The organism is Pseudoalteromonas sp. NSLLW218, assembly GCF_015864775.1.
GTDB lineage: Bacteria > Pseudomonadota > Gammaproteobacteria > Enterobacterales > Alteromonadaceae > Pseudoalteromonas.
Map to the genome: position 1 here is coordinate 1 of NZ_JADYWO010000005.1, position 57,671 is coordinate 57,671.

57 protein-coding genes, 2 rRNA genes and 1 pseudogene (1 of these 60 running past the window's edge) are annotated in these 57,671 nt (G+C 39.0%); 41 read left to right on the plus strand and 19 right to left on the minus strand.

Annotated features, from left to right (window positions below; all coding sequences use genetic code 11):
- The first annotated feature begins 206 nt into the window (after positions 1 to 206).
- The 3 genes from rrf (I6E80_RS08485) (at position 207) to glsB (ending at position 1,961) form a co-directional block, all read left to right on the plus strand.
- Positions 207 to 321 (plus strand): 5S ribosomal RNA (rrf, locus tag I6E80_RS08485).
- 62 nt (positions 322 to 383) lie between these two features.
- Positions 384 to 498 (plus strand): 5S ribosomal RNA (gene rrf / locus I6E80_RS08490).
- 539 nt (positions 499 to 1,037) lie between these two features.
- Positions 1,038 to 1,961 (plus strand): glutaminase B, encoded by a 924-nt coding sequence (glsB, locus tag I6E80_RS08495; protein ID WP_197185339.1) that lies wholly within the window; start codon positions 1,038 to 1,040, stop codon positions 1,959 to 1,961.
- 37 nt (positions 1,962 to 1,998) lie between these two features.
- On the opposite strand, the gene I6E80_RS08500 is transcribed toward glsB, so the two are convergent.
- Positions 1,999 to 3,303 (minus strand): inosine/guanosine kinase, encoded by a 1,305-nt coding sequence (locus I6E80_RS08500; RefSeq protein WP_170071947.1) that lies wholly within the window; start codon positions 3,301 to 3,303, stop codon positions 1,999 to 2,001.
- A 178-nt stretch (positions 3,304 to 3,481) separates the two neighbouring features.
- Here I6E80_RS08500 and tadA point away from each other — a divergent pair, with 178 nt between their 5' ends.
- Entirely contained in the window at positions 3,482 to 4,003 is a 522-nt protein-coding gene (gene tadA, locus I6E80_RS08505) for a tRNA adenosine(34) deaminase TadA (RefSeq protein WP_197185340.1), read from the plus strand.
- On the opposite strand, the gene I6E80_RS08510 is transcribed toward tadA, so the two are convergent.
- Positions 4,000 to 4,167: a hypothetical protein gene (locus I6E80_RS08510; protein WP_170071949.1), complete on the minus strand. Its 168-nt coding sequence runs from the start codon at positions 4,165 to 4,167 to the stop codon at positions 4,000 to 4,002. The genes tadA and I6E80_RS08510 overlap by 4 nt on opposite strands.
- A 164-nt stretch (positions 4,168 to 4,331) precedes the next feature.
- Positions 4,332 to 5,840, minus strand: coding sequence for a membrane-bound lytic murein transglycosylase MltF (gene mltF / locus I6E80_RS08515; protein WP_024598961.1), 1,509 nt, complete (start codon positions 5,838 to 5,840; stop codon positions 4,332 to 4,334).
- Between the two features lie 211 nt (positions 5,841 to 6,051).
- On the opposite strand from mltF, the gene purL reads away from it, so the two are divergent.
- The 4 genes from purL (at position 6,052) to I6E80_RS08535 (ending at position 13,063) form a co-directional block, all read left to right on the plus strand.
- Positions 6,052 to 9,942, plus strand: coding sequence for a phosphoribosylformylglycinamidine synthase (gene purL, locus I6E80_RS08520; protein ID WP_197185341.1), 3,891 nt, complete (start codon positions 6,052 to 6,054; stop codon positions 9,940 to 9,942).
- Between the two features lie 129 nt (positions 9,943 to 10,071).
- Positions 10,072 to 12,522 carry a YdbH domain-containing protein gene (locus I6E80_RS08525; RefSeq protein ID WP_197185342.1) on the plus strand — a complete coding sequence of 817 codons (2,451 nt, stop codon included), beginning with the start codon at positions 10,072 to 10,074 and terminating at the stop codon, positions 12,520 to 12,522.
- A 2-nt stretch (positions 12,523 to 12,524) separates the two neighbouring features.
- A complete protein-coding gene (locus I6E80_RS08530; protein WP_024591450.1) occupies positions 12,525 to 12,722 on the plus strand; it encodes a YnbE family lipoprotein in 198 nt (65 codons plus the stop codon).
- Between the two features lie 11 nt (positions 12,723 to 12,733).
- Positions 12,734 to 13,063 carry a YdbL family protein gene (locus tag I6E80_RS08535; protein WP_002961068.1) on the plus strand — a complete coding sequence of 110 codons (330 nt, stop codon included), beginning with the start codon at positions 12,734 to 12,736 and terminating at the stop codon, positions 13,061 to 13,063.
- A 62-nt stretch (positions 13,064 to 13,125) separates the two neighbouring features.
- Here the strand turns inward: I6E80_RS08535 and I6E80_RS08540 are convergent, their stop codons facing one another.
- Positions 13,126 to 13,674, minus strand: a complete 549-nt coding sequence (locus I6E80_RS08540; RefSeq protein WP_197185343.1) for a DUF1415 domain-containing protein — start codon at positions 13,672 to 13,674, stop codon at positions 13,126 to 13,128.
- A complete protein-coding gene (waaA, locus tag I6E80_RS08545; RefSeq protein ID WP_197185344.1) occupies positions 13,671 to 14,969 on the minus strand; it encodes a lipid IV(A) 3-deoxy-D-manno-octulosonic acid transferase in 1,299 nt (432 codons plus the stop codon). The genes I6E80_RS08540 and waaA overlap by 4 nt, the downstream gene beginning before the upstream one ends.
- Before the next feature lie 182 nt (positions 14,970 to 15,151).
- Between waaA and I6E80_RS08550 the strand changes: the two genes are divergently transcribed.
- Both I6E80_RS08550 and hldE read left to right on the plus strand, forming a co-directional pair.
- Complete coding sequence (locus I6E80_RS08550) at positions 15,152 to 15,742, plus strand: SIS domain-containing protein (protein ID WP_002961065.1); 591 nt, start codon at positions 15,152 to 15,154, stop codon at positions 15,740 to 15,742.
- Entirely contained in the window at positions 15,742 to 17,181 is a 1,440-nt protein-coding gene (hldE, locus tag I6E80_RS08555; protein ID WP_024598956.1) for a bifunctional D-glycero-beta-D-manno-heptose-7-phosphate kinase/D-glycero-beta-D-manno-heptose 1-phosphate adenylyltransferase HldE, read from the plus strand. Before I6E80_RS08550 ends, hldE begins: the two co-directional genes overlap by 1 nt.
- A gap of 257 nt (positions 17,182 to 17,438) precedes the next feature.
- On the opposite strand, the gene I6E80_RS08560 is transcribed toward hldE, so the two are convergent.
- Positions 17,439 to 18,956, minus strand: a complete 1,518-nt coding sequence (locus tag I6E80_RS08560; RefSeq protein ID WP_080668962.1) for a capsule assembly Wzi family protein — start codon at positions 18,954 to 18,956, stop codon at positions 17,439 to 17,441.
- 210 nt (positions 18,957 to 19,166) lie between these two features.
- Between I6E80_RS08560 and I6E80_RS08565 the strand changes: the two genes are divergently transcribed.
- Positions 19,167 to 20,237 carry a glycosyltransferase family 1 protein gene (locus I6E80_RS08565; RefSeq protein ID WP_197185345.1) on the plus strand — a complete coding sequence of 357 codons (1,071 nt, stop codon included), beginning with the start codon at positions 19,167 to 19,169 and terminating at the stop codon, positions 20,235 to 20,237.
- On the plus strand, positions 20,237 to 21,322 hold the full coding sequence (locus I6E80_RS08570; RefSeq protein ID WP_197185346.1) for a glycosyltransferase: 1,086 nt from the start codon (positions 20,237 to 20,239) through the stop codon (positions 21,320 to 21,322). Before I6E80_RS08565 ends, I6E80_RS08570 begins: the two co-directional genes overlap by 1 nt.
- Positions 21,323 to 21,367: 45 nt before the next feature.
- Here I6E80_RS08570 and I6E80_RS08575 read toward each other — a convergent pair whose 3' ends face one another.
- The gene (locus I6E80_RS08575; RefSeq protein ID WP_197185347.1) at positions 21,368 to 22,096 is read right to left on the minus strand and encodes a 3-deoxy-D-manno-octulosonic acid kinase; all 729 of its coding nucleotides are present in this window, start codon (positions 22,094 to 22,096) and stop codon (positions 21,368 to 21,370) included.
- A 122-nt stretch (positions 22,097 to 22,218) separates the two neighbouring features.
- Between I6E80_RS08575 and I6E80_RS08580 the strand changes: the two genes are divergently transcribed.
- The 6 genes from I6E80_RS08580 (at position 22,219) to glpG (ending at position 27,480) form a co-directional block, all read left to right on the plus strand.
- Positions 22,219 to 23,277, plus strand: a complete 1,059-nt coding sequence (locus I6E80_RS08580; protein WP_197185348.1) for a glycosyltransferase family 9 protein — start codon at positions 22,219 to 22,221, stop codon at positions 23,275 to 23,277.
- A complete protein-coding gene (gene gmhB / locus I6E80_RS08585) occupies positions 23,277 to 23,840 on the plus strand; it encodes a D-glycero-beta-D-manno-heptose 1,7-bisphosphate 7-phosphatase (RefSeq protein WP_197185349.1) in 564 nt (187 codons plus the stop codon). Before I6E80_RS08580 ends, gmhB begins: the two co-directional genes overlap by 1 nt.
- A 169-nt stretch (positions 23,841 to 24,009) precedes the next feature.
- Entirely contained in the window at positions 24,010 to 25,203 is a 1,194-nt protein-coding gene (locus I6E80_RS08590; RefSeq protein ID WP_024591460.1) for a glycine C-acetyltransferase, read from the plus strand.
- Between the two features lie 50 nt (positions 25,204 to 25,253).
- A complete protein-coding gene (gene tdh / locus I6E80_RS08595; RefSeq protein WP_024598949.1) occupies positions 25,254 to 26,279 on the plus strand; it encodes an L-threonine 3-dehydrogenase in 1,026 nt (341 codons plus the stop codon).
- Between the two features lie 68 nt (positions 26,280 to 26,347).
- A complete protein-coding gene (gene glpE, locus I6E80_RS08600) occupies positions 26,348 to 26,665 on the plus strand; it encodes a thiosulfate sulfurtransferase GlpE (RefSeq protein WP_010554397.1) in 318 nt (105 codons plus the stop codon).
- On the plus strand, positions 26,662 to 27,480 hold the full coding sequence (gene glpG / locus I6E80_RS08605; protein ID WP_197185350.1) for a rhomboid family intramembrane serine protease GlpG: 819 nt from the start codon (positions 26,662 to 26,664) through the stop codon (positions 27,478 to 27,480). The genes glpE and glpG overlap by 4 nt, the downstream gene beginning before the upstream one ends.
- A 3-nt stretch (positions 27,481 to 27,483) precedes the next feature.
- Here the strand turns inward: glpG and I6E80_RS08610 are convergent, their stop codons facing one another.
- Entirely contained in the window at positions 27,484 to 27,882 is a 399-nt protein-coding gene (locus I6E80_RS08610; RefSeq protein WP_002961049.1) for a flagellar basal body-associated protein FliL, read from the minus strand.
- A gap of 154 nt (positions 27,883 to 28,036) precedes the next feature.
- Here I6E80_RS08610 and I6E80_RS08615 point away from each other — a divergent pair, with 154 nt between their 5' ends.
- Together I6E80_RS08615 and ubiA are read left to right on the plus strand one after the other, a co-directional pair.
- The gene (locus I6E80_RS08615; protein WP_197185351.1) at positions 28,037 to 28,576 is read left to right on the plus strand and encodes a chorismate lyase; all 540 of its coding nucleotides are present in this window, start codon (positions 28,037 to 28,039) and stop codon (positions 28,574 to 28,576) included.
- Positions 28,573 to 29,451, plus strand: a complete 879-nt coding sequence (gene ubiA / locus I6E80_RS08620) for a 4-hydroxybenzoate octaprenyltransferase (protein ID WP_197185352.1) — start codon at positions 28,573 to 28,575, stop codon at positions 29,449 to 29,451. Before I6E80_RS08615 ends, ubiA begins: the two co-directional genes overlap by 4 nt.
- A 37-nt stretch (positions 29,452 to 29,488) precedes the next feature.
- Here ubiA and I6E80_RS08625 read toward each other — a convergent pair whose 3' ends face one another.
- From I6E80_RS08625 to I6E80_RS08635, 3 genes are all read right to left on the minus strand, one after another.
- Positions 29,489 to 30,109 carry a 2OG-Fe(II) oxygenase gene (locus tag I6E80_RS08625; protein ID WP_007584723.1) on the minus strand — a complete coding sequence of 207 codons (621 nt, stop codon included), beginning with the start codon at positions 30,107 to 30,109 and terminating at the stop codon, positions 29,489 to 29,491.
- A 91-nt stretch (positions 30,110 to 30,200) separates the two neighbouring features.
- Positions 30,201 to 31,085, minus strand: a complete 885-nt coding sequence (locus I6E80_RS08630) for a LysR substrate-binding domain-containing protein (protein ID WP_024598943.1) — start codon at positions 31,083 to 31,085, stop codon at positions 30,201 to 30,203.
- A gap of 377 nt (positions 31,086 to 31,462) precedes the next feature.
- Complete coding sequence (locus tag I6E80_RS08635) at positions 31,463 to 31,885, minus strand: DUF2721 domain-containing protein (protein ID WP_024598942.1); 423 nt, start codon at positions 31,883 to 31,885, stop codon at positions 31,463 to 31,465.
- 104 nt (positions 31,886 to 31,989) lie between these two features.
- Here I6E80_RS08635 and I6E80_RS08640 point away from each other — a divergent pair, with 104 nt between their 5' ends.
- From I6E80_RS08640 to tsaD, 3 genes are read left to right on the plus strand one after another with little or no spacing between them, the layout of a single operon-like run.
- The gene (locus I6E80_RS08640) at positions 31,990 to 32,343 is read left to right on the plus strand and encodes a DUF2007 domain-containing protein (RefSeq protein WP_010554404.1); all 354 of its coding nucleotides are present in this window, start codon (positions 31,990 to 31,992) and stop codon (positions 32,341 to 32,343) included.
- On the plus strand, positions 32,336 to 32,926 hold the full coding sequence (locus I6E80_RS08645) for a YjaG family protein (RefSeq protein ID WP_197185353.1): 591 nt from the start codon (positions 32,336 to 32,338) through the stop codon (positions 32,924 to 32,926). Before I6E80_RS08640 ends, I6E80_RS08645 begins: the two co-directional genes overlap by 8 nt.
- A 39-nt stretch (positions 32,927 to 32,965) precedes the next feature.
- Positions 32,966 to 33,979, plus strand: coding sequence for a tRNA (adenosine(37)-N6)-threonylcarbamoyltransferase complex transferase subunit TsaD (tsaD, locus tag I6E80_RS08650; protein ID WP_170071962.1), 1,014 nt, complete (start codon positions 32,966 to 32,968; stop codon positions 33,977 to 33,979).
- Between the two features lie 11 nt (positions 33,980 to 33,990).
- Here the strand turns inward: tsaD and plsY are convergent, their stop codons facing one another.
- Complete coding sequence (gene plsY / locus I6E80_RS08655; protein WP_024600589.1) at positions 33,991 to 34,602, minus strand: glycerol-3-phosphate 1-O-acyltransferase PlsY; 612 nt, start codon at positions 34,600 to 34,602, stop codon at positions 33,991 to 33,993.
- Positions 34,603 to 34,832: 230 nt separating this feature from the next.
- Here plsY and folB point away from each other — a divergent pair, with 230 nt between their 5' ends.
- From folB to I6E80_RS08695, 8 genes are all read left to right on the plus strand, one after another.
- Positions 34,833 to 35,192 (plus strand): dihydroneopterin aldolase, encoded by a 360-nt coding sequence (gene folB, locus I6E80_RS08660; RefSeq protein WP_007584738.1) that lies wholly within the window; start codon positions 34,833 to 34,835, stop codon positions 35,190 to 35,192.
- A complete protein-coding gene (gene folK, locus I6E80_RS08665) occupies positions 35,193 to 35,681 on the plus strand; it encodes a 2-amino-4-hydroxy-6-hydroxymethyldihydropteridine diphosphokinase (protein WP_007584740.1) in 489 nt (162 codons plus the stop codon).
- Positions 35,678 to 36,478 carry an undecaprenyl-diphosphate phosphatase gene (locus I6E80_RS08670; RefSeq protein WP_197185354.1) on the plus strand — a complete coding sequence of 267 codons (801 nt, stop codon included), beginning with the start codon at positions 35,678 to 35,680 and terminating at the stop codon, positions 36,476 to 36,478. Before folK ends, I6E80_RS08670 begins: the two co-directional genes overlap by 4 nt.
- 177 nt (positions 36,479 to 36,655) lie before the next feature.
- A complete protein-coding gene (mpl, locus tag I6E80_RS08675; protein WP_024600591.1) occupies positions 36,656 to 38,011 on the plus strand; it encodes a UDP-N-acetylmuramate:L-alanyl-gamma-D-glutamyl-meso-diaminopimelate ligase in 1,356 nt (451 codons plus the stop codon).
- 1 nt (position 38,012) lies between these two features.
- Positions 38,013 to 38,633 carry a flavin prenyltransferase UbiX gene (locus I6E80_RS08680; RefSeq protein ID WP_024600592.1) on the plus strand — a complete coding sequence of 207 codons (621 nt, stop codon included), beginning with the start codon at positions 38,013 to 38,015 and terminating at the stop codon, positions 38,631 to 38,633.
- Positions 38,633 to 39,562, plus strand: coding sequence for an ABC transporter ATP-binding protein (locus tag I6E80_RS08685; protein WP_024600593.1), 930 nt, complete (start codon positions 38,633 to 38,635; stop codon positions 39,560 to 39,562). The genes I6E80_RS08680 and I6E80_RS08685 overlap by 1 nt, the downstream gene beginning before the upstream one ends.
- Positions 39,563 to 40,330, plus strand: coding sequence for an ABC transporter permease (locus I6E80_RS08690; protein WP_007584748.1), 768 nt, complete (start codon positions 39,563 to 39,565; stop codon positions 40,328 to 40,330).
- Positions 40,330 to 41,001: a tRNA (guanosine(46)-N(7))-methyltransferase TrmB gene (locus tag I6E80_RS08695; RefSeq protein WP_024600595.1), complete on the plus strand. Its 672-nt coding sequence runs from the start codon at positions 40,330 to 40,332 to the stop codon at positions 40,999 to 41,001. The genes I6E80_RS08690 and I6E80_RS08695 overlap by 1 nt, the downstream gene beginning before the upstream one ends.
- Positions 41,002 to 41,007: 6 nt before the next feature.
- Here the strand turns inward: I6E80_RS08695 and I6E80_RS08700 are convergent, their stop codons facing one another.
- On the minus strand, positions 41,008 to 42,888 hold the full coding sequence (locus tag I6E80_RS08700) for a GGDEF domain-containing protein (protein WP_024600596.1): 1,881 nt from the start codon (positions 42,886 to 42,888) through the stop codon (positions 41,008 to 41,010).
- Positions 42,889 to 43,152: 264 nt separating this feature from the next.
- Between I6E80_RS08700 and panP the strand changes: the two genes are divergently transcribed.
- Positions 43,153 to 44,778, plus strand: coding sequence for a pyridoxal-dependent aspartate 1-decarboxylase PanP (gene panP, locus I6E80_RS08705; protein ID WP_024594075.1), 1,626 nt, complete (start codon positions 43,153 to 43,155; stop codon positions 44,776 to 44,778).
- 65 nt (positions 44,779 to 44,843) lie between these two features.
- Here the strand turns inward: panP and serA are convergent, their stop codons facing one another.
- The 5 genes from serA to metK all read right to left on the minus strand — a co-directional run bounded on the left by serA (position 44,844) and on the right by metK (position 49,277).
- The gene (gene serA / locus I6E80_RS08710; protein ID WP_024600597.1) at positions 44,844 to 46,073 is read right to left on the minus strand and encodes a phosphoglycerate dehydrogenase; all 1,230 of its coding nucleotides are present in this window, start codon (positions 46,071 to 46,073) and stop codon (positions 44,844 to 44,846) included.
- A 9-nt stretch (positions 46,074 to 46,082) separates the two neighbouring features.
- Positions 46,083 to 46,736 (minus strand): ribose-5-phosphate isomerase RpiA, encoded by a 654-nt coding sequence (gene rpiA / locus I6E80_RS08715; protein ID WP_197185355.1) that lies wholly within the window; start codon positions 46,734 to 46,736, stop codon positions 46,083 to 46,085.
- Between the two features lie 53 nt (positions 46,737 to 46,789).
- On the minus strand, positions 46,790 to 47,386 hold the full coding sequence (locus I6E80_RS08720) for a 5-formyltetrahydrofolate cyclo-ligase (protein WP_101164181.1): 597 nt from the start codon (positions 47,384 to 47,386) through the stop codon (positions 46,790 to 46,792).
- Positions 47,387 to 47,404: 18 nt separating this feature from the next.
- Positions 47,405 to 47,950 (minus strand): hypothetical protein, encoded by a 546-nt coding sequence (locus tag I6E80_RS08725; RefSeq protein WP_076925204.1) that lies wholly within the window; start codon positions 47,948 to 47,950, stop codon positions 47,405 to 47,407.
- 175 nt (positions 47,951 to 48,125) lie between these two features.
- Positions 48,126 to 49,277 (minus strand): methionine adenosyltransferase, encoded by a 1,152-nt coding sequence (gene metK / locus I6E80_RS08730; RefSeq protein ID WP_024600601.1) that lies wholly within the window; start codon positions 49,275 to 49,277, stop codon positions 48,126 to 48,128.
- A 303-nt stretch (positions 49,278 to 49,580) separates the two neighbouring features.
- Between metK and tkt the strand changes: the two genes are divergently transcribed.
- From tkt to I6E80_RS08775, 9 genes and pseudogenes are all read left to right on the plus strand, one after another.
- Positions 49,581 to 51,572 carry a transketolase gene (tkt, locus tag I6E80_RS08735; protein WP_197111075.1) on the plus strand — a complete coding sequence of 664 codons (1,992 nt, stop codon included), beginning with the start codon at positions 49,581 to 49,583 and terminating at the stop codon, positions 51,570 to 51,572.
- 184 nt (positions 51,573 to 51,756) lie between these two features.
- Entirely contained in the window at positions 51,757 to 52,071 is a 315-nt protein-coding gene (locus I6E80_RS08740) for a pyrimidine/purine nucleoside phosphorylase (RefSeq protein ID WP_002958974.1), read from the plus strand.
- 177 nt (positions 52,072 to 52,248) lie between these two features.
- Complete coding sequence (gene raiA, locus I6E80_RS08745; RefSeq protein WP_007376058.1) at positions 52,249 to 52,605, plus strand: ribosome-associated translation inhibitor RaiA; 357 nt, start codon at positions 52,249 to 52,251, stop codon at positions 52,603 to 52,605.
- A 202-nt stretch (positions 52,606 to 52,807) separates the two neighbouring features.
- Positions 52,808 to 53,983, plus strand: coding sequence for an NRAMP family divalent metal transporter (locus I6E80_RS08750; protein ID WP_197185474.1), 1,176 nt, complete (start codon positions 52,808 to 52,810; stop codon positions 53,981 to 53,983).
- A gap of 104 nt (positions 53,984 to 54,087) precedes the next feature.
- Positions 54,088 to 54,321 (plus strand): hypothetical protein, encoded by a 234-nt coding sequence (locus tag I6E80_RS08755; RefSeq protein ID WP_197185356.1) that lies wholly within the window; start codon positions 54,088 to 54,090, stop codon positions 54,319 to 54,321.
- On the plus strand, positions 54,322 to 54,777 hold the full coding sequence (locus I6E80_RS08760) for a GNAT family N-acetyltransferase (protein WP_197185357.1): 456 nt from the start codon (positions 54,322 to 54,324) through the stop codon (positions 54,775 to 54,777).
- 19 nt (positions 54,778 to 54,796) lie between these two features.
- Positions 54,797 to 55,213, plus strand: coding sequence for a GNAT family N-acetyltransferase (locus tag I6E80_RS08765; protein ID WP_197185358.1), 417 nt, complete (start codon positions 54,797 to 54,799; stop codon positions 55,211 to 55,213).
- A 59-nt stretch (positions 55,214 to 55,272) separates the two neighbouring features.
- Positions 55,273 to 55,556, plus strand: a pseudogene (locus tag I6E80_RS08770) (helix-turn-helix domain-containing protein).
- A gap of 159 nt (positions 55,557 to 55,715) precedes the next feature.
- The gene (locus I6E80_RS08775; protein WP_154903683.1) at positions 55,716 to 56,729 is read left to right on the plus strand and encodes a PIN domain-containing protein; all 1,014 of its coding nucleotides are present in this window, start codon (positions 55,716 to 55,718) and stop codon (positions 56,727 to 56,729) included.
- A 107-nt stretch (positions 56,730 to 56,836) separates the two neighbouring features.
- On the opposite strand, the gene I6E80_RS08780 is transcribed toward I6E80_RS08775, so the two are convergent.
- Positions 56,837 to 57,671, minus strand: partial view of a VWA domain-containing protein gene (locus tag I6E80_RS08780; protein ID WP_197185359.1) — the 3' portion only. Its footprint extends 353 nt past the window's final position; 835 of the gene's 1,188 nt are visible here — the last part of the coding sequence; its start codon lies beyond the right edge, outside the window; the stop codon is at positions 56,837 to 56,839.

Genomic DNA, 57,671 nt, shown 5'->3' on the forward strand with positions numbered 1-57,671 from the left:
AAGTGGTGTGAGCCATTAAGCTAACTTGTACTAATTACCCGTGAGGCTTAACCATACAACGCCAAACGCGTTTTATGTGATAGTGAAACAAGCGAAGAAGTTAATATAACTAAAGTAGATATTACTTAAGAAAGACTTAAAAAATATTATCAGATATTTTCCAAATTCAGTTAGTACGTAGAAATACGTATTAACGCCCAAATTTGCTTGGTGACAATAGCGTTTTGGACCCACCTGATTCCATGCCGAACTCAGTAGTGAAACGAAACAGCGCCGATGATAGTGTAGCATTTGCTATGTGAAAGTAGGACATTACCAGGCTTCAAATTAAGTCGAAGGACTTTAAGCTTAATAATTAAAATAAGAAAATTGAAAAGAATTTTCTTGGTGACAATAGCGTTTTGGACCCACCTGATCCCATGCCGAACTCAGTAGTGAAACGAAACAGCGCCGATGATAGTGTAGCATTTGCTATGTGAAAGTAGGACATTACCAGGATTTAATTAAGAGAAACCCGTTACAGCAATGTAACGGGTTTTTTGTTTTTTGAAATTAGTAGAACTCTGCACACTTAGATAAGACACGGTTAGTGAGATTTTAGCATTTTCACTGTGACTCTCCACTGCTGTGGCACTACGACATCCTACTGCGTAGCGTACCGATTTCACGTTGTATAGAGTCCGAATTTAACGATTCGGCTTTTTTTATGTATGCAGAAAAGTGAAAACGCGCAATTAAAACACACTCACAGCAACACCCATCACGTAGATCGGGCGAGCGTAGCAACTCGCGACGCTAAAATTACATAAAACCCCTGCTCGACAATGGATGTGTAGCATTTGCACTGCAACTCTCCACTGCTGTAGGCGCTACGACATTACCAATATTTAATTTAGAGAAACCAGATACAGTAATATGACGGTTTTTTCTATTTAAATTTAGTAAAATCTCACCGTTAAATTCGACAACAAAACTAGGTGTGATTATTCTCGCGTGCTAAAATTCAATTTTTATGAATGACGATATAGAGGTCTAGATTGCCTACAGCTGATTACCAAAAGGTGCTTGATGAAATAGCATATGAAGTACGCCCTTTATTAGCACAAGGGAAAGTAGCTGATTATATTCCGGCGCTTGCCGAGGTTAATCCGGAGCAATTTTCTATCGCTATTTATACAACTGATGGTGAAACTGTGTGTGCAGGGGATTGTTCTCAACGCTTCACTATTCAATCAGTTTCTAAAGTTATGACACTTACTATGGCACTACAGCGTTATGGTGATGAACTTTGGCATAGAGTCGGAAAGGAACCCTCAGGTACAGCTTTTAACTCGCTTACACAGCTTGAGTTTGAAAAGGGGATACCTCGCAACCCATTCATCAATGCGGGTGCGATTGTAACCTGTGATGCATTATACAGCCGCTTATCCGCTCCAATGCATTCTATGCTCGAAACCTTCAGGTTGTTAGCTGGTAATAGAGGGATAGTGATTGATAAAAAAGTTGCTAACTCTGAGTATGAATTCAGGCATCGCAATGCCGCGATGGCACATTTAATGAAGTCGTTTGGTAATTTTGAAAATGAAGTTGATGATGTTTTATGGTCTTACTTTAATTTTTGTTCTATAGAGCTTAATTGCATTGAATTAGCTAAAGCTTATAATTTTTTAGCTAATAAAGGTGTTGATAATCGATCGGGTAATCGTGTTTTAAGTAGTCGTCAAAACAAGCAGCTAAATTCGCTTTTATTTACAAGTGGTTTATATGATGCTGCGGGTGATTTTGGTTACAGAGTGGGTATGCCTGGTAAGTCGGGAGTGTCTGGAACTATTTTAGCTGTGTTACCAAATAAGTTTACTGTCGCTGTTTATTCTCCGGGACTTAATTCGTTTGGTAATTCGGTTGCAGGAATTGCAGCGCTGGAACTGCTATCTAAAAAGCTCGATATTTCTATTTTTTAGGAAATCGATAGGGAGCAATAATTGCTCCCACCGTTATTTACTGTTCCCAATAAACTTGTTCTAAGCAGTCTTCGCGTTCTGGTAAGCCTCGAGATAGGCGAGGAGAATGCTGAACTAATACTTCATAGCTCGCTCGGTTAGCATATTTACTAATTTGCGATAGTGACGAGTAAGTAATAGCTTGTTGCTGATGTTTAGCTGAGTTTGCCACATTAAGTTTATGGTAAACATTCGCTGACAAATCATGAAGCACAGCCGCAAGTGCACAATCGCCTGCACCATTGGTGTTTTTGATTGAATCAGGTCCACCCATAAATGGGGCCGTATGACTATATGCTCTGATAGGCTCGTCACATTCATCTTTACGCATAGCACGTGAAAATTCGTAACGGTTAAAATCAGGTATGGCGCCCGGTAGTAATGGGTATTCAGTTTCACGCTTTAAGCTTTCGTCAACGTAGCCTGCCATAAACAAGCCTTTTTCGCCTGCGGTGCAAATAACTAAGTCTACCCAATCAAGTGCTTTATCGGCAGCTAGGAGAGGGTCTTCAAAACCAGTAATAGCTAAACCTTCTTCTTCGTTCATAGCAAGAATATCAACATGCTTTTCAACAAAGTTTGCCCACCAAGTCGGGTCTTGTTCAATTAAGAACTTTGTACCAAGTGTAAGCACAACTGGCACACCTGCATCATTAGCGTATTTAACCGCTTGCATGGTGGCTTCAGTCATTGTTTCGCTACCTTGAGTGCGCATTAGGTAGGCACTGATCACTAACGCTGATGAATTTTCAATAAGGTCTTTATCGATAGACTCAGGACGTAAGTGATTCATTAAGCCTGCGCTTATTGCAAAAGTACGCTCACCAGTTTCATCAATTAATGTAAAACAGCGACCGATAGGCCCATCAACTGGTTGAAGATAGTTTAAGTCTACACGGCTTGAGGTATTACATAAAAAACGGTAAGCGTAGCTACCTATTTTTATATTTTCGCTCATTACGCCTAATAAAACTGAGCGATCATCTGCAAGTACAGAGTAGTTGTGCATAGTGTTACCAATGGTTCCACCTGCAAACTCAAAATCAACCATATCGTTTAATTTTAAACGATCGTATAAGGCGTTTGTTATGTCGCTATCAATAACTTGCGACATACCTCTACGTAGTTGAAATTCGTCAAGGAAAGCTTGATCAACTTTTGCCTCTATATCAACAACGATTTGATCGATACCCGTAATATAACTACGTTGTAATCGCTCTGTTGCGTTAAGTTGATTGGTAAGTGGATCTTTGGCTTCCACTGGAAAATAATGTTTATGCCTGCGGCGTCCAGGAAATTTCATTTGCTACCCGTGTTGTGAGCTAAATAAAAAAAGCGTGCGATTATAACGTAAATCAGCACTACTGAGCCATTACAAACAGGTAAATAGTGTTTTATTTTTGCAATAAAGTAATGAATGACGCACTTTAGAGTGCTAACTAGGTATAATTACAGCATAAAAGGTTATTTAAGTAGAAATAATGAACGAACCATTTGATGATTCCTACTGGATGGAACAAGCGCTTTTGTATGCAAAGCAAGCAGAGCTGCTTGATGAAATTCCGGTTGGAGCAATTGTAGTTAAAGATAACCAGCTAGTTTCAGTGGGGTATAACCGCTCAATAACGGATAATGACCCATCTGCCCATGCCGAAATGATTGCAGTGCGAGAAGCTGGAAGAGTCCTTAACAATTACCGCTTAATTGATTGTACTCTATACGTAACGTTAGAGCCTTGTTCTATGTGTGCGGGATTGTTAGTGCATAGCAGAATAAAGCGTTTAGTATTTGGTGCGCTCGATGCTAAAACTGGGTCTGCGGGTTCAATTATGAATTTATTACAAGAGCCTAAGTTAAATCATCAAGTTGAGGTGTGCGGTGGTGTTTTGGCACAACAGTGCGGTGATACTATTTCTGATTTTTTTAAACGTAGAAGAGCTCAAATTAAAGCAGCTAAGAAAGCTGCTCGTGATGATCAAGCAAATAAGCCTTGTTCAAGCTAATTTGCAAGCGGCTCTGGTATTGGTGCTTCCATTTGTTGCATTGCAAACATACGGCGACGCCAGATTATTTTCTTATGTAAACCACGTAACATAATACGACGGCGTGTAGCTGTTGAATAAATGACATTGCGTTTTAATTTTTGTGTACGTCTACGTTTTAGCATGTGTTCTCCTAATGCAAGAGTGAGAAAGGCACAGGGTATATCTTATAAAATAATGATATATAATTAATACACATTAGTGATCATTTGATGACAAGTAAACAGATATTTAATTTACTTAAATTTTGTTTACTTACATGCTCAATAAACGGGTACTTATATTAATCTTAGTTATTATTTCCGCTCAACTGTTTAGGCTCAATTATAGGTTGTTTTTTTTCTGTTTGCTCTTCACTTGCTTCACTTTTTACTTCACTTGTTTCATTTAGCTTTGGCTTGGTATCAGTGCTCAGCTCTGTAATTGGTTCTGGCTCAGGTTCTGTAACAATAGCATCATTTTCATCTAACCAAACAAGTGCATCGTAATAGCGGCGTATGTTATCAACATACTTTACAGCCACATCTCCGCGAGCATAACCGTAACGAGTCTTACGGTAATAGCGTTTTTTAATTAGCAGTGGTAAGCGTTTTTTTACATCAGCCCACTTGTCTGGGCTTGCGCCTTGTTGCTCGGTAATTATACGCGCATCATTAACGTGCCCCCAACCTACGTTGTATCCGGCAAGAGCAAGCCATGTGCGGTCGGGTTGCGGGATACGGTCAGGAATACGTTTAATAAGCTTGCTTAAGTATTTAGCGCCACCACGAATGTTTTGTTCCGGCTCCAGCCTATTTGTTACACCCACCTGCTTAGCTGTACTGCGTGTTAACATCATGATACCGCGCACGCCAGTAGGTGATTTTGCTCGTGGATTCCACATCGACTCTTGATAACTGAGTGCGGCTAATAAACGCCAATCCAAGCTTCCTGCATATTGTTCAAACCATGGTTGGTATGTTGGTAAGGTCTCTTTTATAGCTTCTATGTAAGCAAGGGTATTTACATAATTAAATTGGCGCACGTGACCAAAGTATTTCTCTTCGAGTACGTAGAGCTGGTTACTTTGCTTCACGTCACCAAAAAATGGCACCAACAACGCATATAAAGAGTCGTCATCTGATTTATTGAGTATCCATGCAATTGAGTCGTTGTGACTAACTGAAAATCCTATACTTAAATTTGGATGGTAGCGCCTAAATAAAGAAAGCGTATGTGTATCGGCAAGGGTATAATCTATCTCGCCATCAATAACGGCTTGAAGAAGTTCTTCCTCATCAAATTCTTCGCTTTCTGTCCATGTTAAATCAGGATTGTTTTTCTTTATTTTTTGTAAAGTAAGCGAGTGACTACTTTTGGCTATAACGGTAAAGTTTCCGTCTAAGTCGTCAAACTCTCGAGGACGAACGCGCCCTTGCTTATAAACTAATTTTTGACTGATTGTTCTGTAAGTCGGACCATAGCGGTATTGCTCTGCACGTGTTTTATTATAGGTAAGGCCTGAGGCTATTAAGTCTAAATCCCCCTTTTCAAGGCGTTCAAACATGTCAGATAAGTTAAAGAAAGGGACTATTTCAAGCTCTACACCTAAATATTCGGCGAAGGCTTGAGATAACTCATATTCAAAGCCTTGTTCACCTTGAACGGCTTGATAATAATTACTAGCACTCGCAAGGGTGCCCACACGAATTTTATTCTGTTCTTTTATTTGGGCGAGTTGAGTTGGCTGCTCTTGCATATCGCATGCACATAACAGCATAACTAAAGTAATGATTATTATTAGTTTTTCTTTGAACATTGAGTGCCCCTTAAGCTCGCCAGCCACCGTTATAGCAAAACTAAGCCATCGCGTCACTTTACCTTTTATTTTATTAACCAAAAGCGGCTATAAATAAAGCTAAAAAGTTAATTTTATGAAAAGCGTAATTTTGAGTTAAATCTGAATGCTAATTGGACTATAATGCGTGCCTAAAATATCGTTCAATCCCTAACCCCGGATGAAATTACCTATGTTGATCCTTCGTGGTGCACCAGCACTGTCAGAGTTCAGAGTTAATAAAATTTTAGCGCGTTGCCAACAATCGCAACTTCCAGTCACTAACGTATACGCCGAGTATGCTCACTTTGCCGATTTAACATCGCCGTTGAGTAGCTCTGAGCAAACCAAGCTTGAAAAACTATTAACTTACGGTCCAACTATTGCCGAGCATACCCCAGCTGGCAAACTTGTACTTGTTACACCTCGCCCAGGTACCATCTCACCTTGGGCATCTAAAGCAACCGATATTGCCCATAACTGTGGTTTAAAACAGGTTCACCGTGTTGAACGCGGTATTGCTTATTATGTTGAAGGTGACTTAAACGCAGAACAACTTGAACAAGTGATTGCGTTATTACACGACCGTATGACCGAAGCCACGCATAGTGAGCTTGAAGATGCTGCACAACTGTTTCGTAGTGATGCACCGCGCCAAATGTCGTCTGTCGATATTTTAGGTGGCGGCCGCGAAGCATTAGCAATAGCTAATGTTGAGCAAGGTTTTGCCCTTGCTGATGACGAAATAGATTACTTAGTAGAAAACTTTATAAAGTTAGGGCGTAACCCTAACGACATCGAATTGTTTATGTTTGCACAAGCAAACTCAGAGCATTGTCGTCATAAAATATTTAATGCTGACTGGACAATCGATGGAAAAGAGCAGCCAAAATCGCTGTTTAAAATGATTAAAAATACGTTTGAGTTAAATCCTGAAAATGTATTGTCGGCGTATAAAGATAACGCGGCAGTAATGAAAGGCTCAAAAGCGGGTCGCTTCTTCCCAAATGCGCAAGGTGAATATGCGTATCATCAAGAAGACATTGAAATACTAATGAAAGTTGAAACGCATAACCACCCAACAGCTATCGCGCCATTCTCTGGTGCGGCTACAGGCTCTGGTGGTGAGATTCGCGATGAAGGCGCAACTGGTCGTGGCTCTAAGCCAAAAGCAGGTTTAGTTGGCTTTACTGTATCAAACTTACGTATTCCAGGTTACGAGCAACCATGGGAAAGCGATTTTGGTAAGCCGAGTCGCATTGTTAACGCGCTTGATATAATGACAGAAGGTCCACTAGGTGGTGCTGCATTTAATAATGAGTTTGGTCGTCCTAACTTATTAGGCTACTTCCGTACTTACGAAGAAAAAGTAACAAGCCATAATGGCGAAGAAGTACGTGGTTATCATAAACCAATTATGCTTGCCGGTGGTTTGGGTAATATTCGCTCTGATCATGTTCAAAAAGGCGATATTCCTGTTGGCGCTAAATTAATTGCGCTAGGTGGACCTGCAATGAACATTGGTTTAGGCGGTGGTGCTGCATCAAGTATGGCTTCAGGTCAATCAAACGAAGATTTAGATTTTGCTTCAGTACAGCGCGAAAACCCAGAAATGGAACGTCGTTGCCAAGAAGTTATCGATAAATGTTGGCAGTTAGGTGACGAAAATCCAATTGCATTCATCCACGATGTAGGTGCTGGCGGTTTATCAAATGCGTTTCCTGAGCTTGTTAATGATGGCGGACGTGGTGGTAAGTTCCAATTACGTAGCATCCCTAATGATGAACCAGGCATGGCACCACACGAAATTTGGTGTAATGAATCACAAGAGCGTTATGTACTCGCTGTTGGTATCGAAGACTTTGACCGCTTTGAAGCAATTTGTAAGCGTGAACGTGCCCAGTACGCTGTTATTGGTGAAGCAACAGCTGAACCTCACTTAACAGTGTCAGACAGCCATTTTGAAAATAACCCTGTTGATTTACCGCTGGACGTATTATTAGGTAAAGCACCTAAAATGCACCGCGATGTAACGTCAAAGCAAGTTGTTGGCAAAGCGCTTGATACTACATTAATAAATGCAGCAGATGCAGCGCAGCGCTTAATGCGTTTACCAGCCATTGCAGAAAAAACATTCCTTATAACAATCGGCGATCGATCTGTTACGGGTTTAGTCGCGCGCGATCAAATGGTCGGTCCTTGGCAAGTACCTGTTGCTAACTGTGCAGTAACTGCAGCAACGTATGATACTTACCACGGTGAAGCTATGTCACTTGGTGAGCGTACTCCGGCTGCGTTACTTAATTACGGCGCATCGGCTCGTTTAGCGGTAGCTGAGTCGTTAACTAACATTGCCTGTGCAAACATCGGTAGCCTTGAAAATATTAAGTTATCGGCAAACTGGATGGCAGCAGCGGGTCACCCAGGTGAAGATGCTGGTTTATACGAAGCTGTTAAAGCCGTAGGCGAAGAGCTTTGTCCCGCTCTTGGTTTAACGATTCCAGTAGGTAAAGATTCTATGTCGATGAAAACGACATGGAAAGATGAAGGTGACTCACAAGAGAAATCAGTAACATCGCCGCTTTCACTGGTTATAACTGCGTTTGGTCGTGTTGACGACGTACGTAAAACAGTAACGCCACAATTGCGCACAGATAAAGGCGATACATCGCTTATATTAGTTGATTTAGGTGCGGGTAAAAACCGCATGGGCGCATCAAGCCTTGCGCAAGTTTATAAGCAATTGGGTGATGTAACACCTGACGTTGATAGCCCAGAGTTATTAAAAGGCTTTTATAACGCAATGCAAGCGCTTGTGGCTGATAGTAAGTTACTTGCTTATCATGACCGCTCAGACGGTGGTTTATTTACCACAGTAGCTGAAATGGCGTTTACGGGTCATACCGGTGTAACGGTTGATTTAGCTGTTTTAACAGGCTCTGACATTGAAGCGCTTTATAACGAAGAGCTAGGTGCCGTAATTCAAGTTGCAAATGCTGATTTAGATGCAGTAAATGCGGTGTTTGAACAACATGGTATAGCAGCAATTAGCCACAACATTGGCACGCTTAATAGCGATGATACGATTATATTTAACCGTGGCGAAAATACGGTACTTAATCATACGCGTACTGAGCTTCGTACTATTTGGGCTGAAACAACGTATCAAATGCAAGCACGCCGTGATAACCCTGAATGTGCTAAGCAAGAGTTTGATGCTAAATTTGATGCGAAAGATCCAGGCTTAAATGTAAAACTTAACTTTGATTTAAACGAAGACATAGCAGCGCCATATATTGCAACCGGTGCTAAACCGCAAATGGCTATTTTACGTGAGCAAGGTGTTAACTCTCATTTAGAAATGGCGGCAGCGTTTAACCGTGCAGGTTTTGCAGCTGTTGATGTACACATGAGCGACATTTTAGAAGGACGTTTAACACTAGAGCAATTCAAAGGTTTAGTGGCATGTGGTGGTTTCTCATACGGTGACGTACTTGGTGCGGGTGAAGGTTGGGCTAAGTCTATTTTGTTTAACGACATGGCACGCGATCAGTTCCAAAACTTCTTCCACCGTGAAGATACCTTTAGCTTAGGTGTATGTAACGGTTGCCAAATGTTATCAACATTAAAAGAGTTGATCCCTGGAACTGAACATTGGCCGCGTTTTGTAACTAATAAATCAGAGCGTTTTGAAGCACGCTTTAGTTTAGTAGAAATACAAGAGAATCCGTCTGTATTCTTTAACGGAATGGCTGGATCGCGTATGCCAATCGCTGTTTCTCATGGAGAAGGTCATACTGAGTTTGCAAACGATGGAGCCACTAAAGCGGCGCTTAATAGCGGCACTGTAGCGGTTAAGTTTGTAGATAACTACGGTAACCCTACAACGCAGTACCCAGCTAACCCTAATGGTTCTCCAGAAGGGATTACAGGCATTACGTCAACTGATGGTCGCGCCACTGTAATGATGCCGCATCCAGAACGTGTATTCAGAAGCGTTGCCAACTCTTGGCACCCAGATGAGTGGATCGAGGATAGCCCGTGGATGCGTATGTTCCGTAACGCACGTAAAAATGTAGGTTAATTACATTTGCGTTTATACAAGTTAGATTCATAATCTTACTGTAAAATAAAAAAGGCTGCATTGTGCAGCCTTTTTTGATTCCTGAATCAGTATAGTTTTAGTTAAAAGCACAAAGCATTTAAGGATAGTATGTTTAAGCGAGTTGGTTTAATTGTTGGAGCTGTATTGCTAAGCATCTTGCTGCTTGGTTATGTATTTCGTTTACCTTTATTACAGTGGGCTATAGCGCCTGAGCTTAAAAAAGCGGGTGTCACATTAAACTGCCTTGATTTTTCAATTACGTCTGAGCTAAATATTCATGCTGATAAAGTGTGTGTAAATTATCAAAATCAACAGTTACAACTGACGAATATTACTGTAAATACAAAGCGTATAGATATTAAAAATGCAGTGTTAATGGTTAAACCACTGCCTAAAAGTGATGATGCTAATCAACTTGCTAAAAATCTCGATTTAGCGCTTCCCTTAAATCGCCCATTAATTAGCATTAAACAGCTTGTAGTAAAAAGTGATGAACTCAATAAGCCATTAAAAATAAGTATATTAGAACCCGGGCTAAATAAATTTAATGTTACGGGTGATATAAACGCGAGTGCAATTTTGGCTGCTAATAAAGTAAGTGGTCAGTTTTTAATTAATGACACTTTTTTAAAGCAAGTTATAAACACTAAAAATACATTAATTGCAGATGTTAACTTTAATACCCAGCAAGCGTTTCGCTTTGACGGTATAGATCTTGAGTTAAATGGCGATATCAGTTCCCAGTTTGCTCATACTTTTGAGCAATGCCAGTTTAACGTATTAACGACAGGCAAATTGGTAACTCATTTTAATTTAAATAGCCAAGTGTTAATGCTTAATACTGACCTGCTTAATAACAATATTACTTTAACATCAAGCTGTACCGAGTTAATTCCACCGAGTGAATACGCAGGTTTTGTGAGCAATCAAGTTCCTTTAGATTGGCAACTTAAACTTCCTCAATCAATTCGATTAGAGGGGAGCGACCTGAATGTACCTGCAATTAATTTGGTGAGTGAAGGCGATAAGCAATTCAATATTTTAATAACCGATACAGCACTTAATATTAAATCGCCACTTGAAAACTTACAGACAAATTTATCAGCGAGAATAAGCACACCCGATATAAATAATTTCAGCGTTAATGCTCAGTTAGTGGGCACTGCAATTAAAGGCGATTACGCGGTTGCGCTTGAAAGCTTGCCTGAATTTGTTCCTGCAACGGCGAATGGGCTTAGCCTTAGTGGTTACTTTGATTTAAGTGAGTTTATAGGCTCAAAACCAGTTGGGCTTATAAATGCTAAATTAACGCTTAAAAGTGTAGATGCGTTTGATATAAGCGCAGTGCAATACCAAGGTGATTTAACTGCAAAAATGGATAAGCAGTTAAATGCAGAAGTAACATTAACTCATCAATTAAGAAACGCGGAATATAAAGAATTTAAAGCAACGGATATAAGTAACACATTAACAGCAAACGCTAATTTAGGCGTGGGCGAGTTATTTACCGAGCTAACAGCAAAAACGAATATAAAAGCTGTTAATAGCCCCGACATAAAACTTAATAATATAAAAGTAGAGTCTACAGGCTTGCAAAGCCGTGCACTAAAAGCCACGCATCATGTATTTGTAAACGATGTTGAGTTAGTGGTAAATCATCATGTATCGTCGCAAGCTCATCCGTTTGAAGTGATTATTCCTGAGCAAAGTGTACTGCCATTAAATACTTTTATTAATCAATTTGAGCCACTTGCGCAGCTAACTAAGGGCGAATTTAATGGCTATATTAGTGGCGATGTAAACTTGCAAAATGCATCGTTCAATATGGATGTAAGTCACGCAAGTGCACTGTATAACAACTACCTTGCAAATGATTTAAATAGTGCATTTAGCGGGGAATATAATTCAGGTAAGCTTAATGTAAAACCAACTACCTTTAGTTTAAATGAATTTAGAGCTGGTGCCATAGTTAAAGCGATTGAAGGGCAGTGGCAAGTGAATAACAATACCGCGCTTATAAATGATGTAAAAGGAAGTGTGTTTGGTGGCGAGTTTTCTCTAGATACCTACACAGTAGGGAAGCCAAACCAAGTTGCCAATGTTAAGTTTGAAAACATTGATGCAAGTAAACTCGTTACACTCGATGATAAGTCGGGCATTGTATTAACAGGGCGCTTGGCGGGATCTTTACCTGTCCATTTTGATAGTGGAAAAATTGAAATAATTGACGGTAGTTTATTTAGCCAAGGCACCGGTAATTTAAAAATTACCAATAATGCAGCGTTTGATTCAGTAATGCAGCAACAGCAAGAGTTGCAACCTGTATTAGGGCTATTAACTAATTTAGATATTCAAAAACTTAATAGCAGTGTGGCATTAAAAAACGATGGCTGGTTAAAGCTTGAGGTTAATTTACAAGGCTATAATAAAGCAGAGCAGCAGCAGGTTAACTTTAATTATAACCACGAAGAAAACGTATTTACACTTTTACGCGCACTGCGTTTAAGTGACGAAATTACACAGAAAGTTGAGCAACAATACTCACAAAAAGGAAACTAATAATGAGACAGTCGTTATTGATAAAAGTACTGCTCGGGCTAGGTGTTATTAGTGCACTAAGTGCCTGCACGCACCGAGTTGAGGTATCTGCTAAAGAGCCCATTACGATTAATTTAAATGTGAAGGTCGACCACGAAATTCGCGTAAAAGTAGATAAAGAACTCGACAGCTTATTTAGTGACGACAGTGAGTTATTTTAAGGAGCTAAAACATGAATACGAAGAAAAAATTAAATATTATTACGTTAGTTAGTGCAGTATGTATGTCGTTCTCTGCGTGGGCTATTAGCCTTGATGACGCTAAAAACCAAGGTTTAGTAGGTGAAGATAGCTCTGGTTATTTAGGACTTGTTGTACAAAACGCAGAGGCAAAAGCCGTTGTTGATGACATTAATGCAAAGCGTAAAGCGCAGTACTTAAAGCTCGCTAAAAAGAATAACTTGTCGCTTTCACAAGTTGAAGCGCTTGCTGCCGCTAAAACAATTGAAAAAACCCAAAGTGGTCATTACGTTGAAGTAAATGGTAACTGGGTTAAAAAATAGCGATCCCAGCTAGCTTTATTTTGCTAAGGCTAAGAATAAAATCAAGAATAAAACCGAGCGCTTTAAGCGCTCGGTTTTTTACAGCCTTCGAGTAACTGCTGCCAAAAATCAATCCCCTTACGCCTTGCTAGGTTTATATTATGCTCTGGAATCGACTCGGGCTCGTTGTAACTATCAAGCGCTTCACTCATACTTACTTCGCGAATTAAATGCAGAGTAGGAAAAGGCGCTCTATTTGTGTAGTTTGCAGCATCAGTTTCATCACTGTCGGCAAATACGTAGTCAGGATGAAAATTAGCGATTTGATACTTACCTTCAAAGCCTTGCGCGACTAAAAGTGCATTAGCTAAATCGACCAAGTCTAAAAAGTCTTCAAAGTCACTGAAGCCGTTGTCAAACATGATAAGGGTTGTTTCGCGCTCTGGTTCACGGTCAAGCTCAACACATTGCTCAAGCATATCCATTACAGCATCATCCATACTAGCTGCTGGACTTACGATGTAATGAATACAGTTATTTTCTACTTCTTTGCGTGCAAACGGGCAAAAGTTATATTTAACAATAACAGATGACACCCATTCGCGGGTTTGGCTTATAGCTATGTTGGTCACGGTTTTGGCTCTAAATATTGGTTAATAATGGTAAGTGTTTTTTGTATTGCACCTTGGTTTTTAGCAACGCATTGAGCAGCTTTAATGCCTAAGGTTTGGCATGCTTTTGTGTTTTGGCTAAACGTTATAAGCTGTTTTGCCAGTTCGTCGTTGTTATCAACCACTACAGCGCCTTTAAGCTTTATAAGCTCGGGATAAACATGATCAAAATTATATGTGTGTGGACCTGTTATTACGCCTACTGAAAATGCAGCTGATTCCAGTGGGTTATGCCCACCTCTACGTATTAAGCTGCCGCCAATAAAGCTGATATTTGCAGCGCCATACAAACACTGTAGTTCACCAAGCGTATCAGCAAGGAGGACTTGCTCATTGCTATAGCTATTTTGACTACGACGGCTAAAACTAAGTGGGCTTTGCGTTAAAAGCTCTGCCACTTTATCAAACTGCTCTGGATGGCGCGGTGCAATTATAAGTAATGCATTAGGTTGCTTTTTTAGTAGCTGTTGGTGAGCCGCCAATACTAACTCATGCTCTAAAGGATGTGTTGAGCCTGCTACCCATAAAAAGCGTTCATCGTTATTGTCTTCATTACTGTTATAAAGCTGTTTAAGGTTGAGTACTTCAGCTAATTGCTCTTCACTTGGTGTTATATCAAATTTAATTGAACCTGTTACATGGCTTTTTGAAGTTTCAAGACCAAGCTCTATAAAACGCTCCGAATCGGCCTTGTTATGACTCGCAAGTGCTGTAATTGAGCGCATAATAATATGCGTTAATTTAGCGACCTTTTGATAGCCCTGCTGCGACTTTTCAGAGAGTCTTGCATTGATGACAAGTACCGGTATATTTTTTTTGTGACTTATCGCCATTAAATTTGGCCATAGCTCTGTTTCTAAAATACATAATACTTGTGGCTTTATACGCTTTAAAAATCGGGCTGTCGCAAACGGAAAATCGATTGGTAAGTAGCTACACGCCACAGTATTTTTAAACTGGTTAAGTATTTGCTCTCTGCCTGTTGGAGTATTACAGGTTATAAGTATATTTAAATTTGGATGCGCTTTTTGCAGAGCTTTAATAAGTGGCGTTGCGGCAAGTACCTCACCAACAGAAGCACAATGAAAAACTAAAGGTTTGGTTTTGGTCGTAAATAAAGACTTACTGACAAACCCAAAGCGCTCTTTAAAGTGTGCACGATAGCCTTGGTTTTTTTTACCTCGTAAAACATAAAGGTAAAATACAATCAGTGGGCTGATAAAAATTAATGCAAGGGAGTAAAAAATGCGTGCCATACTGATCTTTCTTAAAGGGAAGTGGCGTTAGTTTACCGTGAAATAGTCGTTTTCTAAACATACTCGCAATAAAATATGGCCAGGGTTCAGTTATAACCCGATAAAATGAACACAATTAAATAAAATTATGGAATAATGGATTTAATTTTTCCCTGCTATTTCAGTTCCTAGAGGAATTTTTCATGTCAATTATCGATTCAGTGGCAACTAGCTACGTTGAAACATTAAACCGTCATCAAGCATTATTTGAAACGATGGAAGCTTATCATCAAGAATCTATGCAACTGTTGGAAGCATGCCACAGTGCATTACAAGCTGGTGGCAAGATTGTTTGGTTTGGTAACGGCGGTAGTGCAGCCGATGCGCAGCATTTAGCAGCAGAATTTGTAGTGCGTTACAAATTAGAACGTGGTCCGCTTGCCTCTATGGCATTGACCACCGACACATCAATTTTAACAGCACACAGCAACGATTATCACTTTGATACGGTGTTTGAACGTCAAGTTCAAGCGCTGTGTAAACCAGAAGACTTAGTAATTGGTTTAACTACATCAGGTACTAGCAACAATATTAATTTAGCATTAGAAGCCGCAAATAAACTAGGTGCTTTTACAGTCGCTTTAACAGGGCGTGATGGCGGCAAAGTAAAAGATATTGCTAAGTTACCTATTATTATAAAAAATGACGAAACAGCACGTATTCAAGAAGCTCACATGTTTATAGGTCACTGGTTATGTGAAGCCATGGATATGGTTGTTGCGGAGCAGCAGTAATGGATTTATCGTTATTAAAAAACTTATCGGCAGCACGTATATTAGTTGTTGGCGACGTAATGCTAGACCGTTATTGGTATGGCGACACAGGGCGTATTTCGCCAGAAGCGCCAGTACCTGTTGTTAAAGTAAGTAAATTTGAAGACAAAGCGGGCGGTGCAGCTAATGTTGCAAAAAATATAGCACGGTTAGATGCAAAAGTCGGCTTACTGGGCTTAATTGGCGAAGACGAAAGCGGGCAGATTTTAGAGACCATTTTAAAAGGTGAAAAAATAAGCTCACAGTTAGTTAGTGTATGTGATTTACCGACTATTTCTAAAATGCGCGTTATTAGTCGCCATCAGCAACTAGTTCGCCTTGATTTAGAAGAAACGTTTACTGAGCAACATAGTCAATTACTACTAAACCGCTTAGAGCTTGTACTAGATGAATACGACTTTATTGTGTTCTCTGATTATAGCAAAGGATCTTTAAGCTTAATTAAAGAAATGGTAAGCCTTGCTAAGGGCGCCGGAAAGACGGTTTTAATTGACCCTAAATCGCCAGATTTACATTTATATGAAGGTGCTGATTACATTACGCCTAATTTACATGAGTTTAAGTTAGCAGGTGGTCAAACCGATTCAGAAGAAGCTTTAGCAGCAAGTGCACGTGATTTAATTAGCAAAAATGGCATTAAAGCCATGTTACTTACGCGTTCTGAGCAAGGTATGTCGCTGATTAATGCAGATGAAAAGTTTGATTTTGCAGCGCAAGAACTTGAAGTAAGCGATGTAACTGGCGCGGGTGATACGGTTATAGCTACACTCGCGGTTATGCTTGGCGCAGGTATGGAACCTAAAGATGCTGTAGAAGTTGCTAATTTAGCTGCTGGTATAGCGGTTAGTAAATTTGGTGCAGCAACTGTCTCTCCAGAAGAGCTAAGCCGCAAGCTAGGTCAGTATTTACATACTACCGGTGAGCATTACCAAACACCATTTGATGATGTACTTCAGCATATTGAATTTGCAAAACAAAACGGCGAAACCATTGTATTTACCAATGGCTGCTTTGATATTTTACATGCTGGGCATGTGCGTTATTTAGCACAAGCTAAAGCACGAGGCGATAGACTCGTTGTTGGATTAAATAATGATGAATCTATTACGCGTTTAAAAGGGGCAGATCGTCCTATTAACCCTCTAGATGAGCGTGCAATGGTACTTAGTGCACTTTCATCAGTTGATTGGGTTATTCCGTTTGGTAGCTTAGATGAAAACGATACTCCCGCTAAATTAATTGAGCAAATAAGCCCTGATATTTTAGTTAAAGGCGGCGACTACACCGTAGAGCAAATAGCGGGTGCTGAGCATGTGCTTCGCCATGGTGGAAAAGTTGAAGTGCTTGAATTTTTAGATGGGTGCTCAACATCAAAAGTAATTAGTAAAATTAAACAGTAATTACTTATACCAACCCGCATAAATCTTTGATCAATTTAACGAATTAAATTGCACTACAACGTCGTTAAATTTTTTATTTAGAACAACTAGATACAAAAATTTTTGCCTAGTTCTAGCGTGATTTTCTTAACGTTAAATAGACCCCATATATAAGTAGATTGGTATTATTTAGTTTGCTTAAAAAATACAAAAAAGGATGAAAACACTGTTTTCATCCTTTTCTTACTTTTAATACGTTACTTTATTAAAGTAACGTATTAAAAGTTATATTCGTACTTAGCAAATGCTGAAGTATCGTTTTCAGCACCGTCGTTGTTAGATGCAAAAGCACCTAAAGTAACTCGCCCACCCATAGAAAGCATTCTGTAACGCAGTTCTAATTGCTTAGAGTTAAACCCTGTTTTAGTAATAGAATTGCCTAAATCTAGGTTGTTAGGGTAAAGGTCCCTGTTATCGCTGTTGTAATCAACACTACGTAATTTTACCTGCCAATCGTTTCCACTAGATAACTGACCTAGCAGAGTTAAAACGACTGATTGTGCATCGTTATCGTAGGTTGAGCCAATTGTACGACCATGGTATCGGTAGCCTGATCTATAAGCCGATAACTTGTCATCATGCTCATAGTAACAATTTTCAACTTTTGATTCAGCTTGGCATGAAACACCAGTATCTATATATTCAACATTTACTAATATGTTCTGAGCGTATATGCGTTGTGTTGTTTGAATACCAAAAAGATATGCTCTGTCGGAAGGCTTAAATTGAGAGCTTGCGTCTTCACCTATAGTGCTAATGTAGATTGCATATGGGTGTGTTAACAAGGTATCAGACCAGCGGATATCAATACCAGCCAGTTGATTACCTATTTTTGACTCAAATTGACTGTCACAGCTGTCATTACCATCTGTGCAAGTTGTTTGGCCAGTAATAACATCAATAAAATCACCCGCAGAGCTCGGTTGTCCGTCACCAGCCCATTGTGCAGACCAGCTAAGTGCAATTTCTAACTGCTGAATAGGGCGAAAATTGACACGAGTACTCCACAGTAAAGCATCAGGAATAACACGTGTAGACTCAAGTTTAGCCATTTGTGCGGTAAAGCTCCATTGACCAATCCAGCTTAACCATGGCGTCTCGAAAGCGGTACTTTTCTCTCTAGTAATACTTAGTGCAGGTAAAGGTTTCGCATTACCAGACATAATTAAGCTGTTATCAACACCAGGTCCCCAAAATTGTTCAACAGCACCGGCTCTAAAAATCCAATTACCTAAACGGTAAGCTAAGTAACTATCGTCAAGTGAGGTATCATTACAATCGGTTAAAGCTTGCTCATCGGTAACTATATCGTCAGTCGTTTTTCCATCAACTAAACATTTTTTACCGTCTTTTCTATAATTTATAGCTACTTTAGCTGCAAAGTTATCACCTAAATAAGCGTAAGCTGCTGAAAGCTCTGTTTCTTGAGTATTTGTTGCACCAAAGCTTGTTGCTATGATTGGATCTGTGGCTGCAAAAGCTGATAATTGAAGACTATGTGAGCTACTATTTTCTGATTTATATCGATGTTTAACGCGAAGTAAAGCATCTTGTAAGCTTGGAGATAATTGCTCCAGCGGCATGCTTTCCACATCGCTTATAAAACTTTTCCACATAAGCGGATAGGTAGTTACAGGAGCTAAAATAACACCGGCATCAGCTAATTGTTGAATATCAGCTCTTAAACCATAATCATCGGGTTTTACCCATGGCTCAGCATTAACTGATGCGCTCATAGCGCAAAAAAGAGTAGAAAGTAGAAAAATTCTGTTTCGCAAAGTTCAGATCCTTGTGATTTAGATTGCGGCTAAGTTTATCAACCTAAACTTGTTATTGCAGTAAATAATAAATTTATAGAGCTAATTTAATATATAAAAATGTAACCTGTCTATCGTAATAAGTATCTGATTGGTATACTTGAGTTCAAATAGGAAATTGAGAATGTAATGAGCAACAAACGACTTTTATTTATTCCCGTATCATCACCAGAAGGCATTGGTGAATATATGCGCTCGTTGTTGTTGGCTCAAAGTTTAAAGGCAGAACTTACTGATTCTCTCGATATTCACTTCATATTAAATAAGCATACAAGTTACGCAAAAGATTGTCCTTTTGAAGCCACATTACTTGAACACTCAGCGACGAAAGAGCTGGATTCTGTTTGCGACTTTATAGAGCAATTTAAACCTGACGTCGTTGTTTTTGATTGTGCAGGACGTGCAGGGCATATGAAGGCGGCTAAAAAGGTAGGCGCTAAAGTTATATTTATTTCTCAGCATGCAAAAAAACGTGCTAAAGGTTTAAAACTTAACAGAATTAATTTAATTGATACACATTGGGTTGTACAGTCTGATTATTGTATTGAGCCACTTACATGGGCTGAAAGTACGAAGTTAGATATGTTTCCCTTGGCACATCCTCGTAATGTAGGTCCTTTTGTTACATTTGCCTCTTGTGCGCAAAAACGTGATGTTTTAAATCGCTATAACTTAGTACCGGAAGGCTATTTCATTGTTAATGCTGGCTCAGGCGGGCATATATTAAATAATATTAATTGTGCTGATGTTTACTTTAAAGCCGCGCTTAAAATTACTAAACACACTGGTTTAAAAGCAGTTGTTGTGTTTGGTCCCAATTATAAGAAATCCATTCCTGAAAGTGATGAGGTTACTTGTTTAGCAAGTCTTCAAAGTACTGATTTTTTGGCATTAATGAGCCAAGCTAAAGTTGTATTACTGAGTGGCGGCGATACCCTACTGCAAGCAATTGCAGTTCAAACCCCCGTTGTGGCATGTGCTATCTCAAAAGATCAAAATACACGTTTGGATCATTGTGTTAATGCAGGTGTTGTCATAAAAGCAAATCTTGATATTGATGAAATTACTACGAAAGTAGCTCAAGTTATTACAGAGCCCTTTTATAGTGAATTCGTTTCTAAATATAACCAACTTGATAATACACATAGCTTCGAAGTGATCACTAACGGTATAAAAAATATGCTTACAGGGGATCGCTAATGAATATAGTGATTGTAATTGATTCCCTAGTGGGTGGTGGTGCTGAAAAAGTAATGCTTACCCTTGCTGAGGAAATGGCCAAGTTACAGCACAGAATTACTATTTTGTCTCTTGCTAACTCTATTGAATATAATATTCCTGAAGTACTTTACGTGGAGAGTTTATTCACACATAGGGCATCAAAAGTAGATCGATTTTGGCAGCGTAAAAATAGTGTATTGAAACTAGAAGCGTGGTTTGAAAAAAAACAGAGCGAGATAGGTGATATTGATTTAGTACTTTCTAATCTTGATAGAAGTAATAATTTACTCTCAAAAAGTAATATCAAAAATGTTCACTTTGTTATTCATAACTCCGTTAACGCAGAACTTGCACGTCAAAAAAAGTTAGGTCCATTTTCATACTTATATCTTAAACAAAGTAAGCAAAATTTAAATGGTAAATCACTTATTTGCGTATCAAAGGGTGTTGAAAAAGAAATAACACAAGGGGATTTAATTAACCCAAGTGCAATTGCGACTATTTATAACCCGTTCGATTTTGAAAAAATAAACCAACAAGCAAATGAGCAAAATAACAATATCCCAAATGAGCCCTACTTAATTCATGTAGGAAGGCTCGCCAAACAAAAACGCCACGATATATTGTTTGCAGCCTTTGCAAAGCTTGATAAAAAATACAAGCTAGTCCTTTTATGTAATAAACCTGCAAAAGCGTTTAAGCTTGCACAGCAATATGGCATAGAAAAACAGTTAGTAGTGCCTGGATTTCAACAAAACCCGTACAACTGGATTAAGCAGGCTGAGGCTTTAGTGTTGAGTTCTGATTTTGAAGGGCTTCCAACGGTATTAATTGAGGCTTTAGCGGTGGGGACTCCGGTAGTTAGCACTAATTGTACATTTGGTCCAAGCGAGATATTAACAGGCGAGCTGAGTAAATATTTAGTACCCATTCAACAAAGTGAGGCATTAGCCAATGTTGTTAAGCACGTACTAGCAGACAAGCCAAATGTAGAAAACGCAGATATTCTAAAACAAGTACAGGCAGAGAAGGTTGCTCATCAGTATTTAGCATTGGCTAACTAAGTTAATTTATATAAGTTAACTTATATTAGGTTAACTTATATTAGGTTAACTTATAATAGCGAGCGCTTTGAGGTAGTTGCTATGCAGAGTTTGCCAGTCACTCGCTTTCCAATTAAATACATCATTTCGACCTTGCTCTTTTAAAAATGAGCGCTCAAGACGTGCCAGATTACTTTGTTGCCATTGTGGGTTAGGCGCTCTTATTTCACCTCTATCAAAGTCGATAATATACACATCACTAATATCATTAAATAAAATGTTATTAATGTTTAAATCGGCATGATACACACCTTTTGAATGAAATAGCGCGATTGTTTTAGCAATGCGCTCTAACTCTTCTTCGCTCAATGGGCGTTCAATTAATATATCGAGTACACTTTTAGCACCTATAACAGCCTCGGTAATAATATCACCACGATAAATTAATCCGCTGCGGGTTACTTTAGCTGCAATAGGGGTTGGTACGTTTAAACCAAGCTCTATAAGCTTACTCATTAAACTAAACTCTTTATACACACGGGTTAGTTCAAGTCCTGGGTATAAATACTGATCGCTTAGCAATTTACCCACTAAGCCACCGCGCCAATAATGCCTAAGTACAGCTGTTAATTCGTCTTGCTTAAAAAACCACGCAGTTGCTCGACCTTTTTTAGCGCCCACAATTTTATTTTGTTGTTGCCAATAATTTGCATCAAACCAATCGAGGGTAATTTGGCTTGTGTATTTAGGGTGGCTTAATACAGTGTGGTTGCCTTGCACGTGTTGTTTAAACATAGCTCTGTGTAATTGCTAAATAATGTGTCTATATTAGCGCGTTTTAAAGCTTAGGATAAGTGCTTGCAATAGCGTGATTATAATTTAAGATCGGCTTTTGTATTTAATACCTAAGGGAATGCGTGACTCAAGCTCCTAATTATTCATCTATTTGTATATTAAGACTCTCAGCCATTGGTGACGTATGTCATGGTGTGAGTGCTGTACAAGCTATTCAAAAAGCACACCCTAATGCAAAAATTACGTGGGTTATTGGCAAAATAGAAGCCATGCTACTTGCCGACTTATCTGGTGTTGAGCTGGTGGTATTTGACAAAAAGCAAGGCAAAGCAGCGCTTAAAAGCTTAAAACAACGCTTTAAAGATCAAAAATTTGATGTGTTACTTAACATGCAAGTTGCACTTAGGGCTGGGTTTGTTGCGCGTTGTATTCCTGCAAAAGTAAAAATAGGGTTCGATTGGGCGCGTTCAAAAGAATTGCACAGCTTATTTATTAATAAACGAATAGCCCCACAAGCTCAGGCGCATGTGCTTGAAGGCTTTAAAGGTTTTGCAAAAGCCATTGGTGTAGCTGATTATAAGCCTAGTTGGAACATGCCCTATACAGAGCAAGACCAAGCGATTGCCGATGAACTACTAACACCAGAATACCTAACTAATAAACTATTAGTAATATCGCCCGCAGCTAGTAAAGCACAGCGTAATTGGCTCGCTGAACGTTATGCCACATTGGCTGATTATGCAAGCGAGCAAGGTTTTAAGGTTGTATTGACAGGTGGTCCAACAGAGCTTGAAATTAACCTAGCAAATAGCATTATTAAACATAGCAACACGCCTATTTTAAACTTGGTTGGTAAAACGAAACTCAAAGAATTGCTGTGCGTGTTAAAGCGTGGCAGCTTAGTGCTTGCGCCCGATACTGGTCCTGCGCATATGGCGGTAACTGTTGGTACGCCGGTTATTGGTTTATACGCACATTCAAACCCTGCACGAACAGGCCCTTACTTATACCAAGACTATGTGGTAGAGGTTTATCATCAAAACTTGTTTAAGCAAACAAGTAAAACGGCTGAGCAAGTACCGTGGGGGACACGCGTAAAAGGCGATGATTTAATGAGCCAAATTACAGTTGATGATGTAAAAGCGATGTTTGACCATGTTGTACAAAAAGAGTCTTTGTAATGAATGCACAACAAAAAAATAAAGCGCTTTTTTTAGACCGAGATGGCGTGGTAAATGTTGATCATGGTTATGTGTATCAAAGCGATAAATTTGAATTTATTGACGGTGTTTTTAGCACTTGTAAAACATTTTATGATGCGGGCTATAAAATCATAATCGTCACTAATCAATCTGGAATTGGCCGAGGTTATTATACCGAAGCTGATTTTTTAGCACTAACTGATTGGATGAAAACCCAATTTAGCGATCAAAGCATTGAAGTTACCGATGTGTACTTTTGCCCTCATCACCCTAAAAAAGCGCACCCTGAATATTTGAAAGAGTGCAGTTGCAGAAAGCCTGCGCCAGGTATGTTATTGCAAGGCATACAAGAGCATAACATCGACCCTGCTTGCAGTATTATGGTGGGCGATAAACTCAGTGATATGCAGGCTGCGAAAAAAGCAGGGATCACTACCCGCGTTTTAGTGCGTTCAGGTCAAAGCTTTGATGAAAGAGCCAAGCAAGAGGCTGATTTAATTATCGATTCTATAAACAGTTTACCTGCACTTTTAAATACATAAATAAACTAAACAGATTCGCCTGTAAACTGGCAGGAATTCCTTCCAGTTTAGGGCGTTTGCGACGAACTGCAAACCGTGCATTTTCCCCATTAAACTTTTACAATACCCCCCATAATAAACAGTCGCTTAAATGTGGTTGTTTACCCGTTCAAATAAATGGAGAACACAGATGAGAGCATCTGCTTTTTTTAGCCAGCTACAACAGCAAATTGAAGACGTAAAAACCGAAGGTTTGTATAAAAGCGAACGTATTATTAAATCTCAGCAGCAAGCTCAAATCGAAGTTGCGTCAGGTAAAGTAATCAACTTTTGTGCTAATAACTACTTAGGTTTAGCTAATAGCCCAGAGCTAATTGAAGCTGCGCAAAACGGTCTAAATAATCATGGTTTTGGTGTGGCGTCTGTTCGTTTTATTTGTGGTACGCAAGATATTCATAAAACACTAGAGAAAAAAATCAGTGAGTTTTTAGAAACTGAAGACACCATTCTATATTCTTCGTGTTTTGATGCAAACACCGGTTTGTTTGAAACTATTTTAGGCGCAGAAGACGCTATTATTTCTGATTCATTAAACCATGCATCAATTATAGATGGTGTACGTTTGTGTAAAGCTAAACGTTTCCGTTATGCAAATAACGACATGGCTGATCTTGAAAAGCAGCTTATTGCTGCCGATGAAGCCGGTGCTAAAACTAAACTAATTGCTACCGATGGCGTGTTTTCTATGGACGGTGTTATCTGTAATTTAGAAGCTGTGTGCGACCTAGCTGATAAATACGATGCACTTGTAATGGTTGATGACTCTCATGCTGTTGGCTTTGTTGGCGAAAACGGTAAAGGTACACCAGAGTACTGTAATGTATTAGACCGTGTAGATATTATCACCGGTACATTAGGTAAAGCGCTAGGCGGCGCATCAGGTGGTTATACATCGGGTAAAAAAGAAATTGTTGAATGGTTACGTCAGCGTTCACGCCCATACTTGTTCTCAAACTCATTAGCCCCTTCAATTGTTACTGCATCGATTAAAGTACTTGAAATGCTAGAAAATGGCGGCGAGCTTCGCGCTAAACTTTGGTCAAATGCTAAATATTTCCGTGAGCAAATGGAAGCTGTTGGTTTTACGTGTGCAGGTAAAGATCATGCAATCATCCCAGTAATGCTAGGAGATGCAAAAGTAGCCTCGTTAATGGCTGATAAACTACTTGCTGAAGGCATTTACGTCACTGGTTTTTCATTCCCAGTAGTGCCAAAAGGGCAAGCGCGTATTCGTACACAAATTTCAGCAGCGCATAGCATTGAGCAACTCGATATTGCTATTGATGCATTTACCCGCATTGGTAAAGAAATGGGCGTTATTTAATTTTATTTTAAACCGAAGCCTTGCTTCGGTTTTTTAGTTGAGTGTGAATTATGAAAGCATTATCTAAATTAAAAGCAGAACCGGGCATTTGGATGACAGATGCACCAAAGCCAGAAGTGGGTCATAACGACTTACTAATTAAAATTCGCAAAACAGCTATTTGTGGTACCGACGTACATATTTACAAGTGGGATGAGTGGGCAAGTAAAACTATTCCTACTCCAATGGTTGTTGGTCACGAATATGTAGGTGAAGTCGTTGATATGGGCCAGGAAGTTCGTGGCTTTAATGTTGGCGACCGCGTATCGGGTGAAGGTCATATTACGTGTGGTCATTGTCGTAACTGTCGTGCAGGGCGCGTACATTTATGCCGTAATACAACGGGTGTGGGTGTAAACCGTGAAGGCGCGTTTGCCGAATATTTAGTTATTCCTGCATTTAACGCATTTAAAATTCCAGATAATATTTCTGACGAACTGGCTTCTATTTTTGACCCGTTTGGCAATGCAGTTCATACCGCATTATCGTTCGACTTAGTTGGCGAAGATGTACTTATTACTGGTGCAGGCCCAATTGGTATTATGGCAGCAGCTGTAGCAAAACACGTGGGTGCTCGCCACGTTGTTATTACTGACGTGAACGAATATCGCCTAGATTTAGCACGTAAAATGGGTGCTTCACGCGCTGTAAACGTGGCAAGCGAAAAGCTTGAAGACGTAATAAAAGACTTAGGTATGACAGAGGGCTTTGATATTGGCCTTGAAATGTCAGGTGTGCCAAGCGCGTTTAATTCAATGCTTAATAACATGAACCACGGCGGTAAAATTGCCATGCTAGGTATTCCACCATCAGATATGGCAGTTGACTGGAACCAAGTTATTTTTAAAGGTTTAGTGATTAAAGGTATTTACGGTCGCGAAATGTTCGAAACGTGGTACAAAATGGCAAGCTTGATTCAATCTGGTCTTGATTTGAACCCAATCATTACACATCAGTATTCTGTGGATGACTTCCAAGCTGGCTTTGATATGATGATTTCAGGTCAGTCAGGTAAAGTAATTTTAAACTGGGATTAGTTCCTCACTAAATTACAAGAAGGGCGGCTTTAGCCGCCTTTTTTATACTATTAATTAAAGAGACTTCAATGGCATTTAAACACATTTCTATAGCGCAAACGTTAGAGCTTCTAGATAAAGAAGACGTTGTAATTGCAGATATTCGCGATCCTAATTCGTATCAAGCTGGTCGTATTCCAGGCTCAGAAGCACTTTCTAACGGTAATATTGCACAATTTATGATGGAAAAAGAATTCGATCAGCCAATTATTATTGTGTGTTACCACGGTATGAGCTCTCAGGGCGCAGCTAGTTATTTAGTTGAGCAAGGCTTTGAAGATGTTTATAGCATGGATGGTGGTTTTACCGCTTGGGAAGCAGCTTACAGCGAGAAAGTAGAACGATGATAGAGCTTGGCAGTTTAAATAACCCGCGCGCCGCACAAGGCTTTATAGATTATTTAAAAAGCCAAGGTTTAGATGCAAAGATACACTCGGCAGATGGCAGTAATGTCATTATTAGCGTGACTGAAGAGGACTTTCATCAAGTTCAGCCTCTATGGGCTGAATTTACACAAAACCCTAATCATGAAAAATACCTGCAAGCATCTTGGGATGTAGGTAGCACGCAATCGCCGCTTAAATATCAAGGGCAATCACTTAATCTAATAGCCCGTTTTAAAGCACTCAGCTGGTTAAATCAAACCGTAAGTATTGTAAGCGTTATAATTTATTTTGCTTTTTTACTAGGTGGTTTTGAGACCATTTACACTATGATGCAGTTTAAACCTTCGCAGCCTTTAAGTTGGTTAACGCCCGCGCTCGTACACTTTAGTGCGATGCATATTGTGTTTAATCTAATTTGGTGGATGTCGCTTGGCGACAATATAGAAAAGCAATGCGGAAAACTCAGCTTAATAGGTTTGTTTTTAGTGACTGCACTTATTAGTAATTGGGCGCAATACCTAATGGTTGGTCCCAACTTTGGCGGTTTGAGTGGCGTAGTATATGGGTTACTTGGTTTTTGTTGGATTCATAGCTTTTTAAATCCGAACAAACCTGCGTTGGTTAGTACGGCTATTGTTGGTTTTATGTTGATTTGGTTAGTGCTAGGGTTTGCAGATGTATTGTTTGTAGGTATGGCTAATTGGGCGCACTTAGGCGGATTAGTTAGCGGTATGGCTTTTGCTTATACCGCCAAAGTATTTAACGTAAAACGTTAAATACTAATGATATAAATATTTAGTGAACAAGACTTCACGGATGATCTCTTGCCCTGTTTCTTCTTTTAAAAGGCTTTTTAGTTTTTCGGCGCACTTTGCGCGTATTTCTTCACGGCCAGTAAGGGATTTTATTTTTTCTTCAGGCTCTTTAGATAAAATCTCTACTAGGGCATCACGAAGTAATGGCGTGTGATGTTCAACGACTGCAATATCAGAAGTATCAGTAAGCATTAAATCAATAGTTACACGCACATAGCCCATTTTTTTACTTGATGCGCCAATGTAGTTGGTGATTATATCTGGCTCAAAACCAAAATAACCAACTGTAGATTCAGCACGGGCTGTAAAGCTTATGACGCTTACAAAGAACGTAAAAAGACCTGCGTATACTATTTTTTTCATATTTAAAGCGTTTCTTAAAACTTGTTACAAATAGTTTATACTTAATAGTGGGTAATAAACAGCGCCAAGCAATTATTTATGGTTATAAAACATCACTTTTTCAAAAGCTTTGGCAATGGTATCATCTCGTTGTTTTTTATTTTGTTGAGCTATTGTGATTACTTATCCTCTGTCTATATCTGCTAATTGGCAGTCCACTTCATATGTAAGTGATTTATCTCCTCTAGAGCAAGAATGGCTTTTTGAACCTAATTCTTTAACTGCTAAATTAAAAAGTAAATCACAAATTTTTAGTGTAAGAGTATTAAGCGAGCAGTTATTTACTTTAAGCCTAGAGCAAAAGTTACTACTAAACAGCGCAGCTAAAACAGCGATTAATCGAGAAGTACTCTTATTGTGCGATAATAAACCTATGGTGTACGCACAAAGCTGGCTTCCTAAAAATGATTCGAGCAATCCTTTGCACAATATGGGTGAACGACCTCTTGGTGATGTGATTTTTCAAGACCCAGCACTAAACCGCACGGATATAGAAATTGCTTATTTTGATGCCAAGCACCCCGTTCAGCAATTAGTTGCAAAATTAAACCTACCCGAGAAAAACTTACTAGGGCGTCGAAGTGTATTTTCCCTCAAAGAATATAAATTTTTAGTGTGTGAAGTGTTTTTACCAGGAGCATATTTATACTCATGAAATTAGCCGCTTTAAAGCCAAAACATATTTCTTACTATATTCAGCTAATGCGTATAGATAAGCCCATTGGTACCTTGTTATTACTTTGGCCAACATACTGGGCTTTATGGCTTGCTAACAGTGGGATGCCGAGCTTGCTCAACTTTATTGTATTTACACTGGGCGTTGTTGTTATGCGTAGCGCAGGGTGTGTAATTAATGATTTTGCAGATAGAAAAATAGACGGCTCGGTAAAACGCACAGCTCAACGGCCGCTAGCTTCAGGGCTGGTTAGTAGTGGTGAAGCTCTTAGTCTATTTTTATTGCTCATAGTTATTGCGTTCATTTTAGTATTAATGCTTAGCTTTAATACTATTTTACTTTCTTTTGGGGCGTTGGCTTTAGCCTTTTGCTACCCTTTTATGAAACGCTATACACAATTACCACAAGTTGTTTTAGGGGCTGCATTTGGTTGGGCTATTCCAATGACCTATATGGCTTCAATAAATGCATTACCGCAGCAGGCATGGTTATTATTTATAGCCAATATTTGTTGGACAGTTGCTTACGACACTATGTATGCGATGGTTGATAGAGATGACGATTTAAAAATAGGGGTAAAATCAACCGCTATTTTATTTGGTAAATACGATCGCCATATTATCTTTTTACTTAATGCTGTATTTATAGCGCTGGTTGCGTTTATTGGTATAAGGAATCATTTAAGTGTCGCGTTTGGCATTGGCTTGAGTGTAGCAGCTGGTTTATTGGCATATCAACAAACGCTTATTCATAAACGTGAAAGAGAAGCCTGCTTTAAAGCGTTTTTAAATAACCATTATGTGGGTTTGGCTATCTTTATAGGGTTATTACTTTCATACCCAATAGCATTTTAAAGCCTTAATAAAGGCTGTTAAAATTCGCTATTTAGAGCTACCTGGGCGGATCAATAATGCCGCTAATAGAGGCGTTTTTTCTAAACCACCCAGCAATAGAGTAGCGTTCGTCAACTGCGGGAAGTACTTCGTGAGCAAAACGTTCGCTTTCAAACATAACCAATGTGCCAGCAGTTGGTTTAATCGTTATTTCTACTTCTTTACTTTTAGGTTTATAAATAACAAGTTCGCCACCTTGCTCTGGCGTATTTAAATAAAGCACCGTTGTAAATACACGATTAGATCGACCTTTGAATGCATCTAAGTGTTTTTTGTAAAAATCACCCTGTGTATATTTTGCATAATGGCATTCGTAATCAAATAGCCCCATAAAAAAGCTACGATTTAACGTGGTTTTTATACTTTGCATTATTGCTTGATACGTAAGCTGTGCTTGAGAGCTGCCGTCAAACCAATAAGTTTTGTCAGTACGAATAGTTTTATCTATTTGTAAGTTATTTAGTCGACCAATACCGGCAAGGCTAAAGTGGGGGTTTATACGGTGACAATCTGCAACTAAATCGTTAACTAAATCGGCAATAAGCGCGTTATGAATTACGGTATATCCTTGGCGTTCTATATCATCTAAATAGACATCAGGACCAAAAAGTGTGTTCATCCACATCAGCTGTTTAAAAAAGGTGCGACAGTGTAGCCGAAAAGCGATTTAAAGCTACTGTTTATTGCGCCGCACTTTTTCAAATATTGGATTAGCTAAATGTAGCTCCCGCTTTCTTTATAAGCGATAGTAAATGCTCTACATGTTCAGTAATAGAGGTTTGCTGGCTTGTTTGTACAACGAGTTGTTCGTGATTTAGATCTTTATTTGTTTTTAGTTGCACGAGTTCAGAATTCTCTGCGATTGTGTTTGCATGCTCAATGCTCGCAATAGCAAAGTGATCTGATTTAACTACACCGGCCATTACTTGCTCAATACTGCCCACTTTAATACTTGATGATTTATTTAAAGAATCGATTGCTTCATTAAGCATAGTTTGCACTTGTTTAGATTGAGAGAAACAACCAAACATAGGGTAGCTATCAAGGTTTTGCTTACTTATATCGTTTTTATGTGCAAGAGGGTGGTTTTTTGAAACAAATAATACAAGCTGATCAGGTAAGTGAATGTCACTGCCAATACTGTTAATAGCTTGAGAGTATACACTTATGTCTATTTCACCTTGTTGGAGTCTGCGTGTTAGCTCTTGCTGATCTTGTAACTGCATTTCAATTTTTATATGAGGATATTGAGCTAAAAACTGCCCACAAGAAATAGGAACTATGCCACTTGCCTTGTTGGTATAACCAATAACCAGTTTCTCATTAGCATTACCGTTTACTGATTGAAAAATCCGTTTTTTCGTTAGCTCAAGTTCCGATAAAGTCGTTTTAGCATATTCAAGAAAAAGTTCGCCTTCTGGCGTTAATTTAACTGAACGTGTTGAGCGTTTTACTAACTCATATCCCATTTCATTTTCAAGTGTTTGAATGCTGCGTGTCAGCGCTGAAGTACTAATCTGGGTTTGTTCAGCTGCTTGTCTAAAATGACGTAATACACCAAGTGCTACAAATTGCTCTAATTGTTCAAATCTCACTTTATAGTCCCTTTTTATAAGTAAGTCGCAGATACCACGGACATCAAATATATTAATTTTTATTCTAAAGTTTAGTAAAATTCTATATTGAAATACGGTTGCAAGTTCATACGTGTTTCCAGCAGGATACCCCCCTTTTAGTATTAATTAAAGAGGAAAGCGACCAAATAGTATTACTTTTTTAATTGATAACTAGTTGTTTATTGTGTTTTGTCTGTATTTTTGCAATTAACTATCTAGGCAAAGTTATTTTAACTCAGTGGGTTAGATCGCCGATTGGGATTCAATTGTTCTAATTAATAAAAAAGTACGCCCCAAAATGGGGCGTACTTACAACATGATTGTGACAAATAATAGGGTGTTTTATCTATAGGAGTTTATTTTACAAAATTTCTATTTATTCGATTGCTTAATGGTTTGTTTTCAATGCTTTGCAGTTCTATTTCAATTGCATCACAGGAGATATGTATTTCAAATAAAGACGTTAACAACGATAAACTTAAGCAGGCTAAGCTAATGCCGAATAAAATAATCCCCGTGGTATTAAATTCAATAAATAAAGCAAACATCGAAAATGTACACAGTAAAAAAGAGGCTACCCCATAAACTTGCATTGTTCTAATTAAGTTTATTCGTTTACGTAAGTTGGTGATTTGAGCCACTACAACGGGGCGTATAGATTCACCCTCGCGTGCATTTAACTCCCTAATTAATTGCGCTAAAACTAAAAATCGGTTTGTATAGGCTAATAATAGCAGCGATATGGCCGGAAAAAGTAAGCCCGGGGTTGTGAGTGTCATGTTTATTCCTCGTGAAATATGGCTAACTATTAAAACTGTCATGTATTGTTTAGTTTAGTCGACTAATACTCGACATTGTACACACAAAATAAATGAGGTGAATATTGCAAAATATTAATAATAAAAATTCAACTGATAGCTCTTTTCAATGGGTTACAATTTATAAAGCCGAAAATACCCTTGAAGCTAATATTATTAAAGGTTTAATACAAACCAGTGGCATTGAATGCAAAATTAAAGGTGAGATGCTCCAAGGCGCATTGGGAGAAATTCCATTTGATCAAGCACAAGTTAGTGTGCAGGTTTATGCGATAAAAGAGCGCCATGCGCGCCAAATATTGGTAAACTATCAACAAGTAAAACAATCCGCTCCAGATTGGGTATGCCCTAACTGTAATGAGCATAATGGATCAACATTTGATTTTTGTTGGTCGTGTGAGACGTTAAAAAATGACTAAAGCAAATAATTTTCAGCGTATTAGAGAGCTTAACTATTTACAAAAAGCCGTTTTAGCGAGTGCTCTAATAGAGCGAATGCTGCCAAATTACGGTTTATTTAGCGAAGCAACGGGGTTTGGTGATGAAACCTTACTTCGTAATTCGCTTAATGTTTGTTGGGAAAAAATATTACTGCCTAAAAGTAAAATAGATCTCGAAAAACAAGTTGAAAAAATAGAACCGAATGTTCCTGAACTTGCTGATTTTGATATGTTTGGTACTTACCCTGCTATTGATGCCGCAACGTCTTTACTTAGTTTAATGCACGGTTTAATGGCGCAAGATGAACAAGAGTTCATTAGTGTCAGTAAAATATCTCAAGCAACAGTGGCACGCTTTATTGAATATCAAATGACGGTTGAAGGTGAGGTTGCAGATAACACAGCTGTAAGAGAACACCCATTAATGCAATACGAAATTGAAGTATTAGGTGAGCTAATTGATTTTGTAGAAAATATGGGGCGTATCACCTCTGATAGCGTAAAAGCACTTAAAAAGTTTGCCCTAGAAGATGGTCAAACAAATATTGGTCTTACGGTATAAAAACAGCGAAGTAAAAACTTTAAAGGCAGGAGAAGTACAGTGCGAATTTTAGGCATTGAATCGTCATGTGATGAAACAGGTATTGCAATATACGATGACGAAAAAGGCTTGTTAGCTCATCAATTATACAGCCAGGTAAAAGTACACGCTGATTATGGCGGTGTAGTACCGGAACTGGCATCGCGCGATCATGTTCGTAAAACGCTACCACTTATAGACGCAGCATTTGAACAAGCAGGTTGTGGCCCAGAAGACTTAGATGGCATTGCTTATACTGCAGGCCCAGGTTTAGTTGGTGCATTATTGGTAGGTACTTCTATTGGTCGTTCATTAGCATACGGTTGGGATATTCCAGCTGTTGCTGTTCATCATATGGAAGGGCATTTACTTGCTCCGATGCTTGAAGACAATACTCCTGAGTTTCCGTTTATTGCATTGCTTGTATCGGGCGGTCATACCATGATGGTTAAAGTAGCGGGTATTGGACAATACGAAGTACTAGGTGAGTCAGTCGATGATGCCGCAGGCGAAGCCTTTGATAAAACGGCTAAGTTACTTGGTCTTGACTACCCAGGAGGTCCGCGATTAGCTAAAATGGCCGAACAAGGCGTTGCGAAGCGTTTTATTTTTCCTCGCCCGATGACCGACAAACCAGGTCTTGATTTTAGTTTTAGTGGTTTAAAAACTGCAGCATCCATCACTATTCGTGAAAATGACGACGACGATCAAACTAAAGCTGATATAGCGCATGCATTTCAAACAGCGGTTATTGATACGCTGGTTATTAAGTGCAAGCGAGCGCTTAAACAAACAGGTATTAAGCGTTTAGTAATCGCCGGTGGCGTAAGTGCAAATACACAGCTTCGACTGCAGCTTGAACGCGTAATGAAAGGTATGAAAGGCGAAGTTTTTTATCCGCGTACTGAATTTTGTACCGATAACGGTGCAATGATTGCTTATGCCGGAATGCAACGTTTAAAAGCAGGTCAGTTTGCAAGTCTTGATATGAAAACAAAACCGCGTTGGCCAATAGATAGCCTTGAGCCGATTTAACTGCTCAAATTTTAAAGATTTTTGTTTTCATCAGTGGGCGCTTTTTTAGCGCCCACTTTTGGTTCTTCCCCACTAAATAATCTAATAATATTAGTACGATGACGAAATATAATTAACAGCGTAATAAAAGTAACCGGAAGAGTATAAAGTGGTTTTATTAGCCATGTATATAAAGGTGCTAAAGATACAGCTACAAGCGCCGCAAGTGATGAATAGCGTGTTATTGCCACTATAACCAGCCATGTGCAAACAAGTAAACCAGCCAATGATAAGCCAATAGGTAATAATGAGCCAAATGCCGTTGCTACGGCTTTACCGCCTTTGAAGCTAAAAAACAGTGGGTACATATGGCCTAAGCAAGCTGCTACAGCGACTAAACCAAGCTCTAAAGGTTCAACTTCTAAAAAATAAGCTCCCCATACTGGAATAGTGCCTTTTAAAATATCAAACACTAAAACCAAGCAAGCCGGAAATGCTCCGCCTAATCTATAAACATTTGTAGCCCCAGGGTTGTTAGAACCGCTATTACGAGGGTCAGGGAGTTTGAACAACCGCGACACTAAAATAGCCGACGAAATCGACCCAAGTAAATAAGCTAAAACAAACATTAAAGTGGCTAACACACGCTTCCTTATTTTTTAATTGCTATACCAATTGATAGTACTTTTAAGCTATTATTGGCAGCAAAATTTATCGTGAAAATTATTAACAGGCTATTTAATAGCTAGTTTGGTTGTTTTGCTATTGTAGAAGTTATTTTCACATATTTAAACACTGGCTAAACCATATACAGTATTAATTTTATTGATGCTTTATATCGTTGCTTAGTCGTTTGTTGTTATTTGGAGTATCAATGGATAAGGTTTTTATATCTCAATTGCACGTCGACACTATTATTGGAGTGTACGACTTTGAAAAAGAAAGTAAACAGAGCCTTTATTTTGATATTGAAATGCTTAGTGATATTAAGCCTGCAGCCGAAAATGACGATATTAATTTAGCACTGGATTACTCAAAAGTAAGCGAACGCGTTATTAAGCACTGCACTGCAAAACCTGTTGAGTTGCTAGAAACTTTGGTTGAGCAGTTGGCTGAGATTATTTTAAGCGAGTTTAATACGCCACAAGTTACTATAAGAGTAAGTAAACCTGCAGCAGTAGCACAAGCACAAACTGTGGGTGTTGAAATTACACGTGTTAAGGCAACTGACTAAATGGCCCAAATTTATATCAGCCTAGGGTCAAATATAAATAAAGCGCATTATATACAATGTGCATTAATTGCACTTAAACAGCACTTTGAGCACATTGTGCACTCGTCTGTTTTTGAAAGTGAAGCAGTTGGGTTTGCTGGCAATAATTTTTATAATTCAGTAGTTGGCGCTACAACTGATATGTCGCTTGCTGATGTATGCGCTTTATTAAAACAAATAGAACGTGATAATGGGCGTACAGCAAACGATAAAAAATTCAGTCCACGAACGCTCGATTTAGATTTACTGTTTTATGATGATGTAACTTGCGATTCCCCAGCGCAATTACCACGTGATGAAATAACTAAAAATGCATTTGTATTACAACCTCTGAGTGAGGTTGCCCCAGATTTTTATCATCCTGTAGCTAAGCAAACGATTGCGCAGTTATGGAATGAATATAATAACCCTCAACAAAAGCTATGGAAGGTGGAGTTTTCTAACCTATGAGTATTATCGAAATAATTATTTTAGCCCTCATACAGGGATTTACTGAGTTTTTACCAATATCGAGCTCTGCGCATTTAATTCTCCCATCGCAAATTTTAGGCTGGGAAGATCAAGGGCTTGCGTTTGACGTAGCAGTACATGTTGGTACTTTAATAGCCGTCGTTATTTATTTTCGTAAAGAAGTAGTAGATATACTAAGCGCATGGTTTAAATCTTTTGGTAAGCAAGGCACTACCGATGACAGTAAATTAGGCTGGTGGATTATATTAGGTACAGTGCCTGCCGCTATTTTAGGTTTACTTTTAAAAGATTTTATAGAGTTGTACCTACGAAGCGCTTTGGTAATTGCTACTACCACAATTGTGTTTGGTTTATTGCTTTGGTACGCGGATGCAAAAGGTAAGCAAATTAAAACTATTTATCAGCTTAATTGGAAAACAGCACTTATTATTGGTTTTGCACAAGCTGTTGCAATGATCCCGGGTACTTCTCGATCAGGTATCACGATGACCGCTGGTTTAATGTTGGGTATGAATAAACAAAGCGCAGCGCGTTTTTCGTTTTTACTAGCGATTCCGATTATTTCTATGATGGGGCTTTATTATATTGCAGAGCTTGCACTGGGTGACCATGTAGTTGATTGGAATACATTATTACTGGGTGTGGTGCTATCGTTCTTATCGGCTTATGCATGTATATTTATGTTTTTAAAAGTAATAGAGCGAATGGGTATGTTGCCATTTGTGATATATCGTTTATTACTCGGTGTCGGTTTGATTGTATTTTTAATGATGTAGAAAATAATTGACTAGATAAAAAAGCCTTCTAACTAAGAAGGCTTTTTTATTATCAAGTGGACATTTTGGCACGAGTGAAATGCTTACTCGCAATGGTAACTAAGCACGAATTTTGGCATTATAGCGCCATTAAACTTTGCATAGCTGTAAAGTGAGCATACGATTTAAGGAAAGTATATGCATATACATATTTTGGGCATTTGTGGCACGTTTATGGGTGGCATTGCAGCCATTGCTAAATCATTAGGTCATAAAGTAACGGGTTCTGATCAAAACGTTTACCCACCAATGAGTACGCAACTTGAAGAGCTTGGCATTGAACTGACTCAAGGCTACGATGTATCTCAATTAGAGCCAAAGCCAGATATGGTAGTTATCGGTAATGCAATGAGTCGTGGTAACCCGTGTGTTGAATATGTGCTTGATAAAGGTCTGCCTTACACCTCTGGCCCTGAATGGCTTAAACATAATTTATTACAAAACTCGTGGGTACTTGCTGTCGCCGGTACGCATGGTAAAACAACCACAGCAAGTATGCTTGCGTGGGTGTTAGAGTACGCAGGTTTAAAACCAGGGTTTTTAATTGGCGGCATAGTCCAAAATTTTGGTGTATCGGCCAAAGTCGGCGAAACGCCATTTTTTGTTATTGAAGCCGATGAATACGACACTGCTTTTTTTGATAAGCGCAGTAAGTTTGTACACTACCTTCCGCGTACGCTTATTTTAAACAATCTTGAATTCGATCACGCTGATATTTTTGAAGATTTAAACGCAATAAAAAAACAATTTCATCACTTAATGCGTACATTACCTCAAAGCGGCAAGGTAATTTGGCCTAAGCAAGACGTAGCGCTTAACGATGTAATAGCACAAGGGCTTTGGAGCGAAAGCGAAACGTTAGGCGATGATTGGAGCTATGAATTAATAAAAGCCGACGGTAGTGAGTTTAATGTGCTTTTAAATAACGAAAAGCAGGGCACTGTTTGCTGGCAAGCAATAGGCGAGCATAACGTTAAAAATGCAATTATGACTATCGCAGCAGCGCGCCATGTGGGTATAGCTGTTGATCATAGTATTGATGCCTTAGGTGAGTTTATTAGCCCTAAAAGGCGTATGGAGCTAAAGGCTGATATAAATAATATTAAGGTGTATGACGATTTTGCGCATCACCCAACAGCAATTAAAACTACGCTTGCAGGACTGCGCGCAAAAGTAGGCGATGAAAAAATTATCGCTATTTTAGAGCCGCGCTCAAACACCATGAAAATGGGTGTGCATCAATATACATTATTAGATTCACTGCGTGATGCTGACGACGTACTACTTTTTGAACCAGAGAATCTAAATTGGTCGCTAAAAGAGCAAGCAGATAAAGCGGGTATGCAGTGCTTTAGCAGCACACAAACAATTATTGATACGGTGCTTGAAAATATTGAGCCTAATCAACATATTTTAATTATGAGCAATGGTGGTTTTAATGGCCTTCATCAACACCTTGTTGATGGTTTAGCTGATAAATACAGCGGAGAATAGTGTGCAATTTAAAGATAGAATTACGCTCGCTTTTAGCGGTGCATCAGGTGCACCTTATGGTTTAAGGTTACTTGAAGTATTGCTTGAGCAGCAATTTCAAGTTTACGTACTTATCTCAAGTGCAGCACGAGTGGTGCTTGATACAGAATCAAATATTAAGCTCTCTGGTAACGAAGATAAAGCCACTGAGCAGTTAAGTACGCTGTTTAATGCTAAATCTGAGCAGTTAAAAGTATACGGTAAAGATAACTGGTTTAGCCCTGTGGCTTCGGGCTCTGCTGCACCTAAAAAAATGGTGGTATGTCCATGCAGTGCTGGGTCGGTTTCTGCAATTGCAGTAGGGGCGTCAGATAACTTATTAGAGCGCGCCGCCGATGTCGTTATTAAAGAACGCGGACAGTTAATTTTAGTGCCGCGCGAAACACCATTTAACGAAATTCATTTAGAAAATATGCTTAAGTTATCTCGTTTAGGTGTGACCATAATGCCAGCAGCGCCTGGTTTTTATCATAAGCCACAAAGTATTGAAGACTTAGTCGATTTTATGGTGGCAAGAATTTTAGATCATTTAAACATTGAACATAACCTAACAAAACGTTGGGGTTATGGTGAGGGTAAGTAATGAATAAGCAAAATATTGCTTTAAATATAGAAGGCCTTACCAAGGTTTACAAAAATGGTGTTGAGGCTATTAAAGGCGTTGATTTACAAGTTAAAGAGGGCGACTTTTTCGCTTTACTTGGTCCAAACGGAGCAGGTAAATCAACCACTATTGGTGTTATTTCGTCACTTGTTAATAAAACAAAAGGCAAGGTAGAAGTATTTGGTTGTAATATTGATACTGATTTAGAAGCTGCAAAAGCGCATTTAGGCTTAGTGCCGCAAGAGTTTAACTTTAGTCAGTTTGAAACACTTAGCCAAATACTTGTTAACCAAGCCGGTTATTATGGTGTGCCACGTGGCGAAGCCCACAAACGTGCTGATAAATACTTAGCACAGCTTGGCTTACTTGAGAAAAAAGACAAACAAGCACGTACGCTTTCAGGCGGTATGAAACGCCGATTAATGATTGCGCGTGCCCTTATGCACGAACCTAAGTTGCTTATACTTGATGAGCCAACAGCGGGTGTAGATATAGAATTACGCCGTTCAATGTGGGATTTTTTACGTCAAATAAATGAGCAAGGCGTTACTATTATTTTAACTACACACTACCTTGAAGAAGCTGAGTTACTGTGTAAAAACATCGCCATAATCGATAATGGCCGAATTGTTGAAAACACCACCATAAAAGCATTGCTTGCAAAGCTTGATAAAGAAACCTTTATTTTAGATTTAAAAATGCCAGCAAGCCCTGTCACGCTTGAAGGTTATAAATTTACCATGACGGACGATCATACTGTTGAAGTGGAAGTCGCTAAGTCTCAAGGCTTAAATGCTGTATTTAGTGCATTAACAGCTCAAGGTAATACTGTGTTGAGTATGCGAAATAAAGCAAACAGATTAGAAGAGTTATTTGTAGGATTACTAGAGCAAGGGCGGGGCGAGTAAATGTTTAAATATGGTGTAGCCTTAAAGAGTTTATGGATTAAAGAATGTATTCGTTTTTTACGTATTTGGGTGCAAACTTTAGTACCGCCAGCAATTACGATGAGCTTATATTTTGTTATTTTTGGTAACTTAATTGGTTCACGTATTGGTGATATGGGCGGCTTTAGTTATATGGAGTTTATTGTACCTGGCCTTATAATGATGTCGGTTATTACTAATTCCTATTCCAACGTAGCCTCTAGTTTTTACTCAACAAAGTTTCAAAAAAGTATTGAAGAGCTTTTAGTTGCACCTGTACCTAACTACATCATTGTTCTAGGTTATATGGGTGGCGGTATGACACGCGGTATTATGGTGGGCTTTATAGTGACCTGTGTGTCGTTATTATTTGTTGATATCCAAATTCATAATATTTTTGTAATTATGGCGACGGTTATTTTAACCTCAGCTGTGTTTGCTTTAGGTGGTTTAATTAATGCAATTTACGCAAATAGTTTTGACGATATAAGCATTATCCCCACCTTTATACTAACGCCATTAACTTACTTAGGCGGTGTATTTTATTCAATTACGTTGCTGCCTGAGTTTTGGCAGAATGTATCACAAATCAACCCTATAATTTATATGGTTAACGCATTTCGTTATGGCTTTTTAGGTGTGTCGGATGTTGATTTGAGCGTGGCTCTTGGGGTTATTTTAGTATTTATAACAGCGTTATTTACATTGGCGCTTACATTGATCAAAAAAGGTGTGGGGCTAAGACACTAATGAGTGATGCAAATTCACGTAGTATTGTATCTAATCAAGCGGGTATTCACGAAAAGCTTGATGAAATAGTAAATAAGCACTTAGATGCTGAATTTAAAAAGCCAATTGCAGCTCATACCCAAGCCGCATTTGACGAGGTTAATGCCAAAGTACAAGCCTTTAGTGGTCCGCTTATTTTAGACTCGTGTTGTGGCGTAGGTGAAAGCTCAGCTAACTTAGCTAAGCGCCATCCTGATGCACTTGTAATCGGTATTGATAAATCGTCGCACCGCTTAGATAAGCACGATGTTGAATATAAGCAAACCGACAGTGGTCAGTACATCTTAGTGCAAGCAGACTTAAATGACTTTTGGCGTTTAGCGGTCGCTGCTAATTGGCAACCTACGCACCATTATTTGTTGTATCCAAACCCGTGGCCTAAATCTAAGCATATTCGTAGGCGCTGGCATGGCGCAGCTATTTTTCCATTTATCGTTAAGTTAGGTGGAAAATTAGAAGTGCGCAGCAATTGGGATATTTACGTTAAGGAGTTTGCTCGGGCGCTTGAATTAACAGGCAACCCTTGCGATGTGACACTTTATGAATCAGACGATGCAATTACGCCTTTTGAGCGTAAATACTGGGCCAGTGGCCAGCAAAGCCACCGACTCGTTATAAACTTACCTTGCTAAAGTAAGTTAAAGTGCTAATTCTTCTGTAACCGTATTAACATGTGGCACTGGGTGGGCAAAGTAGTTGCCTTGCATTAGTGTCACATTCGCCTTTTTAAGTGCGGTTACTATGGTTGCATTTTCTACGGATTCTGCCATTAATTGTAAACCAAGTTGATTAGCAAAACTGGCTATATGTTCAATAAACAAGTAGATATCTTTGTCATTCACTATTTGCTTTATTAGTGCGCCATCGAGCTTAATACCATCTACTTCCAGCTTAAGTACGTTTGATATATTTGAATAACCACTACCAAAGTCATCAATAATAACCTTAACGCCTTTCGTTTTAACCATTCCAATAAATGCTTTTACTTCAGAAAAGTTAGCAATAGCTTGGGTTTCTAAAAGCTCTAGTGTGATATTACCAGGATGCGGGTAACGCTTAAGTTCGTCTGCAATAAACTCACTTAAATTAGGGTCGAGCATATCTTGTGCAGTTATATTTAAACTCCAGCAAATATCTGTTTTTCTAAAGCGACTAACACATTGTGAAAATATAGTACGGGTAAGTATTCCGTCCATTCTTGAGCGAGTAACAACATTTAAAAATGCATCAGGTTTTAATACTTCACCTTGCGCTGTTACCATTCGAGCTAAACATTCGTATTGAACAACTTTATTGGTATTAGTATCAATAATGGGTTGAAAGTAAGGCACTATACGGTTGTTATCAAACGCTTCACGCACCTCTTTAGCCATTTCAACATTGTATTGATATTGCGTTTTTACATCGTGTAGCGCTTTTGAGTAGTTAACTACGCTATGTCTGCCTTGTTTTGCTTGCAGCGCCGCTATATGAGCGTTTTCAAGTAGTAGCGATTTATTACCACTGGCAATACCTGCACATAGAGTTATATAAATAAAAGGGTCAGTTAACACTGGGGTATTAAAGTTATATGTTTTTACGAGATCGGTAAATTCGTCATTACTCATTTCTTTAGGCGCGAGTAATACTATTTTGTTGGTTGCTAGTCTGTATATATGGCAATGCGCAGAGCTTCTGAGTTTAAAGTGAATGAGTAAGTTTTTCATTACTTTATCACCCACTTCAGTGCCGTAGAAACTGTTTATATCTTCTATTTCATTAACCCAAATAACGGCTAACTGCATGTGATGAGCATTACTTTTTTTAATAAAGTACTCAAGAGCAATATGATTAGAAAAACCAGTACTTGAGTCAGTTGCTAAAGAGCGCTTTAGTAAATAAATATATATGGCGGCAACAAGTATCGCGATAAAAAAGAAGAAGCTCGCCATTGCAGCAGCTTTCGATACACTTTCTTTAAGTTTCTCGTTTAAATTGTAAATAGTTATATCGGCACCCGTTAAATAGGTATTGCCGTTAATAGGGTCAACGTAAGGAATAAAAATAGTTTTAAAGTGGCCCCACTGATCGCTCGATATTTCAAATACAGGCTCGGTTGAGTAAAAAGCACTTATATTTGCATCGGTAGCTTCAGGGTAGAGATCTAAAAATTGAGTTACTTTGCCATTATTCTGATCGTCTTGCGTGTAGCTTGATGAGCTAAAAAGAACCTTTCCGTCTTTTAAAATCATTGAATACACATAAGCAATATCAAGTGCTTGAGCAAACTCAGAGAGCTGTTTACTCTTATTTTGATAGTAAGAAAAACTTATGTTGTCGCCTTGATTAACCGCACTTAAGTAATTTTCACCTAGAATATGTTTAACGCTGGTGGCGGCATTAAGTAAGCGATTATCAACCGACTGCATTATTTCAGCACGCGTGGTTTGGTAAGTGTAGTAAACATAGGTAAGCAAGCTTATTAAAAATAAGCTAAAGCCTGCCACTATCCAACTAACTTTGACTCTTCCTTCTGGCATATGTGTCCCTTTTTTGTTATCAAATTTATTATACCCAAAATAAGTAAATGCCCAATAAATAATTAGGTTTAGTCAAATTTTAATTAAATTATCATTTTTTTGTCATCGCTTTGATTGCTTTTATAGGTTTAAACGAGACATTTTAGTTATATTGCAGTAAAGTTAGCGCAATTTTTAAAGAAACACGATTGCTCTAAATGTCCTAATAATTAGGAGTTTTTGATGGGTAAGCGCGTGTTTTAGCTACACACACTAGGTATTGAGATGGATCAAAAGCGTTGTGCCGTCGCCTCTAAAGAAAGCCTTAAGCGTATATTTACTGTACCTGAAGCGCCAGACTCAACTTTAAGCAAAATCGAGCTTGAAATTTCGAGTAATTTAGCAGGTTTCTTAAACGAAAATATAGCGGCAATTGAAAAACCATTACATGAAATCGAAAAAGATTTTCAGTCGGCAGTAATCCCAGAGGATCCAACGTTTGTATCTGCTTATGCTCAAGACATAATGGAGCAACTTGTTGCGCATTCTGTGCATACAGCTGCGCCTAGCTTTATTGGTCATATGACCTCTGCCTTGCCGCATTTTTTATTACCGCTGTCAAAATTGATGGTAGGGCTAAATCAAAATCTAGTAAAAATAGAAACGTCTAAAGCGTTTACGCCTCTTGAGCGTCAAGTGCTTGGAATGATGCATCATTTAGCTTATGGGCAAGAAGATTCGTTTTATTCTAAATGGATGCACAGTGCTAAAACCTCATTAGGTGCATTTTGCTCAGGTGGAACGGTTGCTAATATTACTGCGCTTTGGATTGCGCGAAACCGCTTATTAAAACCCGATGGTGATTTTAGAGGTATTGGCGCACAAGGCCTAATTGCCGGTATGCTGCATTACGGCTATAAAGGTTTAGCAGTATTAATATCAGAACGCGGACATTACTCATTAGGTAAATCAGTTGATTTACTCGGTATTGGTCGCGATAACTTAATTGGTATTAAAACCTGCGAAAATAATAAAGTTGATGTAGGAGCTATGCGCGAAAAAGCACGTGAGCTTGAATCGCAAGGCATTAAAGTAATGGCGATTATTGGGGTAGCGGGTACAACCGAAACCGGTAATATTGACCCACTTGATGAAATGGCCGACTTAGCACAAGACATTAACTGCCATTTTCATGTAGATGCTGCATGGGGAGGAGCGACCCTTTTATCGAACACGCATCGCCCTTTACTAAAAGGGATTGAGCGAGCAGATTCAATTACCATCGATGCACATAAACAAATGTATGTACCAATGGGAGCGGGCTTAGTTTTATTTAAAGATCCCGCTGCCACAGATGCAATAGAGCATCACGCTGAGTACATATTACGTAAAGGTTCAAAAGACTTAGGTAGCCACACGCTTGAAGGCAGCCGACCTGGTATGGCAATGTTAGTACATGCTTGCTTACGTGTTATTGGTCGTAAAGGTTACGAAATGCTGATTGATCGAAGCATCAAAAAAGCACATTACTTTGCTGACTTAATCAAAGCTGATGAAGACTTTGAGCTTATCTCAGAACCTGAGTTGTGCCTATTAACGTATCGTTATGTACCTAAGCAAATTAAACAAGCAATAGCCGATGCAGATGCTGCAACTCGGTTAGATATTTTTGCTTCATTGAATCGTTTTACTGCCAGTATGCAAAAGCGTCAACGAGAGTCTGGTCGCTCATTTGTATCACGTACTCGTTTAACGCCTTCTAAATACGACAATCAACCTACCGTTGTATTTAGAGTGGTACTTGCAAACCCGCTTACCTCAGGCGCTATTTTAAAAGAGATATTGGCTGAGCAAAAAGAGTTGGCTGCAACAGATCCGGTATTCAAAAAATACTTAAGAAAGTACATGTAAACTAAATACAAAAAAAGGGTCACTTTGAAGTGACCCTTTTTGATATTAGAATAGTTGATTAATTACTAATGCAGAATACGTGCTCTAATTGTACCCTCAACAGCGCTTAGTTCTTTAAGTGCTACTTCAGATTGATCTGTATCTACATCAATAACTACATAACCAATAGATGCGTCTGTTTGTAGGTATTGCGCAGCAATATTAATACCGTGCTGTGCAAACGCTTGGTTAATTTGCGTTAGTACACCAGGGCGGTTGTGGTGTACGTGTAATAAACGGCTACGATTAGCAAGCTCAGGCAGCGATACTTCAGGGAAGTTAACCGCAGTAATAGTTGAGCCATTATCTGAGTATTTAGCCAGTTTACCCGCTACTTCAATACCAATGTTTTCTTGTGCTTCTTGTGTAGAACCACCAATGTGCGGCGTTAAAATAACATTGTCGAATTGGCGCAGTGGCGATACAAATTCTTCATCGTTAGATTTTGGCTCAGTAGGGAACACATCGATTGCTGCACCACTTAGTTTTTTCTCTGTAAGCGCTTCTGCAAGAGCATCAATATCAACCACAGTTCCGCGTGAGGCATTGATCAAAATAGACCCCTGCTTCATAACAGCAAGTTCTGCGCTACCAATAAGGTTTTTAGTTTGCGGTGTTTCTGGTACATGTAAGCTAATAATATCAGAGCGTTGTAACAGCTGAGTTAGGTTATGAACTTGTGTTGCATTACCCAGTGATAACTTATCTTCGATATCGTAATATTCAACGTTCATACCGATATTTTCAGCCATAATACCTAGCTGAGTACCAATGTGACCGTAGCCAATAATACCTAAAGTTTTACCACGTGCTTCAAACGAACCATTTGCTGTTTTTAACCAGCCACCACGATGAGCCGCTGCATTACGCTCTGGAATACCGCGTAATAAAAGTAGAATTTCACCAAGTACAAGTTCAGCAACTGAGCGAGTATTAGAAAATGGTGCGTTAAATACAGCAATACCGCGTTCGCGTGCTGCATCTAAATCAACTTGGTTTGTACCAATACAAAAACACCCAACAGCAACTAGTTTGTCAGCTGAGTCTAATACGGCTTGGTTAATATGAGTACGAGAACGAAGTCCTACAAAGTGAACATCTTTAATGCGCTCTTTAAGCTCGTCCTCAGGTAAGGATGTTTTAACGTAGTCGATATTGCTGTAACCGTTACGTTTTAGCGTTTCAACAGCGCTTTGGTGAACACCTTCAAGCAAGAGAATTTTAATTTTGTCTTTTGCTAACGATACCTTACTCATAACCTCATCCTATTTAATTTGTGGCCCATTTTTGGTACCGATAATCACTTTATCAGCACCTCGCATCGCAAATAGGCCGTTGGTAACTACGCCAACAATTGAATTTATTTGTGCTTCAAGTTGTTTAGCATTGGTAATTTTTAAGTTAAATACATCTAATATCACGTTACCGTTATCGGTAACTACGCCTTGGCGATAAACAGGGTCACCACCAAGCTTTAATAATTCTCGTGCAACGTAGCTGCGTGCCATTGGAATAACTTCTACCGGAAGCGGGAAGTCGCCCAATGTATCTACCAGTTTTCTGTCATCAACAATACACACAAACTGTTTTGCAACTGCCGCTACTATTTTTTCACGTGTTAGCGCTGCGCCGCCGCCTTTAATCATTTCGTTTTGAGCGTTTATTTCGTCAGCGCCGTCAACGTATACATCTAAAGCAGCAACGTTATTAAGCTCAAATACTTCAATACCCAACGCTTGTAGGCGCGCGGTTGAGGCTTCTGAGCTTGATACAGCGCCTACAATAGTGTCCTTTACTGAGCCAAGGGCATCAATAAAGTGATTAACAGTAGAGCCTGTACCCACACCTACAATGGTGTTTTCTTTTACAAACTCGAGTGCTGCCCAAGCAGCTGCTTTTTTTAATTCGTCTTGTGTCATTGCTTTGTGCTCATGTATGTCAGAAATATGCGGTTAGTAATCAAATTTAATTGTTACCAACAGTATGTTTTATCTGGGGTGATAATGGTTTTAAGTGGTACATCCCACGACTCGATTGGTAGGGCCTCAACTTTTTGGCATTCATGTGCAAGGCCAATTAGTTGTGGTTTTTGCCAATTTTGTTCGTGTAAACGCGCCAAAGTCCGGTCGTAAAACCCACCTCCCATTCCTAGGCGATTACCTTGTTTATCAAATGCAACTAATGGCATAAGGAGGTAATCAAGCACTGGTAATGGGCATATTTGAGAGCAGTTCAGCTTAGGCTCCAAGATACCATAGCGATTTGCTCTCATGGGTGAGTTTTTCTCATAGCGCTGAAATAGTAAATTAGCGCCATTGAATGGGTGTATTATAGGTAGGTAAACGGTATGGTTTAAACTCCATAATTCTTTAATTAACAATGAAGTGTCTAACTCCCCATCGTTACTTAAGTAAATGGCAATATGCTTTGAATTCGTTGTTTTTTCGCTTTTTAAATGTTGAATAAAATTCATTTTTAGCGATTGCGCAGCAATTATTTGCTGATTATTTGACAAGTTTTTACGGGTGTTACGAATTTCTGCTCTTATTTTTGCGCGTTTATTACTCATTAAATTAATTAGCCATTCTTAAAAAGAGAATAAATCGGGAAAAATTAAAAAAACAGCCAGTACTACTAGCAAAATGGTGGCAGTTGCAATCAATGAATATAAAAGTAAGTTACTGCGTTTTTTAGGAGGCGCTAAATCCTCATCTAGCATTAGGTCGTCATCTTGCCATTCGTCAACATTTTCGTCTGGTGCTTTTAATTGAGCTTCAGGAAGGCGTTGCTCTAGCTCGTCTAACTTTTCTTCAAGGCGAATTAAGCTGCTAGTGATGTAATCGAGAGCATCAAAAATACGTTCATCACGTTGGTTGTTTGCAGCAGGGGCAGAGCTATTTTGAATAGCGTTTGAAACAGCTTGAAGCTTACTTTTAATGCCTAAGCTCGCTAGTAACTTAGCCTGTTTTAACGCTTTGTCTTTATCGCTTGGCGCAAACAGTGGCTTGCCTTTAAAAAAAAGAGCTACTTTTTCATCTGACGTTTTTAATTTTGCAGCTAAATTTGTACATGCTGTTTTTATATCAACGTTATCGGCAAGTCCTGCAAATATAACGCGAAAGTTATCGGCCATTTAACTATCCCTAAAGCTTTTATAATGAAATGAGTATATACCTAAAGTACAAAAGAATTCGAGGTCGATTTTATAGTTATTTTGTAGACGCTCTACAAACAATATAGCGAATAAGTTTTAGATGCAAAAACGACCCTTAAAAGGGCCGTTTTTAATTTATTACAAAACTTTTGGCTTAAAGGCCAGCAGCTGCGCGAAGTGCGTCTGCTTTATCAGTACGTTCCCAAGGGAATTCGTCACGACCAAAGTGGCCGTAAGCCGCTGTAGGAAGGTAGATAGGGCGCTCTAAATCAAGCATTTGAATTAAGCCGTAAGGGCGTAGGTCAAAGTGTTCACGAATAAGCTCGATTAAACGGCTTTCTTCTAGCTTGCTTGTACCAAATGTTTCAACGCTGATAGAAGTAGGCTCTGCAACACCTATTGCGTAAGAAACTTGTAGCTCACACTTGTCAGCAAGACCAGCAGCAACAATGTTTTTAGCAACGTAACGTGCTGCATATGCTGCTGAGCGGTCAACTTTTGATGGATCTTTACCAGAGAAAGCACCACCACCGTGACGAGCCATACCACCGTATGTATCTACAATGATTTTACGACCAGTTAAACCACAATCGCCCATTGGTCCGCCAATTACAAAACGACCTGTTGGGTTTATAAAAAACTTAGTTGCGCTTGTAATAAGTTCTGCAGGAAGTACAGGCTTGATGATTGTTTCCATCACAGCTTCTACTAAATCTTTTTGTGAAATGTCTTCGCTGTGCTGAGTAGAAAGTACAACAGCATCAATACCTACTGGTTTGCCGTTTTCGTATGCAAAAGTAACTTGAGATTTTGCATCTGGACGTAACCAGTTAAGCTCGCCGCTTTTACGTACTTGCGCTTGGCGCTGTACTAAACGGTGTGAGTAAGTAATTGGAGCAGGCATTAGTACTTCTGTTTCGTTACATGCGTAACCAAACATTAAGCCTTGATCGCCCGCGCCTTGCTCTTCTGGGCTAGTACGGTCAACACCTTGGTTAATGTCTGGAGACTGTTTACCAATAGTGTTTAAAATTGCACATGAATCGGCATCAAAGCCCATGTCTGAATTTGTGTAGCCAATGTCACGAATTGTTTTACGTGTAATTTCTTCGATATCAACCCATGCGCTAGTAGTGATTTCACCACCAACCATAACCATACCGGTTTTAACGTAAGTTTCACACGCTACGCGAGCCTGAGAGTCTTGCTCTAGGATTGCATCAAGTACCGCATCAGAGATTTGATCGGCGATTTTATCCGGATGACCTTCAGAAACAGATTCAGAAGTAAATAAATGTTTTGCCATTGTATTTCTGCTCACAAATATTGCGCTTCACAAATGTCGGTATTAGCGCTAAAAAATTAAGGGGCGTATTTTATCGAAAACAAAACGCATTGCATAGTGTTTTTACGCCTAGACGTCTAAATAAAATTACGAATGTCGTTCTAGTCTCAAAAAAAATTCATAATGCTGCCTTTTCTGGGGTTTTTAATTGCACACCGCCCCCACAATAAGTAAGAATGGATACATAACAGTATCCAAGTTATTTGGTTACATAAACAAACACATAAATACCCGCGCAAATACACATATAAGGTAGGAGAATTCATGCCATCTCGCAAAGAACTTGCAAATGCTATTCGCGTCTTGTCAATGGACGCAGTACAAAAGGCCAAATCTGGCCACCCTGGAGCCCCTATGGGCATGGCTGATATCGCAGAAGTATTATGGCGCGATTATCTAAAACATAACCCAACGAATCCAGAGTGGGCTGACCGTGACAGATTTATTCTTTCAAACGGCCACGGTTCAATGCTTATCTATTCTCTATTGCACCTAAGTGGTTACGACTTACCACTGGACGAAATTAAAAACTTCCGTCAAATGCATTCTAAAACACCAGGTCATCCAGAATACGGCTATGCACCAGGAATCGAAACTACTACGGGTCCATTAGGTCAAGGGATCACAAATGCCGTAGGTATGGCAATTGCTGAAAAAGCGCTAGCTGCACAGTTTAACCGTGAAGGTCACGATATTGTTGATCACTTTACCTATGCATTTATGGGCGATGGCTGCCTTATGGAAGGTATTTCTCATGAAGCAGGTTCACTTGCAGGCACTCTAGGCTTAGGTAAGCTTGTTGCATTTTGGGATGACAACGGCATTTCAATCGATGGCGAAGTAGAAGGTTGGTTTACAGATGACACGCCAGCTCGCTTTAAAGCATACGGTTGGCATGTAATTAGTGGTGTTGATGGCCACGATAGCGATGCTATTAGTGCTGCAATTGCAGAAGCTAAAAGCATTACCGATAAGCCATCACTAATTTGTTGTAAGACAATTATTGGTTACGGCTCACCTAATAAATCTGGTAGCCACGATTGTCACGGTGCACCACTAGGTGATGACGAAATTAAAGCGTCTCGCGAATTCTTAGGTTGGACTGGCGATGCGTTCGAAATTCCTGATGATATTTACGCACAATGGGATAGCAAAGAAAAAGGTCAACAGCTTGAATCAAGCTGGGACGAAAAATTTGCAGCATACGCAAAAGCATACCCAGAGCTAGCGTCAGAATACAAGCGTCGTATTAACAATGAACTTCCTGGCGATTGGGCTGAAAAATCTCAAGCGTACATTGAGCAACTTCAAGCAAACCCTGCAAACCCAGCGTCTCGTAAAGCATCGCAAAATGCTTTAAACGCATTTGGTCCGTTATTACCAGAATTCATGGGTGGCTCAGCCGATTTAGCAGGCTCAAACTTAACAATTTGGGATGGCTCTAAAGGTTTAACGCACGACGACGCAAGCGGTAACTACATTTACTACGGTGTACGTGAGTTTGGTATGTCGGCAATTATGAATGGTATTGCCCTTCATAAAGGTTTTATTCCTTACGGTGCTACGTTCTTAATGTTTGTTGAATATGCAAAAAATGCCGTACGTATGGCTGCATTAATGAAGCAACCAAGCATTTTTGTATACACGCACGATTCAATCGGCCTAGGTGAAGATGGTCCAACTCACCAACCAGTAGAGCAAATTGCAAGCATGCGTTTAACGCCTAACTTATACAACTGGCGTCCATGTGACCAAGTTGAATCGGCAATTGCATGGCAACAAGCTATTGAGCGTAAAGACGGTCCTACATCGTTAATCTTTACTCGCCAAGGTCTTGAGCAACAAGCCCGTGACGCACAGCAATTAGCAGATGTTAAGAAGGGTGGTTACATCCTTAGCTGTGACGGCAACCCAGAGATTATCTTTATTGCAACAGGTTCTGAAGTGCAACTAGCACAAGATTCAGCAAGCGAACTACGCAGCCAAGGTAAAAAGGTACGTGTTGTATCTATGCCATGTACTGATGCCTTTGAAGATCAAAGCGCAGCATACAAAGAAAGCGTATTACCGGCATCTGTTTCACGCCGCGTAGCAGTAGAAGCAGGTATTGCTGACTACTGGTACAAGTACGTAGGCCTAAATGGCGCAGTAGTAGGTATGACTACCTTTGGTGAGTCGGCGCCTGCAGGCGAGCTGTTTGAGCACTTTGGTTTTACAGTGGCAAACATTGTAAGCAAAGCAAACGAGCTTTTTTAATCGCTTTGATTAAATAAAGTAAGTAATTGAAAAACCCGCACATGTTGCGGGTTTTTTTATGCCCTTACATGAAGCAACTTCACCTTGAACAATGCTGCTTTCCTTGCAAGAAAGTAAGCTATCAGGCAAGGTAGTGCGATAAAATTTATAAATAAAAATCTTAAATTAATAGCAGGAGCTAAAAATGCCAAAGTTCGATAACGTAAGTGTAGTAAAAAAAGCCAATGTATATTTTGACGGAAAAGTGTCGAGCCGTACCGTTATTTTAGGTGATGGAGAAGCGAAAACGTTAGGCTTTATGCAACCAGGTGAGTTTGTTTTTGATACAAACCAAAAAGAGTGCATGGAGCTTTTAGCTGGCCAATGGGATATTTTATTACCAGGAGCAAGCGAATGGAAAACATTTAACGCAGGTGAATCGTTTAATGTTGATGCAAATGTAAGCTTTAAAGTAAAAGTATCTGATTTTGCTGACTACTGTTGTTCGTACACAGATTAACCAGCACAGCTAGACGTCTGAAAGCCCATGCACTATGGGCTTTGCATAAACTTTGCGCAACGCATGATTTAAATCACCAAAAACCGCAAATAAACCTCAAATATCTCTCTTTTTTCCTTGTGTTAATCTAAATAGCCCCCAATACTATTTATGAGGTAACAAATAAAAGGATACCCTATGAAAATTAATCTTTCTGGTCACCATGTTGAAGTTACTGACTCTATTAGAGAGCACATCAACGAAAAATTTTCAAAAATCGAGAGCCATTTTCCATCGCTTATTGCACTCGATATTATTTTGTCTAAAGAGCATCATAAAATCCAAGCTGAAATTAGCACTAATTACGAAGGCACGCGCATATCGGTAAAAGGGGAAAACGAAGTTATGTACCCAGCCATTGCAAGCGCAGCTAAAAAACTCGATGCGGCACTAAAACATCGAAAAGGGCAGATAAAAGCAAACTTACACGAAAAGCCTGTTAGCACTACACCTGAAATCGCACACGAGATCATCCAAGAGATGGATCTTAAATAAAATTTAGTCACAAAGTATTGTAAAAAAGAGCCGTATGGCTCTTTTTTATTGCCTGTAATTTAGGTAAGTTATGCGCTCTTGCAGTTTATTAATTATAAAAATTAATAAAAAGAACACACAACACACATATTTTGAGAAATTAATGCACACAACAAAAGTAGTATGGAAGTCTCGACTAGGTGCGCTTGGCCCTGGGATCCTAATGGCAACAGCCGCTATTGGCGGTTCTCACTTAGTTGCCTCTACGCAAGCTGGGGCAATATTTGGCTGGCAATTATTTTGGCTTATCCTCGTTGTTAATGTTTTAAAGTACCCGTTTTTTCGCTTTGGGATGGAATACACACTCGCTACTAAAAATAGCCTAGTGGAGGGCTATAAAAGCAAAGGCCCGTTTTACTTTTACAGCTTTATTGGTTTAAACATTGTAGCTGCTGTAGTTAATACCGCCGGTGTATTACTGCTTACCGCAAGCTTACTGCATTACGCGCTGCCTATTGTTATTGAAGTAACCTTGCTTTGTTGGATGCTGTTGGGAGTATGTTTAGTTATATTGCTACTTGGGCACTTTAAAGCGCTAGATAACGTTGCCAAAGGCATTATGGGGTTGCTGACGCTCGCTACTTTGATTGCCCTTGCCATTGCATTTAGTAACGGCCCAATGGCACCTGCTGATTACATAGGGCCTTCACCGTATGAACTTGCCATGCTTAGCTTTATGGTGGCTTTAATGGGCTGGATGCCAGCCCCTATCGAAATATCTGCATTAAGTTCTTTATGGCTAAAAGAAAAACAAGCGCAGCAAACAGTTTCTAAAAGCCAAGGCCTGTTCGATTTTAACGTAGGTTACTGGCTTACAGCTGGCTTAGCCTTAGTATTTTTTAGCTTAGGTGTATTGGTACAGTATGGGCAAACTAGCAGTATAGAACTCGGCGGTGTCGCGTTTGCCAAGCAGCTTATTGATATGTACGCATTAACAATAGGCGAGTGGGCAAGACCGCTGGTATCAGCAATCGCTTTTTTATGTATGTTTGGCACCACACTCACCGTGCTTGATGGCTACGCCCGCACGCTTAACGAATCTCATAAACTACTTGGCTTTAAGCAATCAAAACACAGCCTAAATATTTGGTTAATACTACAAGCACTTGCCGGTATGGCGGTTATTTTATTTTTTAAATCAGCCCTTGGTCCCATGCTTACGTTTGCGATGACACTTTCATTTGTTACAACACCTGTTTTTGCATGGCTTAACTTTAGCTTAGTGCGCTCAGAGCCTGATATTACACACAGCGTGTTACTGCGCTGTTTAAGTTGGTTAGGTTTGGTGTATTTAGTTGGTTTTGCAGTCGCATTTGTAGTGTGGAAACTAGCAGCCTAAATTAAGCTGCGTAAACATAAGCACTTTAAACTAATGCTTTGGCAACGTCTTTATTAAGCTTTGCTAATTTTTATTGGTAAGTTTTAGTTTACAAGGAGGAAGCTATGAAATTTGATATGTCTGTTTCAGACAATTATGCATCATATTTTGATGAGCAAAATGGAAGCCATATCTTTATAGATAGTTTTGATAATACAAAATTTGAAATGCGAATCGGGAGCTTAGATAATTCGAAATCAGTCGGTAGCGTTATAGCTTCTAATGATGGTGAATTAAATATAAGGTTATTGGGACTTTATATTAAGTATATTAATACTCTAAAATTAAACGAGGTATAAATGGATATTCGAGTAGGCGAGCTTTCAAACCCACACGTTATAAAGCTACTACAAGCGCATCATAACGATATGCTAAAACATTCGCCTGTTGAGAGTGTGCATGCACTTGATGTGAGTAAACTCACTCAGCCCGATATAACTTTTTATAGCTTATGGATTGATAATAATTTAGCGGGTGTTGGCGCTTTAAAAGCACTAAATGCGACCGAAGGCGAAATTAAATCAATGCGCACATCAAGCAGCTATTTACGTCAAGGTATAGCCGCTAAGTTACTCTCGCATATTATTGAGCAAGCAACACTGCGAGGTTATAAAAAGCTAAGCCTAGAAACCGGAACAGCAGAGGCATTTTTGCCCGCACAAAAGCTTTACACTCAATTTGGTTTTAAAGAATGCGAACCCTTTGGTGATTATAAGCTAGATCCGTACAGCTTGTTTATGAGTAAAGCGCTTTAAAAGTGAGAGTGGGGAGATTATGAAATACAAAATTGAACATACCGCTCCAGTATTAGACGCATTTGCAAATTTACGCACACAAGTAAAGTGGCAAAACCCTGACGATAAAACATTAAAAGCAAGCATCGAAAACTCACTTTTTTGGGTTACAGTGTACGACACTGATAAGTTGATAGGCACTGGTAGAATAATCGGTGATGGCGCAATGTATTTTTATATTCAAGATGTAATTGTTGCGCCAAGTTATCAAAAACAAGGCATAGGTCATTTAGTTATGACCCACATTGAAAACTACCTAAACAACACCTGCTCTAATGGCGCTACTATAGGTTTATTAAGTGCTCACGGTAAAGAAAGCTTTTATACACAATATGGTTATGTAAAACGCGATGGCGATGGTTTAGGGCTCGGAATGTGTAAGTTTATTAGCAAGTAATAATAAATATTGCTGCATGATATCAAGATTATTAAGATAGCTTTCAAAGGTATTGCGCAATGAGCAAACGTGATTTATTTTCAGAATTAACGACAGCACTTGTGGACGCTAAAGCACATTCACAAGGAAAGCTTACGTTACGCACTTATTCAGTAAATGATATTAACGATCTTGTTGTCTCCCCTGATGAAGTAGTGAATATTCGAGAAACATCCAGAATACATAAGCAAGAACGCTCGAAAATTGGGAACAAGGACGCAGCGCACCAAATGGGCAAGCGATAACATTGCTAAAGCTTGTGCAGCGTCATCCTGAAGTGTTAAATCACATAGCTGAGTTGTGAGTTTTATAAAGTTCATCTATGTAAAAGGGTGATTTAGATATACTCAGGTTTATTTTAAAAGGCAAAAAAGACACTATCTCATAACTTTATAGTTTGTTTATGAGTAAGATGCTTTAAAGTTTTAGCTGTTAGGATTAATTTAAATTAAAGGAATAGGTTATGGCAATTAAACATGTATTTATTGACTCATGTGCTTATCGGAATTTAGGTTTTGATACTTTTTCAAATCAAGCTTTTAAACAATTAAAAAAGTATTGTGAGATGAGTCACTGCCAACTTTATATAACAAGTATCATCACCAAAGAGGTTGAGGGTATCCTTGAAGTAATGGAAAATGATGCCTTGAATCTTATAGATAAACTTAAAGGAAAAACTAAGTTACTTAGCCCATCAATAGATGAACAATATGAGATGCTAAAAAGTAATATTGAAGGCAAGTACTCTGAATATTTTACTAACTTTCTAACGACAGTAAATTGTATTGAAGTTCCAATTACAAATATTGATGAAACTGAATTACTGGATATGTATTTCTTACAAAAACCTCCATTTAAAGGGAAGTCTGGAAACAAGTCTAAAAGTGAATTTCCTGATGCTATTAATATTTTAGCTTTAAAAGAATATATGAACCAGCGTGATTCAATTGTAGAAGAGTGGCATTTAGTATCACATGATAGTGATTTTGGCTCTTTAGAATATTCTGAAAAAGAGATTTTTACCTATAAAACGCTTAAAGATTTAATGACCGCTATTAATAAAGAAAATGACTCAAAGGTCGGTCAAGTTATAGAGTTTTTAAAAGGTAATGTGACTAAAAATAAATTGATAACATATGTTGAAAACTTTTTTGAAGATGTATGCGAAAACAGTTTGAACTTATTAGAAATTCAAGAGTGGAATAGAGGTATTCTTGATCTTGAAATGCACTCAGCAAATATAGAGGTTATAAATATTGCCGTTATTGAGAAAGATTTAGATGAGCCAATAGCTGTAATTGAATATGAAGTAGTATTGACTTTGGATGCTGGCTTCGAATATATGAGGAGAGACTGTCAGACAACTCTAGTTTTAGAACAGGTAGTGCAGCTCGATTGTTATGTTGACTACTATGAAGTATCAAATAGAAATATTGAATACTCTTTAAAAAATATAGTTCATAAATTTTATAATTAAAAAACTGGAGTCGATATTTAAGCTTTAGCTACCTTAATTAGAGTATTTTTAAATAACTAAACCAAAAGAGTTATTAATATATTTAGGTAGCTAGATAAATTAATATTTTAACTCAGCTCTTTTATCGCTCTACTTATCCCATCTAAACTCAGCGCATACATGCGATTGTTCATTAACTCTTTTATAAAGCCAATCGATTGATAGTACGGCCAGTGTTCAACGGGTTGTGGGTTGAGCCAGGCGACTTTATCAAAGTGGTTTGTAATGCGTGCAAGCCATGCACTGCCGGGCTCTTCATTGTAATGTTCTACGGAGCCGCCCGCATAAGCTATTTCGTAAGGTCCCATAGTGGCATCGCCGACAAATATGACTTTGTAGTCGCTGGTAAATTTATTAATCAGCATCATGGTGTCGATTACGTTTGAGTGGCGCCGCGCATTGTCTTGCCAAACGTGCTCGTATAAACAGTTATGAAAGTAGTAAAATTCTAAATGTTTAAACTCGCTGTGGGCTGCGCTAAATAATTCTTCGCAGGTGTGGATGTAGTCATCCATTGAGCCGCCAATATCAAACAGCATCAATACTTTTACTGCATTGTGGCGTTCGGGTGCCATTTTTACATCAAGCATGCCGCCTTGTTTTGCAGTAGCGCGAATAGTCTCATTTAAATCAAGCGTGTCGCTTGCGCCAGTGCGGGCAAACTTACGTAACTTTTTAAGGGCGAGTTTAATAGTACGCGAGCCAATTTCTCTGTCGGTGTCGAGGTTTTTGTATTCTCGTTTATCCCACACTTTTACCGCTTGGCGGTTACGGTTGCCATCTTGACCAATGCGCACGCCCTCAGGGTTATAACCATAAGCGCCAAAAGGTGATGTGCCGCCAGTGCCCACCCATTTATTGCCGCCTGCGTGGCGTTTTTGTTGCTCTTCTAAACGCTCTTTT

Coding starts and splice junctions, on each gene's coding strand:
- glpE (WP_010554397.1), top strand. CDS start 26,348: ATGGCATTTAAACACATTTCTATAGCGCAAACGTTAGAGCTTCTAGAT.
- I6E80_RS08635 (WP_024598942.1), bottom strand. CDS start 31,885: ATGACACTCACAACCCCGGGCTTACTTTTTCCGGCCATATCGCTGCTA.
- folK (WP_007584740.1), top strand. CDS start 35,193: ATGGCCCAAATTTATATCAGCCTAGGGTCAAATATAAATAAAGCGCAT.
- I6E80_RS08755 (WP_197185356.1), top strand. CDS start 54,088: ATGAAATTTGATATGTCTGTTTCAGACAATTATGCATCATATTTTGAT.
- I6E80_RS08775 (WP_154903683.1), top strand. CDS start 55,716: ATGGCAATTAAACATGTATTTATTGACTCATGTGCTTATCGGAATTTA.
- I6E80_RS08720 (WP_101164181.1), bottom strand. CDS start 47,386: ATGAGTAATAAACGCGCAAAAATAAGAGCAGAAATTCGTAACACCCGT.
- mpl (WP_024600591.1), top strand. CDS start 36,656: ATGCATATACATATTTTGGGCATTTGTGGCACGTTTATGGGTGGCATT.
- folB (WP_007584738.1), top strand. CDS start 34,833: ATGGATAAGGTTTTTATATCTCAATTGCACGTCGACACTATTATTGGA.
- I6E80_RS08560 (WP_080668962.1), bottom strand. CDS start 18,956: ATGAGCGCATCAGTTAATGCTGAGCCATGGGTAAAACCCGATGATTAT.
- I6E80_RS08525 (WP_197185342.1), top strand. CDS start 10,072: ATGTTTAAGCGAGTTGGTTTAATTGTTGGAGCTGTATTGCTAAGCATC.
- I6E80_RS08760 (WP_197185357.1), top strand. CDS start 54,322: ATGGATATTCGAGTAGGCGAGCTTTCAAACCCACACGTTATAAAGCTA.
- I6E80_RS08765 (WP_197185358.1), top strand. CDS start 54,797: ATGAAATACAAAATTGAACATACCGCTCCAGTATTAGACGCATTTGCA.
- ubiA (WP_197185352.1), top strand. CDS start 28,573: ATGAAATTAGCCGCTTTAAAGCCAAAACATATTTCTTACTATATTCAG.
- I6E80_RS08610 (WP_002961049.1), bottom strand. CDS start 27,882: ATGAAAAAAATAGTATACGCAGGTCTTTTTACGTTCTTTGTAAGCGTC.
- gmhB (WP_197185349.1), top strand. CDS start 23,277: ATGAATGCACAACAAAAAAATAAAGCGCTTTTTTTAGACCGAGATGGC.
- I6E80_RS08510 (WP_170071949.1), bottom strand. CDS start 4,167: ATGCTAAAACGTAGACGTACACAAAAATTAAAACGCAATGTCATTTAT.
- I6E80_RS08690 (WP_007584748.1), top strand. CDS start 39,563: ATGTTTAAATATGGTGTAGCCTTAAAGAGTTTATGGATTAAAGAATGT.
- purL (WP_197185341.1), top strand. CDS start 6,052: ATGTTGATCCTTCGTGGTGCACCAGCACTGTCAGAGTTCAGAGTTAAT.
- I6E80_RS08500 (WP_170071947.1), bottom strand. CDS start 3,303: ATGAAATTTCCTGGACGCCGCAGGCATAAACATTATTTTCCAGTGGAA.
- I6E80_RS08750 (WP_197185474.1), top strand. CDS start 52,808: ATGGCAACAGCCGCTATTGGCGGTTCTCACTTAGTTGCCTCTACGCAA.
- I6E80_RS08740 (WP_002958974.1), top strand. CDS start 51,757: ATGCCAAAGTTCGATAACGTAAGTGTAGTAAAAAAAGCCAATGTATAT.
- I6E80_RS08530 (WP_024591450.1), top strand. CDS start 12,525: ATGAGACAGTCGTTATTGATAAAAGTACTGCTCGGGCTAGGTGTTATT.
- I6E80_RS08700 (WP_024600596.1), bottom strand. CDS start 42,888: ATGCCAGAAGGAAGAGTCAAAGTTAGTTGGATAGTGGCAGGCTTTAGC.
- serA (WP_024600597.1), bottom strand. CDS start 46,073: ATGAGTAAGGTATCGTTAGCAAAAGACAAAATTAAAATTCTCTTGCTT.
- I6E80_RS08590 (WP_024591460.1), top strand. CDS start 24,010: ATGAGAGCATCTGCTTTTTTTAGCCAGCTACAACAGCAAATTGAAGAC.
- panP (WP_024594075.1), top strand. CDS start 43,153: ATGGATCAAAAGCGTTGTGCCGTCGCCTCTAAAGAAAGCCTTAAGCGT.
- tdh (WP_024598949.1), top strand. CDS start 25,254: ATGAAAGCATTATCTAAATTAAAAGCAGAACCGGGCATTTGGATGACA.
- tadA (WP_197185340.1), top strand. CDS start 3,482: ATGAACGAACCATTTGATGATTCCTACTGGATGGAACAAGCGCTTTTG.
- I6E80_RS08695 (WP_024600595.1), top strand. CDS start 40,330: ATGAGTGATGCAAATTCACGTAGTATTGTATCTAATCAAGCGGGTATT.
- hldE (WP_024598956.1), top strand. CDS start 15,742: ATGGATTTATCGTTATTAAAAAACTTATCGGCAGCACGTATATTAGTT.
- I6E80_RS08565 (WP_197185345.1), top strand. CDS start 19,167: ATGAGCAACAAACGACTTTTATTTATTCCCGTATCATCACCAGAAGGC.
- waaA (WP_197185344.1), bottom strand. CDS start 14,969: ATGGCACGCATTTTTTACTCCCTTGCATTAATTTTTATCAGCCCACTG.
- I6E80_RS08685 (WP_024600593.1), top strand. CDS start 38,633: ATGAATAAGCAAAATATTGCTTTAAATATAGAAGGCCTTACCAAGGTT.
- rpiA (WP_197185355.1), bottom strand. CDS start 46,736: ATGACACAAGACGAATTAAAAAAAGCAGCTGCTTGGGCAGCACTCGAG.
- I6E80_RS08575 (WP_197185347.1), bottom strand. CDS start 22,096: ATGTTTAAACAACACGTGCAAGGCAACCACACTGTATTAAGCCACCCT.
- tkt (WP_197111075.1), top strand. CDS start 49,581: ATGCCATCTCGCAAAGAACTTGCAAATGCTATTCGCGTCTTGTCAATG.
- metK (WP_024600601.1), bottom strand. CDS start 49,277: ATGGCAAAACATTTATTTACTTCTGAATCTGTTTCTGAAGGTCATCCG.
- I6E80_RS08645 (WP_197185353.1), top strand. CDS start 32,336: ATGACTAAAGCAAATAATTTTCAGCGTATTAGAGAGCTTAACTATTTA.
- I6E80_RS08725 (WP_076925204.1), bottom strand. CDS start 47,950: ATGGCCGATAACTTTCGCGTTATATTTGCAGGACTTGCCGATAACGTT.
- I6E80_RS08570 (WP_197185346.1), top strand. CDS start 20,237: ATGAATATAGTGATTGTAATTGATTCCCTAGTGGGTGGTGGTGCTGAA.
- I6E80_RS08535 (WP_002961068.1), top strand. CDS start 12,734: ATGAATACGAAGAAAAAATTAAATATTATTACGTTAGTTAGTGCAGTA.
- I6E80_RS08670 (WP_197185354.1), top strand. CDS start 35,678: ATGAGTATTATCGAAATAATTATTTTAGCCCTCATACAGGGATTTACT.
- glpG (WP_197185350.1), top strand. CDS start 26,662: ATGATAGAGCTTGGCAGTTTAAATAACCCGCGCGCCGCACAAGGCTTT.
- mltF (WP_024598961.1), bottom strand. CDS start 5,840: ATGTTCAAAGAAAAACTAATAATAATCATTACTTTAGTTATGCTGTTA.
- raiA (WP_007376058.1), top strand. CDS start 52,249: ATGAAAATTAATCTTTCTGGTCACCATGTTGAAGTTACTGACTCTATT.
- I6E80_RS08550 (WP_002961065.1), top strand. CDS start 15,152: ATGTCAATTATCGATTCAGTGGCAACTAGCTACGTTGAAACATTAAAC.
- I6E80_RS08625 (WP_007584723.1), bottom strand. CDS start 30,109: ATGAACACACTTTTTGGTCCTGATGTCTATTTAGATGATATAGAACGC.